The sequence below is a fragment of the Labrenzia sp. CP4 genome, from assembly GCF_001579905.1.
Classification (GTDB): Bacteria; Pseudomonadota; Alphaproteobacteria; order Rhizobiales; family Stappiaceae; genus Roseibium; species Roseibium algicola.
In genome coordinates this window covers 1,049,175-1,106,845 of the sequence record NZ_CP011927.1, presented here as the reverse complement: position 1 = coordinate 1,106,845, position 57,671 = coordinate 1,049,175, and the positions used below count along the sequence as shown (strand labels likewise).

At 59.1% G+C, this 57,671-nt stretch carries 50 protein-coding genes and 1 tRNA gene (1 of these 51 only partly in view); 18 read left to right on the top strand and 33 right to left on the bottom strand.

Annotation, left to right across the window (positions count from 1 at the left end; translation table 11 throughout):
• From ACP90_RS05200 to ACP90_RS27885, 3 genes are all read left to right on the top strand, one after another.
• Positions 1-254 carry the 3' end of an ABC transporter substrate-binding protein gene (locus ACP90_RS05200; protein ID WP_062487120.1) on the top strand. It extends 727 nt beyond the left edge of the window, so only the last 254 of its 981 coding nucleotides appear in the window; the start codon falls outside the window, past its left edge; it ends in the stop codon at positions 252-254.
• 252 nt (positions 255-506) lie between these two features.
• Complete coding sequence (locus ACP90_RS05195; RefSeq protein WP_062491378.1) at positions 507-2,207, top strand: iron ABC transporter permease; 1,701 nt, start codon at positions 507-509, stop codon at positions 2,205-2,207.
• 43 nt (positions 2,208-2,250) lie between these two features.
• On the top strand, positions 2,251-2,997 hold the full coding sequence (locus tag ACP90_RS27885) for an AbiV family abortive infection protein (protein ID WP_158514159.1): 747 nt from the start codon (positions 2,251-2,253) through the stop codon (positions 2,995-2,997).
• Here the strand turns inward: ACP90_RS27885 and ACP90_RS05185 are convergent.
• Together ACP90_RS05185 and ACP90_RS05180 are read right to left on the bottom strand one after the other, a co-directional pair.
• Positions 2,969-4,015, bottom strand: coding sequence for an ABC transporter ATP-binding protein (locus ACP90_RS05185; protein ID WP_062487116.1), 1,047 nt, complete (start codon positions 4,013-4,015; stop codon positions 2,969-2,971). The two genes, ACP90_RS27885 and ACP90_RS05185, sit on opposite strands and share 29 nt — an antisense overlap.
• Before the next feature lie 55 nt (positions 4,016-4,070).
• Positions 4,071-4,988 (bottom strand): phosphotransferase, encoded by a 918-nt coding sequence (locus tag ACP90_RS05180; RefSeq protein WP_062491377.1) that lies wholly within the window; start codon positions 4,986-4,988, stop codon positions 4,071-4,073.
• A 253-nt stretch (positions 4,989-5,241) separates the two neighbouring features.
• Between ACP90_RS05180 and ACP90_RS05175 the strand changes: the two genes are divergently transcribed.
• Positions 5,242-6,819: a trimethylamine methyltransferase family protein gene (locus ACP90_RS05175; RefSeq protein WP_062491375.1), complete on the top strand. Its 1,578-nt coding sequence runs from the start codon at positions 5,242-5,244 to the stop codon at positions 6,817-6,819.
• A gap of 66 nt (positions 6,820-6,885) precedes the next feature.
• The gene (locus ACP90_RS05170; protein ID WP_062487115.1) at positions 6,886-9,321 is read left to right on the top strand and encodes an FAD-dependent oxidoreductase; all 2,436 of its coding nucleotides are present in this window, start codon (positions 6,886-6,888) and stop codon (positions 9,319-9,321) included.
• Positions 9,322-9,961: 640 nt separating this feature from the next.
• Here the strand turns inward: ACP90_RS05170 and ACP90_RS05160 are convergent.
• Positions 9,962-10,270 carry a hypothetical protein gene (locus tag ACP90_RS05160; RefSeq protein WP_062487112.1) on the bottom strand — a complete coding sequence of 103 codons (309 nt, stop codon included), beginning with the start codon at positions 10,268-10,270 and terminating at the stop codon, positions 9,962-9,964.
• A gap of 122 nt (positions 10,271-10,392) precedes the next feature.
• On the bottom strand, positions 10,393-11,295 hold the full coding sequence (locus tag ACP90_RS05155; RefSeq protein ID WP_062487111.1) for a LysR substrate-binding domain-containing protein: 903 nt from the start codon (positions 11,293-11,295) through the stop codon (positions 10,393-10,395).
• Between the two features lie 168 nt (positions 11,296-11,463).
• On the opposite strand from ACP90_RS05155, the gene ACP90_RS28680 reads away from it, so the two are divergent.
• On the top strand, positions 11,464-11,592 hold the full coding sequence (locus ACP90_RS28680) for a hypothetical protein (protein ID WP_267480514.1): 129 nt from the start codon (positions 11,464-11,466) through the stop codon (positions 11,590-11,592).
• 78 nt (positions 11,593-11,670) lie between these two features.
• Here ACP90_RS28680 and ACP90_RS05150 read toward each other — a convergent pair whose 3' ends face one another.
• Both ACP90_RS05150 and ACP90_RS05145 read right to left on the bottom strand, forming a co-directional pair.
• On the bottom strand, positions 11,671-12,498 hold the full coding sequence (locus ACP90_RS05150) for a PhnD/SsuA/transferrin family substrate-binding protein (protein WP_208993457.1): 828 nt from the start codon (positions 12,496-12,498) through the stop codon (positions 11,671-11,673).
• A complete protein-coding gene (locus tag ACP90_RS05145; protein WP_062487107.1) occupies positions 12,495-13,430 on the bottom strand; it encodes a fatty acid desaturase in 936 nt (311 codons plus the stop codon). Before ACP90_RS05145 ends, ACP90_RS05150 begins: the two co-directional genes overlap by 4 nt.
• Positions 13,431-13,715: 285 nt before the next feature.
• Here ACP90_RS05145 and ACP90_RS05140 point away from each other — a divergent pair, with 285 nt between their 5' ends.
• Entirely contained in the window at positions 13,716-15,038 is a 1,323-nt protein-coding gene (locus ACP90_RS05140; protein ID WP_062487105.1) for an FAD-dependent oxidoreductase, read from the top strand.
• Between the two features lie 406 nt (positions 15,039-15,444).
• The gene (locus ACP90_RS05135; RefSeq protein WP_062491374.1) at positions 15,445-16,566 is read left to right on the top strand and encodes an AAA family ATPase; all 1,122 of its coding nucleotides are present in this window, start codon (positions 15,445-15,447) and stop codon (positions 16,564-16,566) included.
• Here the strand turns inward: ACP90_RS05135 and ACP90_RS05130 are convergent.
• Entirely contained in the window at positions 16,550-17,200 is a 651-nt protein-coding gene (locus tag ACP90_RS05130; protein ID WP_062487103.1) for a TetR/AcrR family transcriptional regulator, read from the bottom strand. The two genes, ACP90_RS05135 and ACP90_RS05130, sit on opposite strands and share 17 nt — an antisense overlap.
• A gap of 407 nt (positions 17,201-17,607) precedes the next feature.
• Here ACP90_RS05130 and ACP90_RS05125 point away from each other — a divergent pair, with 407 nt between their 5' ends.
• Entirely contained in the window at positions 17,608-20,058 is a 2,451-nt protein-coding gene (locus tag ACP90_RS05125; RefSeq protein WP_062487101.1) for a Tex family protein, read from the top strand.
• Positions 20,059-20,101: 43 nt separating this feature from the next.
• On the opposite strand, the gene ACP90_RS05120 is transcribed toward ACP90_RS05125, so the two are convergent.
• Positions 20,102-21,040, bottom strand: coding sequence for an MliC family protein (locus ACP90_RS05120; protein WP_062487099.1), 939 nt, complete (start codon positions 21,038-21,040; stop codon positions 20,102-20,104).
• Positions 21,041-21,291: 251 nt separating this feature from the next.
• Between ACP90_RS05120 and ACP90_RS05115 the strand changes: the two genes are divergently transcribed.
• Together ACP90_RS05115 and ACP90_RS05110 are read left to right on the top strand one after the other, a co-directional pair.
• Complete coding sequence (locus ACP90_RS05115) at positions 21,292-21,978, top strand: DUF2270 domain-containing protein (RefSeq protein WP_023003387.1); 687 nt, start codon at positions 21,292-21,294, stop codon at positions 21,976-21,978.
• Positions 21,979-22,202: 224 nt separating this feature from the next.
• The gene (locus ACP90_RS05110; protein ID WP_062487097.1) at positions 22,203-22,628 is read left to right on the top strand and encodes a GNAT family N-acetyltransferase; all 426 of its coding nucleotides are present in this window, start codon (positions 22,203-22,205) and stop codon (positions 22,626-22,628) included.
• Between the two features lie 41 nt (positions 22,629-22,669).
• On the opposite strand, the gene ACP90_RS05105 is transcribed toward ACP90_RS05110, so the two are convergent.
• Entirely contained in the window at positions 22,670-23,911 is a 1,242-nt protein-coding gene (locus ACP90_RS05105) for an FAD-dependent oxidoreductase (RefSeq protein WP_062491373.1), read from the bottom strand.
• 192 nt (positions 23,912-24,103) lie between these two features.
• Here ACP90_RS05105 and ACP90_RS05100 point away from each other — a divergent pair, with 192 nt between their 5' ends.
• Entirely contained in the window at positions 24,104-24,751 is a 648-nt protein-coding gene (locus ACP90_RS05100) for a GntR family transcriptional regulator (protein ID WP_062487095.1), read from the top strand.
• Here ACP90_RS05100 and arsB read toward each other — a convergent pair.
• The 10 genes from arsB to ACP90_RS05050 all read right to left on the bottom strand — a co-directional run bounded on the left by arsB (position 24,748) and on the right by ACP90_RS05050 (position 37,711).
• The gene (gene arsB, locus ACP90_RS05095; protein ID WP_023003391.1) at positions 24,748-25,794 is read right to left on the bottom strand and encodes an ACR3 family arsenite efflux transporter; all 1,047 of its coding nucleotides are present in this window, start codon (positions 25,792-25,794) and stop codon (positions 24,748-24,750) included. The genes ACP90_RS05100 and arsB overlap by 4 nt on opposite strands.
• Before the next feature lie 158 nt (positions 25,795-25,952).
• Entirely contained in the window at positions 25,953-26,306 is a 354-nt protein-coding gene (locus ACP90_RS05090; RefSeq protein WP_055661220.1) for a metalloregulator ArsR/SmtB family transcription factor, read from the bottom strand.
• Between the two features lie 193 nt (positions 26,307-26,499).
• Positions 26,500-27,330 (bottom strand): dipeptide ABC transporter ATP-binding protein, encoded by an 831-nt coding sequence (locus ACP90_RS05085; RefSeq protein WP_023003393.1) that lies wholly within the window; start codon positions 27,328-27,330, stop codon positions 26,500-26,502.
• A 1-nt stretch (position 27,331) separates the two neighbouring features.
• Positions 27,332-28,168: an ABC transporter ATP-binding protein gene (locus ACP90_RS05080; protein ID WP_023003394.1), complete on the bottom strand. Its 837-nt coding sequence runs from the start codon at positions 28,166-28,168 to the stop codon at positions 27,332-27,334.
• Positions 28,169-28,171: 3 nt separating this feature from the next.
• A complete protein-coding gene (locus tag ACP90_RS05075; protein WP_023003395.1) occupies positions 28,172-29,101 on the bottom strand; it encodes an ABC transporter permease subunit in 930 nt (309 codons plus the stop codon).
• A gap of 16 nt (positions 29,102-29,117) precedes the next feature.
• Positions 29,118-30,125, bottom strand: coding sequence for an ABC transporter permease subunit (locus tag ACP90_RS05070; RefSeq protein ID WP_023003396.1), 1,008 nt, complete (start codon positions 30,123-30,125; stop codon positions 29,118-29,120).
• A 118-nt stretch (positions 30,126-30,243) separates the two neighbouring features.
• Positions 30,244-31,848, bottom strand: coding sequence for an ABC transporter substrate-binding protein (locus ACP90_RS05065; RefSeq protein WP_023003397.1), 1,605 nt, complete (start codon positions 31,846-31,848; stop codon positions 30,244-30,246).
• A gap of 297 nt (positions 31,849-32,145) precedes the next feature.
• The gene (gene glpK / locus ACP90_RS05060) at positions 32,146-33,639 is read right to left on the bottom strand and encodes a glycerol kinase GlpK (protein WP_062487092.1); all 1,494 of its coding nucleotides are present in this window, start codon (positions 33,637-33,639) and stop codon (positions 32,146-32,148) included.
• Positions 33,640-33,715: 76 nt separating this feature from the next.
• Positions 33,716-35,236 (bottom strand): glycerol-3-phosphate dehydrogenase, encoded by a 1,521-nt coding sequence (gene glpD / locus ACP90_RS05055; protein WP_062491371.1) that lies wholly within the window; start codon positions 35,234-35,236, stop codon positions 33,716-33,718.
• Between the two features lie 171 nt (positions 35,237-35,407).
• Positions 35,408-37,711: a mechanosensitive ion channel domain-containing protein gene (locus ACP90_RS05050; RefSeq protein ID WP_062487090.1), complete on the bottom strand. Its 2,304-nt coding sequence runs from the start codon at positions 37,709-37,711 to the stop codon at positions 35,408-35,410.
• Positions 37,712-38,009: 298 nt separating this feature from the next.
• Here ACP90_RS05050 and ACP90_RS05045 point away from each other — a divergent pair, with 298 nt between their 5' ends.
• Positions 38,010-39,125, top strand: coding sequence for a DUF2336 domain-containing protein (locus ACP90_RS05045; RefSeq protein ID WP_023003401.1), 1,116 nt, complete (start codon positions 38,010-38,012; stop codon positions 39,123-39,125).
• 86 nt (positions 39,126-39,211) lie between these two features.
• Here ACP90_RS05045 and ACP90_RS05040 read toward each other — a convergent pair whose 3' ends face one another.
• The 3 genes from ACP90_RS05040 to fliI form a co-directional block, all read right to left on the bottom strand.
• Positions 39,212-39,646 (bottom strand): paraquat-inducible protein A, encoded by a 435-nt coding sequence (locus ACP90_RS05040; protein ID WP_055661214.1) that lies wholly within the window; start codon positions 39,644-39,646, stop codon positions 39,212-39,214.
• A gap of 208 nt (positions 39,647-39,854) precedes the next feature.
• The gene (fliJ, locus tag ACP90_RS05035) at positions 39,855-40,262 is read right to left on the bottom strand and encodes a flagellar export protein FliJ (protein ID WP_023003403.1); all 408 of its coding nucleotides are present in this window, start codon (positions 40,260-40,262) and stop codon (positions 39,855-39,857) included.
• Positions 40,263-40,290: 28 nt separating this feature from the next.
• Positions 40,291-41,616, bottom strand: coding sequence for a flagellar protein export ATPase FliI (fliI, locus tag ACP90_RS05030; protein ID WP_031270495.1), 1,326 nt, complete (start codon positions 41,614-41,616; stop codon positions 40,291-40,293).
• Between the two features lie 372 nt (positions 41,617-41,988).
• On the opposite strand from fliI, the gene ctrA reads away from it, so the two are divergent.
• Positions 41,989-42,681 carry a response regulator transcription factor CtrA gene (ctrA, locus tag ACP90_RS05025; RefSeq protein ID WP_031270498.1) on the top strand — a complete coding sequence of 231 codons (693 nt, stop codon included), beginning with the start codon at positions 41,989-41,991 and terminating at the stop codon, positions 42,679-42,681.
• A gap of 83 nt (positions 42,682-42,764) precedes the next feature.
• Here ctrA and ACP90_RS05020 read toward each other — a convergent pair whose 3' ends face one another.
• From ACP90_RS05020 to ACP90_RS04980, 9 genes are all read right to left on the bottom strand, one after another.
• Positions 42,765-44,114, bottom strand: a complete 1,350-nt coding sequence (locus ACP90_RS05020) for a lamin tail domain-containing protein (protein WP_062491368.1) — start codon at positions 44,112-44,114, stop codon at positions 42,765-42,767.
• Between the two features lie 141 nt (positions 44,115-44,255).
• Positions 44,256-45,227, bottom strand: coding sequence for an MBL fold metallo-hydrolase (locus ACP90_RS05015; protein WP_062487088.1), 972 nt, complete (start codon positions 45,225-45,227; stop codon positions 44,256-44,258).
• A 310-nt stretch (positions 45,228-45,537) separates the two neighbouring features.
• Positions 45,538-46,428, bottom strand: coding sequence for a protein-glutamate O-methyltransferase CheR (locus ACP90_RS05010; protein WP_023003408.1), 891 nt, complete (start codon positions 46,426-46,428; stop codon positions 45,538-45,540).
• On the bottom strand, positions 46,425-47,648 hold the full coding sequence (locus tag ACP90_RS05005; protein ID WP_023003409.1) for a chemotaxis response regulator protein-glutamate methylesterase: 1,224 nt from the start codon (positions 47,646-47,648) through the stop codon (positions 46,425-46,427). Before ACP90_RS05005 ends, ACP90_RS05010 begins: the two co-directional genes overlap by 4 nt.
• A 20-nt stretch (positions 47,649-47,668) precedes the next feature.
• Positions 47,669-48,034: a response regulator gene (locus tag ACP90_RS05000; protein ID WP_031270504.1), complete on the bottom strand. Its 366-nt coding sequence runs from the start codon at positions 48,032-48,034 to the stop codon at positions 47,669-47,671.
• A gap of 36 nt (positions 48,035-48,070) precedes the next feature.
• On the bottom strand, positions 48,071-48,562 hold the full coding sequence (locus ACP90_RS04995; protein ID WP_023003411.1) for a chemotaxis protein CheW: 492 nt from the start codon (positions 48,560-48,562) through the stop codon (positions 48,071-48,073).
• Entirely contained in the window at positions 48,559-51,357 is a 2,799-nt protein-coding gene (locus ACP90_RS04990) for a chemotaxis protein CheW (RefSeq protein ID WP_055661212.1), read from the bottom strand. Before ACP90_RS04990 ends, ACP90_RS04995 begins: the two co-directional genes overlap by 4 nt.
• A gap of 134 nt (positions 51,358-51,491) precedes the next feature.
• Positions 51,492-52,136 (bottom strand): histidine phosphotransferase ChpT, encoded by a 645-nt coding sequence (gene chpT / locus ACP90_RS04985; RefSeq protein WP_023003413.1) that lies wholly within the window; start codon positions 52,134-52,136, stop codon positions 51,492-51,494.
• Positions 52,137-52,319: 183 nt separating this feature from the next.
• Positions 52,320-52,757: a YHS domain-containing (seleno)protein gene (locus ACP90_RS04980; protein ID WP_023003414.1), complete on the bottom strand. Its 438-nt coding sequence runs from the start codon at positions 52,755-52,757 to the stop codon at positions 52,320-52,322.
• 171 nt (positions 52,758-52,928) lie between these two features.
• On the opposite strand from ACP90_RS04980, the gene ACP90_RS04975 reads away from it, so the two are divergent.
• The 3 genes from ACP90_RS04975 (at position 52,929) to ACP90_RS04965 (ending at position 55,915) form a co-directional block, all read left to right on the top strand.
• Complete coding sequence (locus ACP90_RS04975) at positions 52,929-53,534, top strand: DUF1134 domain-containing protein (RefSeq protein WP_023003415.1); 606 nt, start codon at positions 52,929-52,931, stop codon at positions 53,532-53,534.
• A 139-nt stretch (positions 53,535-53,673) separates the two neighbouring features.
• Positions 53,674-54,984: a hypothetical protein gene (locus tag ACP90_RS04970; RefSeq protein WP_208993456.1), complete on the top strand. Its 1,311-nt coding sequence runs from the start codon at positions 53,674-53,676 to the stop codon at positions 54,982-54,984.
• A gap of 148 nt (positions 54,985-55,132) precedes the next feature.
• A complete protein-coding gene (locus ACP90_RS04965) occupies positions 55,133-55,915 on the top strand; it encodes a DeoR/GlpR family DNA-binding transcription regulator (protein ID WP_031270508.1) in 783 nt (260 codons plus the stop codon).
• Between the two features lie 91 nt (positions 55,916-56,006).
• Here ACP90_RS04965 and ACP90_RS04960 read toward each other — a convergent pair.
• Positions 56,007-56,082: transfer RNA gene (locus tag ACP90_RS04960), tRNA-Glu, on the bottom strand.
• Positions 56,083-56,217: 135 nt separating this feature from the next.
• Positions 56,218-56,574 carry a hypothetical protein gene (locus ACP90_RS04955; RefSeq protein ID WP_023003421.1) on the bottom strand — a complete coding sequence of 119 codons (357 nt, stop codon included), beginning with the start codon at positions 56,572-56,574 and terminating at the stop codon, positions 56,218-56,220.
• Here ACP90_RS04955 and ACP90_RS04950 point away from each other — a divergent pair.
• Positions 56,573-57,598, top strand: coding sequence for an RluA family pseudouridine synthase (locus ACP90_RS04950; protein WP_062487084.1), 1,026 nt, complete (start codon positions 56,573-56,575; stop codon positions 57,596-57,598). The genes ACP90_RS04955 and ACP90_RS04950 overlap by 2 nt on opposite strands.
• The last annotated feature ends 73 nt before the right edge of the window (positions 57,599-57,671 follow it).

The window sequence follows — 57,671 nt, the reverse complement described above, 5'->3', positions numbered from 1 at the left end:
TCACCGAGCCGGTTGCGATCCTCTCCACTGCCCAGAACCCGGATGCCGCAAAGGCATTTGTCGACTTCCTGATTTCCGAAGACGGTCAGAAGCTTGCCGCATCCCAGGGCTATCTGCCGGCGCACCCGGGCGTCCCGGCTCCGGAGGGCTTCCCCGCGCGCGACCAGATCAAGCTCATGGATTTCGATCCGGCCAAGGCCCTGGAACAGGACCAGGCCGACAAGATGAAATTCTCCGAAATCTTCGGCGGGTAAGGCCAACGCCTCCTTTCGACAACGGGCAGCGTGGCGGAAGCCTCGCTGCTTTTTTCCGTTCCCCCGTCATTCCGGACAAATGCAGCTTTGCTCATGCTGATCCGGAATCCAGACATCAGCACGAGCAAAGCGAATACTGTTCCGTTTGGAATTTGGCCGCGCCTAAGGAGCGAAACATGTCTGGATTCCGGATCATCGCTCGGCTACGCCTCACTTGTCCGGAATGACTGCGAGAAGCAACGGCAAATCCCTGTGCAGCTATCGAAGCTTTCTGAAAAGACCACCCTCCTCGCGCTTGTGCTTGGTGCAACGCTGATCTGCGGGCTGCCGCTGTTGCTTTTGTTCAAGACCGGACTGACGGGTGATGGCGGTCTCGACCTCGGCCCGTTGACGGAAGCCGTGCAGAGCCGGTCGGTCCGAAGCGCACTTTGGCATTCCGTAGAGAGCAGTTTCTTGTCGGCACTGGCAGCAACCGCGCTCGGCACCCTGCTCGCACTCCTGATCGGCCTCACCGATATTCGCGCCAAGGGCCTGCTGGTCTTCCTGATCCTGCTGCCGATGATGATCCCGCCGCATGTAACGGCAATTGCCTGGATACAGGCGCTCGGCCCGGGCAGTCCGGTGTTGCGCTGGCTTGGGCTGGCTCCGGAACTCGGCTCTACCCACCCTCTCTACTCCCGTGAAGGCCTCGTCCTGCTGCTGACCCTGCAGCATAGCCCGCTGGTGTTCCTGCTTGTCCGTGCCGCGTTGAGGTCGTTTCCACGCGAACTCTCAGACGCAGCCCGCGTTTCCGGCTCCGGAAGCCTCTTGATGTTGCGCAGGATCACCTTGCCGTTGCTCGCGCCATCCCTGCTGGCCGGTTTTGCGCTCGCCTTTGTTGCCGCACTTGGCAATTTCGGCATCAATGCCCTGATCGGCATTCCGGCACGCTACACCACGTTGCCCGTTCTGGTCTGGCGGAGGCTGGCAAGCTTCGGTCCGGATGTCCTGCCAAACGTGGCGGTAATTTCCGTTATCCTGGCCGTTGTCGCCCTTGCTGCGATCCTGCTGCAAGGTGTGCTGCAGCGGCGCCTGCGCACCAGCCTCATCGGTCTGCCGCAAGATCCTCTGGCGATCTCCCTTGGCCGTAAGCGTCCCTTTGTGGAAGCCACTCTCTGGCTGTTCGTCGCCTTCGTGCTGCTGTTGCCGGCAACCTCGTTGCTGGCGACCTCGCTGGTCCGCACTTACGGCCTGCCGCTGTCTGCGGAAACCCTGACACTCGAAAACTTCACCGAGGTGCTCTGGCGCCAGTCCGTCACGCTCAGGGCCTTCGCCAACTCAACTCTCGTTGCCGGGGTTGCCGCACTTGTCATTGCTGTCATCAGCCTGTTCCTGGCCTATTTCCTCGCCCATCGGAAGCCGGCTCACAGAACCTGGGCGAGCCTTGCGCTCACACAGTCGGAAATCGCCTTTGCCGTGCCCGGCCTGGTGATGTCGATCGCCTTCATCCTGGCATTCATCCGCCCCCTGCCGGTATTGAACATCTCGCTCTACGGCACCCTCTGGATAATCCTGATTGCCTATGTCTCCGTTTTCCTGGCGGTGGGCCTGAAACCGGTTGCCGCCGCCTTCCTGCAAATGGATGGTTCATTGGAAGATGCGGCTCGGGTGGCTGGCGCCGGGTTCTACCGGCGCATGACAAGGATCTTCACCCCGCTCGCAGCTCCTGCGGCTGCCTCCGGTGCAATTCTAGTGTTCCTGACCGCTTACAACGAGGTCACGGTCTCCGCCCTGCTCTGGTCCACCGGCAACGAGACCATCGGCACGACAATCTTCAACTACGAAGACGGCGGCTACACTACGCTTGCGGCCGCCATGTCGGTTGTGGTCGTCGCCGCAACGATTTTGATCATGCTGACAATGAATGCGCTCGCGAAGCGGGTACCGGCAGGGACGATCCCCTGGAAGGATTGATGTGTTAGTATCATTCCTAAGCCATGAAACGGGATTGGTTCACGTGCAGCACATCGAACAAACACTCAACAGTATTTATTCGAACATCGTAGACCTTAACTTGGAAGCGAAGAATCTACAAAGAAGAAAGAAATTCGCCTTCAGCGTACATCTATCTATCGCCTGCCTTGAAGAGTGTTCAAAGTATATAATCGTATTTTGCAAAAATCATCTAGACGAGAGTGTCTACAAAAAGCGTTTCCAGCATCTTACAAAGCATAGAATCTCGACTTCTTTTTATTATATTCTAGGCCAAATTCAGGTGCTAAATGTTGTTGAGATTGCGAAAGAGCGCGTGGACGAAAAACACAAAAAAATCTTGGAAACTCTTTCTGGACTTCTCTCCGTAACGATAGAACGTGGCACTCCGGCAAATACTGCCAATGCGATATTAGAAATTCTTTCACAAAACAAAGACGAGGCAGTTGAAACCCAAAGAAAGAAATTCGTATCAGAGGTAGAGCACCTCAGAACATCGTCGCTTTATGTCGATGTGGCTAACGAGGCCTCAATTATATCCACGCCCAAAGAGATAGAAAAATCGACATCTAGCCGGTATCTGGAAATGTGCGGCGTAAGTATATCGATAATAAATTTCTTGAGAAATAGCGAAATGACGGGGCAGGAAACTATTTCTTCTTTGCCATATAAAATAAGAAAAACCATTGAATACGAATCGAAACAACACACAGAAGATTTGCTCAAAAGATTAAGTAGCGCGCCTACTCCGGCAACACCCAGCCGCGCATGATATCGAGCTGCAGGAGCTCGCCAGGGTCCGCCTTTCGGTGAAGCACCATGAGAAGCGGCTGCGAAAGGCCTTCGAGACGGACGAAGACTTCCCAATAGCCACCCCGGTAGATCGTCCGTTCGACCGTTGCCTCGAAGCCGGAAGTGCCCGTTGCGAGCACCAGATGTTCCGGCCTGAGCAACAACGTTGCTGGGCCAGAACCTGTTTGGTCAGGACAATCGACGACCGCGATGACATTGCCGAAGCGCACTTGCGCCTTGCCGTTTTCAACTCTCAGCACATCCACCGGAACGAGGGTGCTGCGGCCGATGAAACCGGCGACCTTCTTCGAATTCGGACGGCGGTAAAGCGTGTCGGGATCGTCCGCCTGAAGGATGCTGCCATCCCACATCACCGCCACCTTGTCGGCAAGGGCCATTGCCTCGCGCTGGTCGTGCGTAATGAAAAGCGTCGTCGCGCCGCTCGCCCTGTGGAATGCCGCCAGCTCTTCTTCCATCGTGCTGCGCAGATGCGGATCGAGATTGGCGAGAGGCTCGTCCATCAGGACGGTGCGCGCGCCCTGCGCCAGGCACCGCGCCAGAGCCACCCGTTGGCGTTGACCACCGGAAAGTTCGGCCGGCTTGCGCTGCCGGAACGGTGTCAGAGCCACCGTTTCCAGGCACTCCGCCACACGGGCCGCCACCGCACTCCGCGTTTCTCCCGCCGTCTCCAGTGGAAAGGCGACATTGGCGGCAACATTCATGTGCGGCCACAGCGCATAGGACTGAAACACCACACCCACCTGGCGCTGCTCGGGCGGCAGATGCAGGCCCTTGCCGGCAACGGCCTGCCCACTGAGTTTGATCTCTCCCGCATCGACCGGCTCCAGCCCGGCAATGGCACGCAGCAAGGTCGACTTGCCGCAACCGGACGGGCCGAGAACCACGAAAAACGTGCCGTCCTCAATCGAAAGGGACACGCTGTTCAGCGCCTTGTGGGCATCGAAGGACTTGGAAACGGAAGCAAGCTGGATGGACATGCCTCCCGTTAGCCTTCTCCCATGACAGATTGATTACAACTGCTGCAAACGCCCCTCATCGGCCCCGCAAACGCAGCAGCAAGTCGACTTCCTCTTCCAGCGCGCGGCCATAGGCCCTGGCCGCCGGGGCGTTAGAATGCATCAATGTTTCGTGGCGGAACAGGCAATAGGCTGCAAGGCACCAGTGATAGGCGCCGCGCTCCTTCAGAAAATGTTCGACCGTCTCCTGGTCAGGATAGCGCGTCAGGAACATTTCCTCCGCATGGGCGACAAGCGGATGAAGGCCATAGAGCGTTGCAAGACCGGGCGAGACGAAACAGGCGATATCCTCGACCGGGTCACCAAGCCCGGCGAATTGCCAATCGATCAGCCGGGCACCATCGCCGGTTGCCTGGATCGTGCCCAGACAGAAACTGCGATGAACGAGTGAACGCTTGATCTCGCGCCTCTTGACGGCGCCGTCCGCCGGGCGCGAGCGCTTCAGGTTCGCCGCCTTGCGGCTATGCGGAATGAGCGCCAGCATGGCATCGCCCCGCGCCAGCACCTCGTGATATCCGGCCGGAACGGTCTGGTGTCCCGGCACCGGTTCACTCAAGGCGGCAAACCGGCCGATCAGCTCGGCGGCTTCTCCGACATCAATCTCGTTGTCGACGGGGGTCGGATAGCCATAGATCAACAGCGGTGTTTTCGCCGGACTGTAGGTGAAAGCTTCAAGTTCCGGCGAGAGGCCATGACGGGCCAGAACGGCAAGGGCGTCCGCCTCCTGCCTCGGCAAGGTCGGATACAGAGGGTTGTCTTCGTTTTCGGGGAAGAACTCCTTGATGACAAAGCTTCGGCCAGGCGTATCCAGGCGCCAGAACCGGGCGGTATAGGCGACCGGCAACGGTCGCAGCCGTGCAACTGACCAGTCCTTCACCGGCAGGAGCGTTTTCAGAAAAGCCAGCAGTTCCGAATCCGACAGCAACACGCGCACCAAGGGTCCCCACAAAAAGTCTCCCTGTTCTGATCGCTTTGAAGTCCCTTGTCGTCAAGCCCTCCGATTGGCGAGACCACGGCTGGATCGAGGACACGGTGCCGGATGTCGGAGTTGAAGCACTGGCCGTCGTTCTGAGACTGCCCGCTGAAAGTGCCCTCTCAAGTAACGTCTGATGAGATGGCGCAGACCGGGCCGCGCCCAAGCCTTTCCAGGGCATCAGGTCCGGCTTTCAGGAATAGTGGCGGACGACATGACGCATGACATCGAAACGGCCTCGCTTGCCGAGACGGCTCCCGCACGGCGCGGACGGCGGCGCAGGGGCGGCGAGAAGACCGGTCCGGATCTCTTTCCGCAAAAACCCTTCAAGCAGCCGCGGCATATCTTCAAGCCGTTGGAAGCCGTTTCCGCTGACGAACTTGAAGCGATCCACGACGCATCCATGCGCGTTCTGGAAGAGATCGGCATCGACTTCCTGCACGAGGAAGCAAAGCAGATCCTGAAAGATGCCGGGGCCGACATCAGGCCGGGAGAAGACCGTGTACGCATGGACCGGGCGATGGTGGAAGAGCTTGTCGCCAAGGCCCCGGCCGAATTCACGATCCGTGCGCGCAACCGGGCGCATGATCTGCAGGTGGGCGGCAATGCTCTTGCCTTTTCCTGTGTGGCCAGCGCGCCCAATGCCGTCGACCGCGACCACGGCCGCCGCCCGGGCAACCAGGAGGACTATCGCAACTTCCTGAAACTGTCGCAGTTCTTCAACATTATTCACTGCGTCATGGGCTACCCGGTCGAACCGGTCGATATCCACGCTTCCGTGCGCCATCTCGACTGCGTTGCAGACATGCTGCGGCTCACCGACAAGGTCTATCACATCTATTCGCTCGGCAAGGAGCGCAACCTCGACGGACTGGAACTGACCCGGATCGGCTACGGCCTTACCCCGGAAGAATTCGTCGAAACGCCGTGCGTGGCAACGGTCATCAACACGTCCTCGCCGCTGAGGCTCGACACGCCAATGCTGCAAGGCCTGATCGAAATGGCCAAGGCCGGACAGGTTTCCATCGTCACGCCTTTCACTCTTGCCGGTGCCATGGCTCCGGTCACCGTCGCCGGTGCGCTGACCCTGCAGAACGCGGAAGCCCTTGCCGGGATCGCCTTCGCCCAGCTTGTCCGCCCGGGTGTGCCGGTGGTCTATGGCGGCTTCACGTCCAACGTCGACATGAAATCCGGTGCGCCAGCCTTCGGCACGCCGGAATACATGAAGGCAGCAATCGTCGGCGGCCAGCTCGCCCGGCGCTATCATCTTCCCTACCGGTCGTCAGGCGTTTGCGCGGCCAACACGGTCGACTATCAGGCAGCGCTGGAAACGACGTTGTCGGAATGGGGCGCGATCAACGGCGGAGCCCATATCATCAAGCATGCCGCCGGATGGCTGGAAGGCGGCCTGAGTGCCGGGTTCGAGAAATTCATCACCGACATCGACCTGCTCCAGAAGATCGCCGAATATCTGACGCCGCTTGATGTGTCAGAAGCAGCCCTTGCCGTCGATGCGATCCGCGAGGTCGGGCCTGCAGGCCACTTCTTCGGCACCCAGCATACCCAGGACCGTTACAAGGACGCTTTCTACGCGCCCATCGTTTCCGACTGGCGCAATTACGAAAGCTGGTCGGAAGCAGGCAGCCCGACCGCCTACGACAAGGCGAACATGCTCTACAAGAAGGCTCTGGAAGCCTATGAGCAGCCCCCGCTTGATCCGGCCATCGACGAGGAAATCACCGCCTTTGTCGAAAGGCGAAAGGCCGAGGGCGGTGCCCCGACCGACTTCTGATCATTTCACATTTAACGTTCGAACACGGCCTGCCGCGCAAGAGCAGGCGCTTCCGGAGCAGATTGCATGAATACCCACACTCAGGTTGTTGTCATTGGCGGTGGCGTTGTCGGCTGCAGCGTTCTGTATCACCTGACCAAGCTCGGCTGGAAAGACGTCACGCTGATCGAGCGCGACGAACTGACGTCCGGCTCCTCCTGGCACGCAGCAGGCGGCTTCCACACCCTGAACGGCGATCCGAACGTAGCCCAGCTGCAAAGTTACACCGTCGACCTCTACAAGGAACTGGAAGAAATCTCCGGCCAGTCCTGCAGCCTGCACCTGACCGGCGGTGTCATGCTGGCCGATACGCCCGAGCGGATGGATTTCCTGCGTCTTGCCCAGGCCAAGGGGCGCTATCTCGGCATGGACCTGGAGCTGATCTCGGTCTCCGAAGCCAAGAAGATGTTCCCGCTTCTGGACGAGAAACACTTCATCGGCGCGCTCTGGGACCCGATCGAGGGCCATCTCGACCCCTCCGGCACCACCCATGCCTATGCCAAGGCGGCCCGCGTCAACGGCGCGACAGTCCTGCGCCACACCAAGGTGGAAGAACTGGTTCAAACGCCCGACGGCACCTGGGATGTCATCACCAACAAGGGCACGATCCACGCCGAACACGTGGTCAACGCCGGTGGCCTGTGGGCGCGCGAATGCGGGCGCATGGTCGGCATCGAACTACCGGTGCTCGCCATGGAGCACATGTACCTCCTGACCGACGAGATGGAGGAAGTGACCTCACACAACGAAGCCACCGGCAAGGAACTGATCGGCGTTCTGGATTTCGGTGGTGAGATCTACACCCGCCAGGAAGGCAAGGGCGTGCTGCTCGGCACTTACGAGCAGAACTGCCGCCCCTGGAGCCCGCGCCAGACCCCCTGGGATTTCGGCCACGAACTGCTGGCACCGGATCTCGACCGGATCGCGCCGGAGCTGGAAGTCGGCTTCGAGCATTTCCCCGCCCTGCAGAATGCCGGTATCAAGCAGATCATCAATGGGCCTTTCACCTTCGCGCCGGACGGCAACCCGCTGGTCGGCCCGGTTCGCGGTCTTCGGAACTACTGGGTGGCCTGCGGCGTCATGGCCGGGTTCAGCCAGGGCGGCGGTGTCGGCCTGACGCTCGCCAACTGGATGATCGACGGCGACCCCGGCTACGACATCTGGGGCATGGATGTTGCCCGCTACGGCACCTGGGCAACGCTCTCCTATACCAATGCCAAGGTTCAGGAAAATTACCGCCGCCGGTTCCGGATCCGTTTCCCCAACGAGGAACTTCCGGCCGCCCGCCCGCAGCAGACAACCCCGCTTTACGACCGCATGCTGGCGCAAGGCGCCGTCATGGGCGACAGCTGGGGCCTGGAAACACCGCTCTGGTTCGCTCCGGAAGGCGTGGAAGCCAGGGACATCGTTTCCTACCACCGCTCCAACGATTTTGAGCACATCGGCGCCGAGTGCCGGGCTGTGCGCGAGAGCGTGGGCGTGACGGAGACGGCCAACTTCGCCAAATACGAGATCACCGGGCCAGGCGCGGAAAGCTTCCTGTCGCTTTTGATGACCAACACAATGCCGAAGGTCGGCCGCATCATCCTGACGCCGATGCTGAACGAGAACGGCAAACTGATCGGTGATTTCACCATCGCCCGGGCCAGCGACCAGAAGTTCTACATGTGGGGCTCGTCCCAGGCCGAGATCTATCACATGCGCTGGTTCGAGAAGCATTTGCCAGAGGACGGCTCGGTGACGATCCGCGCAATCAACCTCGGCTGGGTTGGCCTCTCCATCGCCGGTCCCAATTCGCGCAAGGTTCTGGAGAAGATCACCGGAGACGATGTCTCGGGCGAGGCCTTCCGGTTCATGGACTTCCGCGAAATGGACGTTGCCAACGCCCCCTGCAAGGTCAACCGCATCACCTACACGGGCGATCTTGGCTACGAGATCTGGATGGCGCCGGAGTACCAGCGTCAGGTCTATGATGCGCTGATGAAGGCCGGAGCCGAGTTCAACATCGTCAACTTCGGCATGCGCGCCCTGCTCTGCCTGCGGCTGGAAAAGAACTTCGGCACCTGGTTCCGCGAATTCCGCCCGATCTACGGCGCATTCGAAGCCGATCTTGGCCGGTTCGTGAAGCTGTCCAAGGACACCTTCATCGGCAAGGAGGCGGCCCAGAAAGAATTCGATGAAGGACCGAAGCGCCTGCGTGTCAGCTTCGTGGTCGATGCGTCGGACGCCGACGTCATGGGCGATGAGCCGGTTTGGCACGATGGCAAGGTGATCGGCTGGGTGACTTCCGGCGGCTACGCCCACTACCTGCGAAAATCCCTCGCACAAGGGTATATTCCCTCGGAACTGGCAACGAACACGCAGGAAGGCGCCTTCGAGATCGAAATCCTCGGCGAGCGCCGCAAGGCCACCATCATCAGCGAACCGCTGCTCGACCCGAAAGCCGAACGCATGCGCATGTGAATGCATCCGGTCGTCGGACCAACACCCCGACGACCGCCTCCCCCTCCTGAACTCCACCTCCCCCTATCCTCCCGGGCTCCCCTCCCCTCAACCTCATCCTGAGGAGGCGCAAAGCGCCGTCTCGAAGGATGGGCGGCATACTCGGGAACAAGCGGCCCATCCTTCGAGACGGGCCTCCGGCCCTCCTCAGGATGAGGGGTTGGTGTAGGGAACGATTGGGATTTACCGGAGGTGGGGTCGGCACGAAAAGGCAGGGAAGACGAGGACTGCTGAGCGGACAAGAGCGTCCCAGCACTGAGGATACCTGCCGAGTTCCAAAGAGCGCAGAGCGACAGATCGATTCAGAGACCTGCGCAGTCACTCCATCCGGAACACCCCGATTCTTCGCCTTTGCTGAACTCCGCCTCCCGCTCCCCTCATCCCGAACTTCTCCCCCCTCATCCTGAGGAGGTGCGAAGCGCCGTCTCGAAAGATGGGCGGCAAAAGCCAACACAAGCAGCCCATCCTTCGAGACGGGCTTTCAGCCTTCCTCAGGATGAGGAGTTTGGTGAGGACTGGCAGATTATCATGCGACCTAAACAAACCGATGGCAGAAGCCAGTCGGCTTATCAGAACACGCCTGCAGACCGGTTCTCGGCCTTTACTTCAATCGGATGATCTTCGGCCCAAGGGCGCGCACGTAATCGCTTTGATCGGCAAAGACCATCACGTTGGTCTCGGTCACTTCGGTCTGCTTCAGTTCCAGCGGCGTCTTGCCGTCCGGATTGACGATCACCTTGCGGGTCGGCGGCAGGCCGCGGAACACCAGCACACCGGCTTCCTTGGTCACGATGGCACCATAAGGTTCGTCGTGGACAATGCGCGTCGTGCCGCTTTCGGCCTGCGCTGCGGCTCCAAGGGCGATGCTCATGCCGGCTGCGGCCAGCAGGGTTTTGCAGATGGAATTCATGACACGTCTCGCTGTTAACGCTTCATTTACCATGAATCGTAACCGCTCGTTAACTTTTGCGCCAGAGGTCCTGCGGGTTTGTCCCGTGAAACGGAAATTATGGTTAACGCGACAGACTGACTTCAGACCGAGACGCCGTGGCTGAGGTCCTTGAAGCTTTCGGCAACATGCTTGGCGAACGCATGAGTGGCTTTGCCCGCATGGGCCCGCTCGGCCATGAGAATGTGATAGTCGCCGATTTCCGGCAGGCCATGCCGTTCGTCCAGGGCCATCAGGGGCGCCTCGACAACACTCGCCGGAAAGGGAGCCACGGCAAGGTCCGCCAGCAGCGCGGCTTCCTGGCCGGCACTGTGAAAGCTGGTGTAGGAAACGCGGTAAGGCTTCTGGGCATCGTCCAGCGCAACCCGCGCAGCTCTGCGCCAGGGGCACCCGGGAGTGGAAACGGCAAGCGGCAACGGATCGCGCTCATAGGCGATACCACCTTCCAGACCTACCCAGACCAGCGGTTCGGTGAAGACGATTGTGCCTCCCCGCGCCAGTGCGGTACCCGGACGGGCGGTAAAGAGCGCAAGGTCCAGCTCCCCCTTCTTCACCTTCTCGTCCAGCATCGGACTGCCATCCAGATGCACGTCCACGTTCACACCAGGATGAGAGCGTGCAAAGCGTGAAAGTATGTTGGGCAGGAACCTGGTGCCGAAATCGGACGGCGCTCCGAAGCGGACTTCGCCTTCCACTTCAGGAGACAGGAACAGCGAAACAGCTTCCTCGTTCAGCATCAGGATACGCCGCGCATATCCAAGCAAAGCTTCGCCTTCCGTAGTCATACGTACGGTGCGCCCTTCCCGGGCGAACACCGAAACCCCGAGGATCGATTCAAGTTTTTTGATCTGCATTGAAACTGCTGACGGCGTTCGCCCAACAAGCTCGGAAGCTTTTGAAAAACTTGAGGTTTCCGCGATTACCAAAAAGGTCCTGTAAAGATCCAGATCGATCAGCGGCATGCCTGTGCCGGGCAACTTTTGCATGGTCCAGATTTCCCGGAACTTCAGTTCAATTTTTTTGAACGAATAGATGAATACTATTCGATTGATTGAACTGCAAGTTCTACCCATATAGCAGGCAAGCGGCCTCGCGTTTAAGCAGTGGACCGCACTTTCTTGTAACAATCGAATACGCTCAGGATTGGCAACGCCATGACCTATCTTGCACAAGCCCTCGGCACCAACCTCATGGGTGTCGTCAGCGGACACACCACGGCAGAGCTGGCTCGTATGAACCAGGCCCTGCGCCAGCGCGAAGCTCAGAAGTCCAAGAAACGCTGATCCGACGATCTGGATAACTGCCGATTGCCGGCCTGAAGCCGGCAATCTGACAATTTTCCAGAGGGTTTGAAACCAGCGTCAGGCCAGCACGGGATACCCGCGCTCTGCCGCCTCGGTTTCCATCTTCAAGATAACCGCGTAATCGTCGGAAGACAGTTTCGAAAAGCCGTGAATGCCAAGGCGTTCACGGCTTTGTTGCGTTTCAGGCGCTGAAAGCACCTCGGCAACGGTATCGCGAATAAGAGCGTGTTCCCCATCGCTGAAACGGCGGGAAGTGATCAGCGGCAACCCGGGCGCAGATGCTGTGCGGGCAAGCGGCCGAACTTGCGCCGCCAGCTCCGGTATTTCCCGGCAGACCAGTGCCCAGCAGACTGCATCGATGGAAGCGATGTCGGCCTTGCCCTCCGCAACGGCCTTCAACGACGCCAGGTGGCTCCCGCTCACAATGACGTCTGAAAAGAAAGCGCCTTCAGTATCAAGCTGCGCCACCGCGTGACGGAAAGTATTCATGCCTGACTGGCTGTCCGATCCGTTGAAAACCGCCCGGTGACCGCGCAGGCCCTCCAGGTTTTGGTGGGAGCTGTCACGCTTGACGATCAGCTGACTGCAATATCTTGGGCCATCGCACCCTTCGGCATCGTAATGAGGCGTCCCCACGAGCCGGACCTTGCCTGCGAGCGCATGGGTCAGGGGGTATCCGCAGGTTTGCGACAAGAGGAGATCCGGGTCCGTCCAGGCCTCCACCAGATCTTGCCCATCCTGCCCTGGCCGGATATCGCCTTCACTCAGTCCCAGAACGCGGCAAAGCGCGCCCTGGAGCGCGCTTTCAAGATCCCGCGTGGCATGGCGTACTTCCGGCCAGTCGTACATCGGCAGCCGGACAGCTAGAAAAGATCCACCGGTCAAGACACCGCCTTTTCCGCGGCAGATAATCCGCTGGTCTCATTGTATTTGATCGGGTGCACAACGGGCTCCTTCACCTTGAAAAAATAGTGCCTGGCCAACTGGAAATAGCTCGCAAAGACATAGCCGCCGTTCCGTTCCTGCCATTCCGAACGGGCAGCGCGGTAGATCTTCGGAAGATGATACCAGGGCGCCCGCGGATTGGCGTGATGAACGACATGGAGATTATTGTTCAGAAACAGAAGCGAGAACACCGGGCAGAACTCGACGATGATCGACCGCGCCTCCGCTTGTTCATGCGCACGGTGCTCCGCATAGGTGCGCAGCATCAACAGGCTCATGCCCGGATAGGCGACGCCGAGAACATACAGCCAGAACGGCATGCCTCCAACCAGAGTGACAAACAGGACAATTGGCACCACACCGGCAACATGATGTGCCCAGGCGCGCATGACGACCTTGTCGCCCGCAATCATCATCCGGATTTCGGCTCCCACGAAACCGACCATCGATACCACCGGCCCGATCAGCAGCCGGCCCAATAGGGTGTTGTTGATCGTCAGGATCATTTGTATCGGACGAGGAAGGCTCTGCCAGTCTGCCCAGGCCAGATAGTAGCTTTCCGGGTCGTCATAGGGATCCGTCAGCCGGTCGTTGTTATGATGGCGCAGGTGAAGAGACTTGAAGCGGCGATACGGCACGCACAGGCCGAACGAGCAGTAGACCAAGGCTTCGTTGAGTGCGGGACTGCGCGTGGGGTGACCATGGAGTACCTCGTGTTGCAGCGAGGATTGCAGTGTCACCAGGATCGCTGCCAGGGGGCAGACCACGAAAGGTCCAAGCTCGGAATAGAACCCTATCAACAAAAACCAAGCCGACGAGCTGGCCAGAATCAGGGCCAATGTCGGCCACTCGCAGAATTTCGCGCGCGGCAAGGAAGTCTCCAAATGTTTGAAAAATCGGCGTAAACCGACATGAACTGGTTTGACTATGCGCGCAGGCCATCTTCAGGACAATTTGAGACTTGAGAACAAATTCCACGATATTTAGCAAACTCAGCATGATGGTTTTATTTGTAAACAGATGATGATTTTTAGCTGCATCTGCAGCCTTTCCGACAAACGATATGACTGGATCGGAACATCAAGTGGCGGTTTTGCCGCTAGACAAAAAAGGGGCTGTCCTCTGTTCTGGGCGAAACGCCGGAAGGAAGGACAGCCATGCCAACATCAAACGAAACGCCGAACCGTCATGACGTGATTATCATCGGTGCCGGCATCATCGGTTGCGCCATCGCACTGTCCATGACACGCAAGGGATACAAGACACTGAATGTCGACGCCCTGCCGGCAGCCGGCTATGGCTCCACCTCCAGCTCCGCGGCGGTGATCCGCACCTATTATTCCACGCGCGACGGCACGGCGATGGCCCTTGAAGGCTATCACGACTGGAAAAACTGGCAGGCCTATCTGGAAACGGAAGACGCCGGAGAGCTGGCGCATTTCATCGAGACCGGCACCCTGGTGATGAAGACCGCATCCGACAACTACCAGAAGCATGTTCTGGAACATGCCGACGCCCTCGGCATCCCTTATGAACACTGGTCGGCCGACCGCATCACACAGGAACTCCCCGGCTACAACCTGGACTGTTTCGCCCCGGCGAAAACCATGGATGACGACGACTTCGGCATGCCGACCGGTGGCGCGCTTCAGGGCGGTGTCTTCTTCCCGGCAGGTGGCTACGTCGACGATTCGCAAATCGCCGCCCGCAACCTGAAGGATGCGGCAGCCAAGCTTGGGGCGCAGTTCCGCTTCAAGACCAGGATCGTCAAAATTCCGGTAGAGAACAACCGTGTCACCGGTGTTCTCACTGAGAACGGCGAACATATCCCGGCAGCTATCGTCATCAATGTCGCCGGCCCGCATTCCGGCAAGGTGAACGCGCTCCTGGAAGGTGAGACCGGACTGAAGATCGGCCACCGCCCGCTGCGCCAGGAAGTGGTTCAGATCGCCCCGCCCCAAAGTCTGAATTATTCCCGCGAAGGTCTGGTCGTTTCCGACAACGACATCTCCGTCTACGTCAAGCCGGGTGGCGGCGGCCAGTTGATGATCGGCAGCCAGAACCCTGCCTGCGACCCGCATCTCGTGGAAGATCCCGACGATTTCGCTATGGACCTGACCGACCGCGGTCTCACCTATGCCTACCGCTACTCTCAACGGGTTCCCGAGCTGGGCGTATCCCAACACCCTGTCGGTGTGGCAGCGCTCTATGATGCGACGGACGACTGGCTTCCTATTTACGACCGCACCAATGTCGATGGCTACTACCTGGCCATCGGAACCAGCGGCAACCAGTTCAAGAACGCAACCGTTGCCGGACGTTTGATGACAGATCTGATCGGTTACTGCGAAGCTGGCAATGACCATGACGCCAAACCATTGCAATTCAAGCTGGAGCATGTCCCCCACACGCTCAACACGGCGACGTTCTCCCGCAAGCGCGAGCTGACCAAGGAAAGCTCGTTCTCGGTTCTGGGGTAATTTCACTCAAGCTCCTGTTCTTCTGAGCCGAAATCGTAGGAGCGATCCCCAACCCTCCCCCTCATCCTGAGGAGCGCACGAAAGTGCGCGTCTCGAAGGATGGGCCACTTGCTCCTGAGTGTGCTGCCCATCCTTCGAGACAGACCTTCGGCCCTCCTCAGGATGAGGGGGAGGTTGGGGCTAGGTCTGGGCTGGGGCTGAGTCTGGGTCTACGGCTGCGGCTGGGGTTGGAACTACGGCAAGGTCTGAGGCTGGCGTCTGGATTGGAAACGGCTCCTGTCTGGCTTCGCTGGACGAACGCCCGGTGCGCGCGCCTGAACATACCGGCCTCAAGCCCCCAATTCCGCCGTGGTCGAATCGCCCGTTTCGGGGTAAGCAACCGGTTCTGATCCTGAAGGAGCATTCCGTGGCCTGGTCCCCGCAACAAGATGAAGCCCTGAAAGAAGCCGCTGCCTGGCTAAAGCGCGGCGACAGGCAGGTGTTCCGCCTGTTCGGCTTTGCGGGCACGGGCAAGACAACGCTTGCCCGGCATCTGGCGGAAGGCATCGACGGCGACGTCTGTTTTGGGGCCTTCACCGGCAAGGCTGCGCATGTGCTGCGCCAGAAAGGCTGCGAGGACGCGGGCACGATCCATTCGCTGATCTACCGCCCCCGTTCGGCCAAGGAAGAAGACGACCTTGACGACGATGATGACGACAGCGGCCCGCAGTTTGCCATCAAGCGAGACAGCCAGGCTTCGACCGCGAGCCTGATCGTCATCGACGAATGCTCCATGGTGGACGAAGACCTGGGCAAGGACCTTCTGTCCTTCGGCACGCCTGTTCTGGTGCTGGGTGACCCGGCACAGCTGCCTCCGGTCAAGGGCGGCGGCTTTTTCACCGAAGCAGAACCCGACGTGATGCTGACCGAGGTTCACCGGCAGGCGCAGGACAATCCGATCGTGCGCATGTCGATGACCATTCGCGACGGTGGCCAGCTCGACTACGGCACATTCGGCGAAAGCCGGGTGATCCACCGGCGCGACATCGACAAGAACCAGATCCTTGCCGCCGATCAGGTGCTGGTCGGCACCAACAAGACGCGCAGGCTCTATAACGCCCGCATTCGCGAGTTGAAGGATTTCTCCACTCCCATGCCAGCGGTCGGCGACAAGCTGGTGTGCCTCAGGAACGACAAGACCAAGGGGCTTCTGAACGGCGGTCTTTGGACGGTCAAGCGCCTGCGGCCCCCACGTGGCAACACGTTGCGCTTCGATGTCGTGTCCGAGGACGAGCTCTCGAGAAACGCCGTCAAGGTGAAGGTGTTGCCGGCCATGTTCGAGGATGGCGCGGAAAGCATTCCCTATGCCATCCGGCGCAAGGCGGACGAATTCGACTACGGCTATGCGCTGACCGTCCACAAGGCCCAGGGCTCGCAATGGGACAACGTTGTCCTGTTCGATGAAAGCTGGGCATTCCGCGAGCACAAGAGCCGCTGGCTTTATACCGCAGTCACCCGCGCCGCTGAGCAGATCACTGTCGTAAGATAGGCGAGTTGAACGCGGCTTCGGAAATCTCCTGCAGATCATTGCTTGCAGGAAGTGCCTGGAGACCGGTCTCGATAAAGGTTCTGAGGTCGTTCTCGCTGCTGCCACTGCGCCCAAGCAGGGCAATTGCCGAAAACTGTCCATCGATGAAGGTTGCCGTCCGGTCCACGTCCGTATCTTCAGACATCTCCCCCGCGGCAACCGCCTTTAAAAGGCGATCCCTGATGGCCTTGAACCGTGCACCCCGAAGGTCCAGCACGACTTCCTGGTGCCGCTGAGCGCCGTATGTGCAGTCGACAAGCGCATTGACGAGAAAACATCCAGCCGGCGTTTCCTTGTCCAGTGTCAGGTCCGCGACGGCACCGAGAAAATCCCGGAAGTCCTGGACAACGTGTTTTTCTGCCCGTTTCAACCTGGCAAAAACCGGCCCGCCGTAGGTTTCGAAATAGTGCAGAAGCGCCTTTTCGAACAGCGCTTCCTTGTCGCCGAACGCGGCATAAAGGCCCGGTTTGGCCATGCCTGACGCTTCGGCAAGATCGCTCATGGATGTGCCGGTGTAGCCGTTCTGCCAAAAGGCGATCATCACGGAATGAAGAGCGTCTTTGGTATCGATTTTTCTTGGCCGTCCGCGCGCCATCGGTCTGCACTCCTCATAACAAACCGTGTGATCCGGTTATTAAAGCTCGGGAACCTTGAACCTCGGCAGGATGTGCGCTCTTGCCCACCATGCGCACCTCCAACCAACCACGACATCTTGTTGAAAGAATAGCTGCTCGTTTTCAACGTAGAATACGCAATTTATTGCAATTCGTACAGGAACTACCCACCATTCAACCTAAAAGTGCATACCAAAACAATTTCACTGCACTGCCTGCGGTGAAATTGGTTCGCCATTGGGCTCAGCTCGTTTCAATCCGGCGCGCCCGATCCGGCAATCTTTCGGTATTTCACAGTGGACGGAGCTCATCGGTCCCTTTTCCGCCCGATTGAGGGGGCTTATCGTCTGCGGCTCAGATTTTTCTCGACGGAAAGTACCCTTCGTAAATGGCAAGCGTATCGATGACCGACCCGACCACGTCCACTCCCAAGGCCGACCTGTCCGCCCAGACCGCCCTGCGCATCGCACAGAGGATCGCGGATGAAATCGGCTGCAAGGCCGGCCAGGTGAATTCGGCCGTCCAGATGCTGGACGAAGGTTCGACGGTGCCATTCATCGCCCGCTACCGGAAGGAAGCCACCGGTGGGCTTGACGACACCCAGCTGCGCAAGCTCGAAGAGCGGCTGATTTATCTGCGCGAAATGGAAGACCGCCGCGTCGCCATAACCAAATCCATCGAAGAGCAGGGCAAGCTCACCGACGATCTTGTCGCCAGCATCCAGGCAGCCGATACAAAGTCCCAGCTTGAGGACATCTATCTGCCGTTCAAGAAGAAGCGTCGCACCAAGGCGCAGATTGCCCGCGAAGCCGGCCTGGAACCGCTGGCCGACACTCTTCTGGACGATCCCACCCGAGACCCCGAGGCCGAAGCGGCCGCTTACGTGGATGAAGGCAAGGGCGTTGCCGACACCAAGGCGGCGCTTGACGGTGCTCGCCAGATCCTGATGGAACGCTTTGCCGAAAACGCCGAGCTGGTCGGCCGCCTGCGCCGCCATGTCGAGGAACGTGGTGTCGTTCAATCGAAACTCATCGACGGGATGGCGGAAAAAGGTGCAAAATTCGCCGACTATTTCGACTATTCCGAACAATGGTCGAAGATCCCGAGCCACCGTGCCCTTGCGCTGTTCCGTGGTCGCAACGAAGGCATCCTGTCTGTCGACCTGACGGTTGATGCTGACGACGTCTCCCCTGTCCTGCCCGCCGTAAAGATGGTTGCTGACACCTATGGCATCGCTGACCGGGGCCGCCCTGGCGACAAGTGGCTTATGGAAGCTGCACGTTTCGCCTGGAAGGTGAAGCTTGCCCTGCACCTGGAACTCGACCTGATGGGTGTCCTGCGTGACAAGGCGGAAGAAGAAGCCATCCAGGTTTTTGCCCGCAACCTCAAGGATCTGCTGCTGGCAGCCCCCGCGGGCTCCAGAACCACACTCGGCCTCGATCCCGGCATCCGGACAGGTGTGAAGGTTGCCGTTGTCGACGCAACGGGCAAGCTGGTCGAAACCGCGACTATCTATCCGTTCCAGCCGCGCAATGATGTCTCCGGCTCCCGTGCCGCTCTCCTCGCCTTGATCGCGAAACACAAGGTCGGCCTGATCGCCATCGGCAACGGCACGGCCAGCCGTGAAACAGACAAGCTGGCGGGCGACGTTCTTGCCGACATCCCCGCCGCCCAGCGCCCGGTAAAGGTCATCGTCAACGAGGCCGGTGCTTCGGTCTATTCGGCCTCGGAACTGGCGGCGAAGGAAATGCCGGATGTCGACGTTTCCCTGCGCGGCGCGGCCTCGATCGCCCGCCGCCTGCAGGACCCGCTTGCCGAACTGGTCAAGATCGAACCGAAGTCCATCGGCGTCGGCCAGTACCAGCACGACGTCAACCAGACCAAGCTGGCCCGTGCGCTGGATGCGGTTGTCGAAGACGCGGTGAATGCCGTCGGCGTTGATCTCAACACCGCCTCTCCCGCCCTGCTGTCGCGCATTTCCGGCCTGTCGGACAGTCTGGCAAAGGCGGTCGTCGAACACCGTGAAGCCATCGGCCGCTTCGACAGTCGCACCCAGCTCAAGGAAGTCCCGCGCCTCGGCGCCAAGGCTTTTGAACTCTGCGCCGGCTTTCTACGCATCAACGAAGGCAAGGAACCGCTCGACGCCTCGTCCGTCCACCCGGAAGCCTATCCCTTGGCAAAACGGATCGTGAAGGCCTGCGGCCGCGACGTGCGCCAGATCATGGGCGATGCCTCACTGCTGAAAGGCCTCGAACCGTCAGAATTCACTGACGAGAAATTCGGCCTTCCAACCGTGAAGGACATCCTGTCGGAACTGGAAAAGCCGGGCCGCGACCCGCGCCCCGAATTCAAGACCGCCACCCTTCAGGACGGCGTCGAGGAAATTTCCGACCTGAAACCGGGCATGAAGCTGGAAGGCACGGTCACCAACGTTACCAACTTCGGCGCCTTCGTAGATGTCGGCGTCCACCAGGACGGGCTGGTGCATGTCTCCCAGTTGGCGGACCGTTTCGTCGATGATCCGCACAAGGTCGTGAAGGCCGGTGATATCGTCAAGGTGACGGTCCTGGAAGTGGATGTTCCGCGCAAGCGCATCTCCATGACCATGAAGTCCCAGGCCGATTATCAGGGCCAGCGTGAGCGCGGTGGTCAGGAAAGGGGCGGCCAGAACCAGAGCGGTCCGGGGGGCCGAGGCCCCGGCGGAAAGGGGCCCGGCGGCGGCAACGGTCCGCGCGGAAATGGCCCCCGTGGTGGCGGTGCACCGAAGTCCTCCGGCGGAGACAGCGGCAACAACGCCTTGGCCGCGGCACTTGCCGCAGCGATGAACAAGAAGAAATGACGGACCGATCCAGCGGCGTTATCAGCGCCGCTGGATCAACCTGTTACTGATTTTCGTAACAGTTATCGATCCCCGAAGGCGACTGGAGCAAGAGCTGACGTCCCTTGCTGTGAACCGTGTACTGACCGTCCGTATAACGCGCGCCTGACCCTGAGACGACCTGCTCGAGCCGTCTCGGCGTGTGACCGTCAATAGTGTAGATCAGGTGGCCGTTGCCGCTTTGCACGTAGGTGGCGGTCAAAGGCAATCCTTCGGTGCACGTGTATTGCACTGTGATTGAGTCACCGGCGGCCGGCTGCGCCACATTGCCAGCTGCTGCCGGTTGATAGTTGCGCGCCGGAAAGGCATCGGTGATCTGGTAAAGGTCGGACCGCGGACCATTTCCCTGCGCATAAAGGATCATACGCCGATGCAGATCCAGCTGCAGCGTCACATTTCTTGAAGCATCGTGGAGATACACCGACCAGTCGTCTCGGCCGAATTCCTGAAAATAGAAATTCACGGTGCCGTAGACGTCCGCTTCCTGCCACTGGCCGTTTCCAACGTTTGTGAAACTGCCGCCAGAATGCCGGACGACACCAACATTCTGGCCATTCACACCAGGAGCTGCCGACAGTTGGCCACCAGGTTGCTGCGGCACCGGGTTCTGGACCTGAGGCCGGCCTCCGCAGACCTCGTATATCCCCGGGTATGGGCGCTCCGAGCAGAACAGCCCGCCCCAGTGATAGCCCGTCTGTCCGTTGCGATACCTGACCTGGAACCACTCGTATCCATTCATCATGACCCCGGTACCGGACAGGATCAAAATGGCATCCCCCTGACGGAGACTGCCGCTTTGCCCGTATTGCATACCAGGACCACTGCGAACCTTGCCGCCGTAGGATGCCCCATTCTGCGGGAAATCGACGTCCGGTGAGGCGGAAGCGAAACTGGCTGGCAAAACAAGTGTTGCCAGCACGACAAAAAGCGAAAATCTGCTCATCAAAATGCCTGTTCTATTGAAGTTACCTAAGAGGAAATGCAGCGTCTTCGGAGAAAATTACTGTATTCAACGACGAACTTTAGGTCATACGAACAGGAAATGGAACTTCGTTTTGCGGCTGCTTGCGCGGCACTTTGTCAGACAGGCAGCGCGCGCCCTTCCCCGCTTCGCCATGGTCAATTTTGCCCCTCTGGCAATAGCGGGAAACTGCATTACTCTGTTTTAAAAGGAAGTCCGTTTAGGAACGGAATATGTCTCAGAAGGATCAGGAACAGGACTGGCCCAAGCAGGACATGGAGTCCGGCACGCTCACCGCGCTTGCCCACCTTTACCGCGCGGAGGTGTTTCGCAGCACACATTGGCGCACCCGCCTCGACAACACCACCAACTGGGCCGTCGTCACCACCGGCATCGCCCTGTCCGCAACATTCTCCAACAAGGAAGCCTCACCCTTGCCCATGGTGCTGGTGGGGCTGCTGGTAACTGTTTTCCTGATCTTTGAAGCTCGCCGCTACCGCTACTACAACATGTTTCGGGCCCGGGCACGGCTGATGGAGACGGACTTTTACGCGCCCATCCTCGCTGGAGGCAAAGTGCCCATGCGCGGAAGCTGGGCAACTATGCTCTCCGACGACTATGAGATGCCGCATTATCATATTTCGCTGGTCAGGGCGGCAGGACGGCGCTTGCGCAGCAACTATTCCTGGATCCTGGCGATCCAGGCTGTCGCCTACTACGGCAAGCTGGCGATACACCCCGTCCCACTGACCAGCCTTGCCGACGTGTTCCAACGGGCGGCGATAGGGCCGATCCCCGGATGGACCGTCATGCTTGCAGGTCTTGTCTTTCATACCAGCTGGGTGGTGTTTGCCATCGTGACCTTGCGGCTGGACAAGCTCTACCGGGAAAAACGCCGCTCGCCGATGCAGTCGATCTGAGACAGCCGATGTCAGCTTCGAGAAGCATGTGTCTTTTCCTCCGGCAACAGGGTGTGGTATGGGCCTCTCAGTACACTTCGGAGATTTTATGTCCTGACCTCTCGGGCACCCATCGGTGCCCATCCGCAAATCGCCTCCGGCTGCTCCGGACTGCGTTTGCCAAACCTGAAGAGAGACACCACCCGGTCGTGACCTCATGATCGGACGAGGACAATGTTATCCAAATGATCAGACCCTATGTCAGCCAGGACGCTGAACGGATCATCCATATCTGGCGCAAGGCCAGTGAATTCGCCCACCCGTTTCTGAGCGACGACTTCCACGACATGGCCGCCATTGCCATCCGCGACATCTATCTGCCAAAGGCGGAAACCTACGTCACGGAGATCAATGGTGTTGCCGTCGGTTTCATCTCGCTGCTGGACAACTACATCGGCGGCTTGTTTCTGGACCCGCAATATCATGGACGTGGCCTCGGAAGGGCCCTTGTGGATCACGCGGTCAAACAGAAGGGGCCGCTCACCGTTGAAGTCTTCAAGGAGAATGCTCGCGGCCGGCGTTTTTACACCGCCTATGGCTTTGTGCCGACCGAAGAATACTTTCACGAGCAGGCACAGCACATCAGCATTAAAATGACGATGAAGCCCTGACAGAAAAGCGGCGGCCTGTGGCCGCCGCAACTGACATTGGCTCAGAACCGGCTTGCCGCAAAGGGCGCTGGATCGATATCAGGCTGCACACCCTCGATCATGTCCGCAATCATCTGCCCCGTGACGGCAGACTGCGTCAGACCGTGATGGGCGTGGCCAAAGGCATAAAAGATGCTGCCATGCCGTGTTGCCGGCGAGATGACCGGCAGGCTGTCCGGAATCGACGGGCGGAACCCCATCCAGCGTTTGCCGCCTTCCGACTTGAGCTCCGGGAAAAACAGCTTTGCCTTGGCCAGCATTGCGTCCACGCGGCGCCAGTTCGGCGGCAGGTCGAGACCGCCGAATTCCACTGCCCCGCCCACGCGCAAGCCGCTGGACAGACGCGACAGGACGAACCCGTGACCGGACAGCATGATCATGCGGTTCACGTTAACGCCGGGGTTCGGGATGGTGATGTTGTAACCGCGCTCCGTATCCAGCGGGATCTGATCTCCCAGCTGCGCGGCAAGGGCCTTCGACCATGCCCCGCAGGCAATGACAAGTCGCTCGGCCGCGATCGTGCTGCCATCTTTCAGGATCACGTCACAGCCCTTGTCATTGGGCTGCAAGCGGCTGACCTCACCAACCTCGAATTTGACACCCTGAGATGACAGCCACTCGGCAACCGAAAGGCAAAGGACCTTGGGCTCATCCACCTGCACCCAGTCCGGCACGAGTGCCCCGCCGACGACACGGGAAGAAAGATCCGGTTCCAGATCCCGGATCGCTGATGCATCCAGCTCCTCAACCTTGATGCCGTAGTCGCGCTGCTCGGCCCAGCCCGCGCGCGAGGCTTCAAGCGACTGTACCGTATCGAACAGTTCCAGGCAGCCGTCGCGGCGCACCTGGTTGTGGGTTCCCGTTGTCCGCCAGAGCGCTTCCCACGCCGGAAGAGCGCCTCCGTTCAGGTCCGCCAGTGCCTTCGTGCTCTGCGCCACCTTTGCAGGGTTTGAAGCCGCCATGAAACGCAGCATCCACGGCAGGATCTTGAGCGCATAGGCCGGACGGACCGACAAGGGACCCAGCGGATCCAGCATCCATTTGAAGGCCTGTTTCCAAAGACCAGGCGAAGCAAGAGGCGCAACGTCTGTCCAGGCGATGGCAGCCGCGTTGCCCTGGCTTGCGCCTGCCGCAGGGCCTTCGCGGTCCAGCACCGTCACGCCGTAACCGCGTTGCACCAGGCTGGCAGCAGTCGCCAGCCCGACGATGCCCGCACCAATCACATGGACATGTCCCTTGCTCATTCGGCGTGTCTTTTCTCGTTCGCGATCAACGATCTGGTTGGCGAAACCATGCGGATGTCGCAAGGATCCACCGACCGGACCAACAGTCTGTTTTCAGGTTCACCGTCCTGCCAGAACCGGCAAGGCTCGTCTAGCGGCTGATTGTCTGATATATCACTCGCACATCTGAAACATATAAAGGCCCAGACTTTCATGTCCGCAGATTTCAGCCGATCCACTCAGGCCTATCGCCTGCTGGAAGAAGAAATCGTGACCCTGAAACTGAAACCAGGGGCAACCGTAACGGAAGCCGCGCTTACACAGAGACTGGGTTTTGGCAGAACACCCATACGCGAAGCCATTCAGCGGCTGTCCTGGGAAGGCCTTTTGAGCATCCGGCCGCGGCTTGGCATTGTCGTTGCGGAAATGAACCCGTCCGATTTTCTGAAGGTCCTTGAGGCCCGCCACGCCCTGGAACGTCTCGTTGCAGGGCTTGCAGCGCGGCTTGCCAGCAAGGACGACCGCAGAACCCTTGAAGCGATTGCGCTAGACATGCGCGAGGCGGCTGCGAAGCCGGACGTGGCGGATTATCTGCGCCTGGACAAAGCCTTCGACGAAGTCGTCTCGGCCGCTGCCTGCAACCCCTTTGCAGCAAAGGCTCTGGCCCCCTTGCAGACGCAGAGCCGCAGGTTCTGGTACCGCCATTTTGGTGAGGAAGATCTCACCCCGGCAGCCTGGAGCCACATGGAGGTCATGCGCGCCGTTGCTGCCGGAGACGAGGCCGCCGCGATGGATCACGCGGAAAACCTGATGCTGTACCTGCGCCGTCAGGCAACGACGCTGGTCAGCGGCTCCGGTTAGGCAGCCGCCGGAAAGTGAGACCGTGTCCGGTTTGCAAAGGCGACCAGCGACAGCATCACCGGCACTTCCACAAGAACACCGACAACCGTCGCAAGGGCAGCGCCCGAGTTCAGACCGAACAGGCTGATGGCAACGGCCACGGCAAGTTCGAAGAAGTTGGACGTCCCGATCAGCGCTGCCGGCGCAGCGGTGTTGAACGGCACTCGCCACAGATACCCCCAGGCGTAGGCGACGAAGAAAATGCCATAGCTCTGGATCAGCAGAGGCACGGCAATCAACACGATCACCAGCGGTTTTTCCAGAATGGTCTGCGCCTGAAATCCGAACAGCAGGACAACGGTTGCCAGAAGACCCATGACGGAGAAGGGTTTGACCTTTCCCGTAAACTCGGCGATGCGCTCGTCGCTCCCCGATCCATCCAGCGCCTTGCGGGTAAAATAGCCGGCCACCAGCGGAATGATCACATAAAGGATCACCGACAGCAGCAGGGTCTGCCACGGCACGACGATGTCGGTCACACCAAGCAGCAGCGCCGCGATGGGTGCGAAGGCGAACACCATGATGATGTCGTTGATGGAGACCTGGACAAGCGTGTAGTTGGCATCGCCGCGCACAAGCTGGCTCCAGACGAAGACCATGGCCGTGCACGGTGCGACCCCGAGCAGGATCATGCCGGCGATGTACTCTTTCGCAGTCTGCGGATCCACCAGCCCCGCGAATACGTGTTCGAAGAACAGGATGCCGAGTGCCGCCATCGTGAAGGGCTTGACCAGCCAGTTGACGACGATCGTGATGCAGAGCCCCTTGGGCTTGCGGCCGACATCCTTCAGCGAGGCAAAATCGACGTTGACCATCATCGGGTAGATCATCACCCAGATGAGTACGGCCACAACCAGATTGACGCTGGCATATTCCAGAGAGGCGATCGCCTCGAAGACCCCGGGAAAGAGGGCGCCGAGCCCGACCCCGGCGGCAATGCACAAGGCAACCCAGAGCGACAAGAAGCGCTCGAAGAGCCCCATGGGTGACGTTTCCTGTGTCATTCCAACTCTCTCTCACATCGGCATTTCAGCAAACCAGGGAGCAGCGTGGAAAACCTGCCCGAGGTGTCTCAACATCAATTCGCTCAGAACCGGTCACGCAGCTTGTCTTGCTGCCGAAAGGAACCTTCCGGCATCCAGGCATATCTGTTTCCCGAATGTCAGCACTTCCCGCCTGGTTCACAGCCGCCACCGGCCACAAGCGATGCGATCGGTGCGCAGAGTTCCGGGTTGCCGCCACAGCAATCCTGCAACAGGTAGGTCACGAGGCCCTGCATCGCTTCCAGGCTCGCCCGATAACAAATCGAGCGCCCGTCCCGTTCGGCGTGCACAAGGCCGGAACGGGACAAGGCGCCCAGGTGGGTCGACAGGGTATTCGGACGCACATCGAGTGCATCTGAGATGGCACCGGCGGTCATGCCTTCTTTTCCGGCCTTCACCAACAGGCGAAAGACGTCGAGGCGGGTTTCCTGACCAAGAGCTGCCAATGCATTCAGGGCGTCTTCTTTTTCCATATTTCGAGAATACTCGAAATATGGAACTATGCAACCCAAAAATTGCTGCATTGCGAGAAGTTGCGAACCGAAGCTGCGACCGGGCCGGAATTGGAACGCAGGTCAATCCCGGTCCCTCCGTGACCGAAAGCAAAAGACCCCCGCTCCGGAATGAGCGAGGGTCTTGTTTTCAGCGTCTGACAGAACTGCCGGTTCAGGCAGCCTTTGCAGCCAGTCGTTTCCTGATGCTTTCCACATCCGCATTCGGCGTCGCGGCGAACAGTGTCTTGGTGTAATCGTGCTGCGGGTTCTCGAAAACCTCGTCCCGCGTGCCGTATTCCACCACTTCACCGAAATACATCACCATCACCTTGTCTGCGATGTAGCGCACCACCGACAGGTCGTGAGAGATGAACACATAGGTGAGGCCCATCTCCTCCTGCAGATCCGCAAGCAAGTTCAGAATCTGCGCCTGGACCGACAGGTCAAGCGCGGAGACCGGCTCGTCGAGCACCAGCAGCTTCGGCTTCATCATGATCGCCCGCGCAATCGCGATGCGCTGGCGCTGGCCACCGGAGAACATGTGCGGATAACGGCCGTAATGCTCCGGCTGCAACCCGACCTTCTCCAGCATCTGCAGCGCCAGGTCACGGCGCTCTGCCGACGGCATGTCGGTGTTCAGGAGAAGCGGCTCTTCCAGAACATGGCCGATCTTCTGGCGCGGGTTCAGCGAGCCATAGGGGTTCTGGAAAACGATCTGCACCTTCTGGCGCATTTCGCGGGAAATACCGGTCTTGGAGATATCGATCGGCAGGCCATCGATCTCGATAAGGCCGGAAGACTGCGCGTCGATCATGGTGAGCATGCGCGCAAGGGTCGACTTGCCACAGCCACTTTCGCCGACCACGGCAAGGGTGGTGCCGCGTTCCACATCCAGGTTCACGCCCTTGACGGCGGTCAGGGTCGACGCCTTCTTGAACATGCCGCCCTTGATGTCATAGGTCCGGTAAAGATCGCGGACCTTGAGGATCACATCGTCAGCCATCTCAGAAACCTCCCGCTTCGGCAAAGTCGCTCACCGTCGGCAAGCGGTCGCCCGTGGCATTTTCCGGCAGTGCTGAAAGCAATGCCTTCGTATACGGGTTCTTGGGGTTTTCGAAGAGGGACAGCACGTCGGCCTCCTCCATCTTGCGGCCCTTGTACTGCACGATGACACGATCGGCCGTTTCGGCCACCACGCCCATGTCATGGGTAATCATGATCAGGCCCATGCCGCTGTCCTGCTGCAGCTTGACCAGGAGATCCAGGATCTGTTTCTGGATCGTCACGTCAAGGGCAGTCGTCGGCTCATCGGCGATCAGCAGTTTCGGCGCACAGGCAATTGCCATGGCGATCATCACACGCTGGCACTGGCCGCCGGACATCTGATGCGGAAATGCGGACAGGCGTTCGGCTGGGTTCGGAATACCGACGGAAGTCAGGATCTCGACCACCCGGTCCCGGGCCTGACGTCCCTTCAATCCCATGTGGGTCTTCAATGTTTCACTGAGCTGGAAGCCAACCGTGAAACACGGGTTGAGACTGGCAATCGGCTCCTGGAAGATCATCGAGATGTCTTTCCCGATAACCCGGCGCCGTTCCTTGGCCGACAGGGTGCGCAGGTCGAGACCCTCGAATTCCATCTTGTCGGCGGTGATCGTTGCCGTGTTCGGCAGCAGGCCCATGGTCGCCAGCATGGCGACGGATTTTCCAGACCCGGATTCGCCGACGATCGCCAGGACCTCTCCCGCATCGACCGCATAGTCAACACCGTCAAGCGCCTTGAACGGGCCCTTGGCGGTGTCGAACTCGACTTTCAGGTTTCTGATTTCAAGAAGAGACATGGCTTAGCTCCTCTTCAGTTTCGGGTCGAGCGCATCGCGCAGACCGTCACCGACCAGGTTGATGGCAAGAACGGTGATCAGGATCGCCAGACCCGGGAAGGTTACCACCCACCAGGCGCGCAGGATGAATTCGCGCGCTTCGGCAAGCATGGTGCCCCATTCCGGTGTTGGCGGCTGTGCCCCCATACCCAGAAAGCCGAGGGCAGCCGCATCCAGGATCGCGTTGGAGAACGACAGCGTCGCCTGAACGATCAGTGGCGCCAGACAGTTCGGCAGGATCGTCTTGAACATCAGCCGCATGTGCCCGGCACCTGCCACCTTCGCCGCGACGACATAGTCCCGTGTGCGTTCGGACAGGACGGCCGCGCGGGTCAGACGCACGAAATGCGGCTGCAGCACGATGGCAATTGCGATCATGGCGTTGATCAGCCCGGGCCCCAGGATAGCCACCAGCACGAGGGCCAGCAGAAGCGAGGGGAATGCCAGGATGATGTCCATCACACGCATGATCAGCGTGTCGGTCATGCCGCGCATGTAACCGGCGACAAGGCCGATCACGACACCGCCGACAAGGGCGATGGTAACGACGACAACACCGATGAACAGCGAGAAGCGCGCGCCGAAGATGAGGCGCGAAAGAATATCACGGCCAACGGCATCCGTTCCCAGCAGGAACGCGGCCTTGCCGCCCTCCTCCCAGACCGGAGGCACGAGGAAACTGTCGCGATACTGGAAGTCGGGGCTATGCGGCGCGACCAGCGGTGCGAAGATGGCCATGAGGACCAGCAACGCGAACACCACGAGGCCGACAACGGCACCCTTGTTCTGTGAGAAGTAGTACCAGAACTCCACAAGCTGCGCCTTGGTAGCGTTGCGGCTTTCTGCCTGGAGTTTGGTCTGATCGGCTTTCGCAGCCGGCGAGGTATTTGTCATTTTCCTTGTCCCCGGCTCAGTTGTGGCGAATACGCGGATTGATCAGGCCGTAGAGCACGTCCACGATCAGGTTGACCATCATGATGATCCCGGCAATCAGCAGCAGCCCCCCCTGGACCACGAAGTAGTCGCGGCGCGAGATGCTGTCGACGAGCCATTTGCCGATGCCTGGCCAGGAGAAGATAGTCTCAGTCAGGATCGCGCCGGCAAGAAGCACGCCGACCTGCAGGCCGATGGTGGTCACCACCGGGATAAGGGCATTGCGCAGCGCATGCAGACCGATCACCGCGCGGGGCGGCAGGCCTTTCGCACGTGCCGTGCGCACGTAGTCCTCGCCCAAAACTTCCAGCATGGCGGATCGTGTCTGGCGTGCGATCACCGCCATCGGAATGGTCGCCAGAACGATGGACGGCAGGATCAGGTGCCGGACGGCGGAGAGGAAAGCGCCCTTCTCGCCGGACAGCAGACTGTCGATCAACATGAAGCCGGTGACCTGCGGGAAGAAGAACATCAGCGAGATGCGCCCGGAGACCGGTGTCCAGCCGAGGGTTCCCGAAAACAGGATGATCAGCAGCAGACCCCACCAGAAGATCGGCATCGAGTAGCCGACCAGCGCCGTTCCCATGATTGCCTGATCGGCAACCGATCCGCGCTTGACGGCCGCGAAGATGCCGGCGGGAATGCCAAGGCAGACGGCAATGATGATGGCGCAGAGAGCGAGTTCGGCAGTCGCCGGAAACAGTGTCAGAAATTCATCCAGCACCGGCTTCTTCGACACGAAGGACGTGCCCAGATCCCCCTGGAAGATACCTGCGATGTAGTCGAGGTACTGTTGCCAGAGCGGTTTGTCGAAGCCAAGCTGGCCAAGGACCTGAGCCCTCCGCTCATCAGATATACCGCGCTCGCCTGCGAGCAATTCGGCAGGATCGCCGGGCAGCATGCGGATAAACGAGAAGGCGACGAGGGTGACGCCGAAGAATGTCGGTATCAACAGGCCGAGACGACCTAGAAGAAAGCGAAGCATGTCAGGTTCCAGATACGAAGAGCCAGCGGAAACGACCTGATGTCAGGAAAGCATCCGCCGGCCAGAATGTCCGAAGGCGCCGGCATTGCTGCCAGCGCCCTCTTCGAGTTAGGCGGATTTACTCCGCAATGTCCACGCCGTCAAACCAGTGGCCGCCGAGCGGGTCCATGACGTAGCCAGAGACCTTGGAGGACATCGGCATGAAGACCACGGAGTGCGCGATGGTTGCCCATGGAGCCTGCTCCTTGAACACGACCTGTGCCTCTTCGTAGAGCTTGGTGCGCTCTTCCTTGCTGGTCACGGTCTTTGCCTTCTTGATCAGCGCGTCGAACTCTTCGTTGCACCACTGGGCGCGGTTGGAGCCGCCGACACCGTCACAGCCGAGCAGAACGGCCAGGAAGTTGTCCGGGTCGCCGTTGTCACCGGTCCAGCCGAGAAGCACGGCACCGTCGCGGTTCTCGTCCTTGGAACGGGACAGGTATTCACCCCATTCGTAGGAAACGATCTCGACGTTCACGCCGACGTTCGCGAAGTCGGCCTGCATGACTTCAGCCATACGACGAGCGTTCGGGTTGTACGGACGCTGTACCGGCATTGCCCAGATCTTCATGGAAAGATCGGATACACCAGCTGCTGCCAGCATTTCCTTGGCCAGTTCCGGATTGTAGTCGTCGTCTTCAACGGCGTCGTTGTAGGACCACATGGTCGGCGGGATCGGGTTCTTGGCAGCCTGGCCGGAGCCCTGGAAAACTGCGTCGAGGATCGCCTGCTTGTTGATCGCGTGATTCAGCGCCTTGCGGACTTCCGGCTTGTCGAACGGTGCCTGCTTGGTGTTGTAAGCGAGGTAACCGACGTTCAGGCCCTGCTGTTCCATCAGGGTCAGGTTGCCGTCAGCCTTGATGTCGGCGATGTCGGCCGGTGCCGGGTACGGCATGACGTGACATTCACCGGCCTTCAGCTTCTGAAGACGCACGGCTGCATCCGGAGTGATCGCGAAGATCAGGTTGTCGACCGGCTGCTTGCCACCCCAGTAGTCCGGGTTTGCCGCATAACGGATCACGGCGTCCTTTTGGTAACCCACGAAGGAGAACGGACCGGTGCCGACCGGCTGCTGGTTCAGCTGTTCCTTGGAACCGGCTGCTTCAAGCTGGGCTGCGTATTCGGCGGACACGACGGAAGCGAAGTCCATCGCCAGGTTGGCGATCATCGGTGCTTCCGGACGGTTCAGGACGAACTTGACCGTGTAGTCGTCAACCCTGACGATTTCCTTGATCAGGTCCGGCATGGACATGCCGTCGAAATATTCCCACGCGGTACCGGCGGTGTATTCGTGCCACGGATGATCCTTCTTCAGCTGACGCTCGAAGGTGAAGATCACGTCGTCTGCATTGAATTCACGGGTCGGCGTGAAGAAGCTGGTGGTGTGGAACTTCACACCCTGACGCAGCTTGAAGGTGTATTCCAGACCGTCTTCGGAAACTTCCCAGCTTTCAGCCAGGCCCGGCAGCACTTCGGTCGTGCCGCGCTTGAACTCGACAAGCCGGTTGTAGATCGGCTTGGAGGAAGCGTCGAACGTCGTGCCTGCGGTGTAAAGTGCAGCATCAAAGCCTTCAGGCGAACCTTCAGAGCAATAAACCAGGTTTTTTGCAGAAGCGCCGGTCGCTGCAATCACAGCAAGGCTTACGCCAAGAAGGGATGCCTTCAAGGTTTTTTGGAAATTCATCAAACTGTTCTCCCCTTGATGAAGAGCAAGGGCCTTGCATCGTTGAATCGCGCAAAGGAGTTAAGCCCAAGCCAGCGCAAACTAAGGCGTTTTTTTGGCAGAAAATCAACTGCCAACATATTTCTAATTTGAGGATGTTTTTGAAATTTTTTTGCTAGGTAAGAGTTGCTGCCGTAAATTTTTAATGCGGCAACGTTAACTCACGAGAAACAAATACCGCAACGGCAGCGTTTTTCAAGCTTCATCTAACCGCCTGAAAACAAAAGGCTCCCGCAACAACGGGAGCCCCTGAATTTCTCAATCCTGCGTAGAACGGGTTCGTTTGACAGCGTCCTGCCATCCGGCAAGCAATCTGGCCCGCTCACTTTCCTGTAAACGCGGCTCGAAACGCTTTTCCAGCTTCCATTCTGCCGAAAATGCCTCGGCGCCAGGCCAGACACCTGCCTTCGATCCGGCGAGCCACGCTGCCCCGAGCGCTGTCGTTTCCGGGACAGTCGGCCGGTCGACCGGCGCGCCCAGAATGTCGGCCAGAAACTGCATCGTCCAGTCGGATGCCGTCATGCCACCATCGACACGGAGCACCGGTTGTTCGGCCTCCGGCCAGTCTGACCGCATGGCTTCAACCAGGTCGCTGGTCTGGTAACCGACGCTTTGCAGCACCGCACGGGCAATTTCCTTCGGACCCGTGTTTCGCGTCAGACCGAACAGCGCGCCCCGGGCTTCCGCGTCCCAATAGGGAGCGCCAAGACCAACGAAGGCAGGAACAAGGTAGACGTCCTGGTTGGGATCAGCCTGTTCGGCAAGCGACTGCGTGTCGCCGGCACTTTCGATGAGCCCCAGACCGTCGCGCAGCCACTGGACGGCAGCACCGGCAACGAAGATCGACCCTTCGAGCGCATATGTGGTTTCGCCGTTCAGCCTGTAGGCGATAGTCGTCAGCATGCGGTTGTTGGACCGGACCGGTTTGGACCCGGTGTTCATCAGTGCAAAGCAACCCGTGCCGTAGGTGGACTTGACCATTCCCGGCTTGAAGCATGCCTGCCCGACCGTCGCGGCCTGCTGGTCGCCGGCAACACCGAGGATCGGTATTGCCCGGCCGAACAATTCCGTATCGGTGACGCCGAAATCATCCGCACTGTCCTTGACCTCGGGCAGCAGGTTCTGCGGGATGTTGAGAAGCTTGCACAGCTCTTCATCCCACTTGTTTTCGTGAATGTTGTAGATCAGTGTCCGGGAAGCGTTGGTGGCATCGGTAGCGTGTACCTTGCCGCCCGTGAGTTGCCAGATCAGCCATGTGTCGACGGTGCCGAAGGCAAGCTCACCGCGTTCCGCACGCTCGCGCACACCGTCCACATTGTCGAGGATCCAGGCGATCTTGGTTCCGGAAAAATAGGGGTCCAGCAACAGGCCCGTCTTGGCGGAAAAAACTCCTTCGCGGCCTTCCGAGCGCAATTTCGCGCAGAAATCCGCCGTACGCCGGTCCTGCCAGACAATGGCGTTGTAGACCGGTTCGCCCGTGGAGTGGTCCCAGACAAGGGTGGTTTCCCGCTGGTTGGTGATCCCGATCGCGGCGACATCCGCGCCACCGGACGGTGCCTTTTCCAGCGCCTCCCGGCACACGCGCAGCGTACTCGTCCAGATATCGGCCGGCGAATGCTCCACCCAACCCGACTTCGGGAAGTGTTGCGGAAACTCCTGCTGCCCCACACTGATTGGATGGAAATCGTCGCCGAAGACAATTGCCCGGCTCGACGTCGTGCCCTGGTCTATTGCCAAAACACATCCGGCCATGGCGCACCTCCCGTTTTCTTCTTGTCATGAAAACTGCCGGCAAGGCCGGCAGGTCATCTGGTTCCGTTTGATAAAACTATGCCGCAGCGCCGGCCTGCTCCGCAAGATAAGCCGACAGATAGGTATCCAGCTCGGCAGCTTCCTCCCCGCTGAGCCGCAAACCCAGTTTCGTCCGCCGCCACAGGATGTCCTGCGCGCTGCGGGCCCATTCGCGGCGGACCAGCCATTTCACTTCCGCTTCATGAAGATTGTAGCCAAAGCAGCGGCCGAGATCTTCGAGCATCTTCGCTTCCCCGAGTATGAAGCGCGCATCCGTGCCGTAAAGACGGGTCAGACGAGTTGCGAAGACCTTGTCGAGGAACGGATAATCGGCCTCGAGGCGTGATACTTCCGCATCGAACTCGCTCACCTTGAAATCACCGCCCGGCAGCGGCGCATAGGCCGTCCATACCCCGCGCTTGAAAGGCAGATACGGCTCAAGCTTTTCCAGGACATGCTCGGCAAGCTTGCGATAGGTCGTGATTTTGCCACCGAAGACGGACAGGATCGCCGGCTTTGTATCGCCCGCATCCAGCTCAAGCACATAGTCGCGCGTCGCCGCCTTGGCATCCTTTGCGCCGTCATCGTAGAGCGGGCGGACGCCGGAATAGGTATGGACCACATCTTCAGGCGTGATCGCATTTTCCAGATACTCGCTCGCCGCCTTGCACAGATACGCGATCTCGTCCTTCGAGATCTCGACCTTGCTCAGGTCATCCTGGAAATCGACGTCGGTCGTACCAATCAGCGTGAAGTCGTTTTCATAAGGAATGGCGAACACGATCCGGCCATCGCCGTTCTGGAAGATGAAGCAACGGTCGTGTTCGAACTGGCGCTTGACGATGATGTGGCTGCCCTTGACCAACCGGACGCTGGAACTGTTGTTCGCCCCGGTAACGCCGCTCAGCATGTCCGCAACCCAGGGCCCGGCGGCATTGACCAGCACATTGGCAGTGACGGTCTTTTCCTCGCCGCTTGCAAGGTCTTTCAGAACGACCTGCCAGACGTCGCCGTCCCGCCGCGCACTGATGCATTTGGTACGCGTCTGGATTTCGGCACCGCGATCAGCTGCATCGCGCGCATTCAAAACCACCAGTCGGGCATCGTCCACCCAGCAGTCCGAATATTCGAACCCCTTCTTGAAGAGCTTCTTGAGCCCTTGCGAGAACGGAGCCTGATCCAGACGCACGGTCTTGGTGGCAGGCAGCAGTTCCCGCCCGCCGAGATGGTCATACATGAAGAGGCCGAGCCGCAGGAGCCATGCCGGACGCAGGTCCTTGTGATGCGGCAGAATGAACCGCAGTGGCCAGGCAATATGCGGCGCTGCGCGCCACAACACTTCACGCTCTTTCAGCGCTTTGCGCACCAGACCGAACTCGTAATATTCCAGATAGCGCAGCCCGCCGTGGATGAGCTTGGTCGAGGCCGACGATGTGGCGCCGGCAAGGTCACCCATTTCGACAAGAAGAACCGAAGCCCCCCGGCCGACCGCGTCGCGAGCGATGCCCGTTCCGTTGATGCCCCCACCAATGATCAAAAGATCGTAATCCGCAGCCATAACTGTCCCCGGCCTGTGTTTTTGCGTCTCAGGATTGAAAATGAAAATAAAACGAAACTTCTCGAAATTCAATCAACAATTTCGCACACCAAGACGAAACACCCCGGCAAGAAGCTCGCGCCTCCGCCGGGGTTAAATAGACCACTCAGAAACTACAAGGTATTGATCTGTCTAGCTTTCTCCGTCCTCTGCCGGAGCATCGTCCTCCAACTGGGTCGAAGAAACGTCAACCTTCTTGCGCTGTTTCGGTTTGTTCCCGTCTTCCACGAAGGGAGGCGTAGCGGCGTGATAGGTCACTTGCGGGAACGGGATTTCGATATTCCGTTCGTCAAAGACCTGTTTGACGAATTCGTTATACGCACGCCCGACGCCCCACTGATCCCCCGGGACGGTCTTGATGCGGCCGCGGATATCAATGGAGCTGGCACCGAAGTTGGTAACGCCGTGCATTTCGAAATCACCGATGATCTTGGGTCCGAAATCCGTTTCCTTCAGTCTGCGGAAGGCTTCCAGCATGGCGTCCTTGGCGTGGGTGATATTCGTGTCGTAGGCAACACCGATCAGCGCGACATGATAGGAGAAGCCGCGCATGAAGTTGGACACCATGTCGACCGACGAGAACGGAATGATGTGGGTTGTTCCGTCGATGTCGCGCATGCGCACCGACCGGACGGTGATCCCCTCGACCGTTCCCGTTATACCGGCAACAGTGACGACGTCGCCCTCGTTGATGGCATTCTCGACCTGGATGAAGGCTCCGGTGATGATGTCCTTGACCAAGGTCTGTGCACCGAAGGAAATCGCCAGACCGACGACACCGGCACCGGCGATCAGCGGACCGATATCGACGCCGACTTCCGACAGCGACAAGAGCAGTGCCATCACCACGATGACGACCGTCGATGCATTGCGGAACAACTGGAACAGCGTGCGTTCGCGCGCTGTTACGATGTATCCGGAACGTGACTGCAGCCTGAGGTCCACCCACGACATGACGGCAAGCCAGATCATGAAAGCCACGAGCAGGACCAGGAAGGCAGAACCGTAGCTGCTCAGAAGTTGCACCCCGGCTTCGCTGACCAGCCATTCGGCAACCGTCAACAGACCCCAGATCTCCAGAAGCAGCAACACCGTTACCAGGAAGACGGCGAACCGGATGAACTTCAGAAGGCGCGGCACAAAGGCGTTCAGCCGGCTTTGAAGCGCCGGAAGGGTCCGGTTCAGGTCGTCCGGCAGGCGTATCCCGCCCTTGATGGCCTTGGTCACGACCAGCGAAATGGCCATGCCCGCCATGATGGTGAGGATCGACAGTCCCGTTGCCCGCAGAATAATGGTCGTCGCGTCAAACGGCCGGGTCACCCAGATGATGAAAACCGCCGCGATATAGCCGTAGGCAGCCAGGTGCCAGAGCTGACCGACGAGCACGAGCGCCCGCTTGGCAAGAGCGCTCTGCAGATGCTCGGCGTAATCCCGCGCCCCCTCGTTTACCCGGTGTCTGTTCTGGTGCACCAGAACCAGAAGATAGATCATCCCGAGAAGCACGACGAGGAACCGCAAGGCGTTGCCGAGCACGAAGGATACCGCAACATTGGCGATCGGCACGGCCAGGAACAGGCCAAAGACCATCCAGTACATGAACAACCGCAAACGGCCGTACCAGTACAGCGAACTTTCATCGGTGAACGGCAGCAACCGCAGTTCCGGCCGCCCCGGCGCGAATATGAAGCGCAGCGAGACGTTGGCCATGCCAAGGATGAAAAACGCGTTCAGCGCGAGACTTTCCTGAAGCGTTACGCCTGCATTTATTCCACCGAAGCTTGCCAGGGCCGCCGCGTTGCCGACGGCCCAACCGACGCCTACCGTCACTGCATCGACGACCGATGTCAGCACAAGGATGAAGCTGCGCGTCAGCCCACCGCCGTAACGCGCATAAAGCGACATGCGCGGATAGAGTGCCTTCGCGATCAGCTGGCTGGCAAAAAAGCCGAGATAAGCCGCAAGAAGCACGATGCCAACCTGGATCGCGATATCCTCGACCCTGTCCCATTTCACCGGGATATCGCCGCGCGCGACCAGAACCAGGCCGTTCAACGAGCGCATTGCCTGCTCCAGCAGATACCCCGCGTCATCCACCAGAACCCGTGTGTATTCACCGATCCGCAGGGCGAAGTTTTCCTGTTGCAGGGGTTGGGAGATACCCTGAACCGGAATTGCAGCTTCATTCCCGGGAACCTGCCTGTCACCTTCAGCAGGCTGGCTGTCCCCTGTGCTTTTCTGCAAGAGATCGATCAACGCCGCTCGGCTTTCAGGGTCATTCAGAACCTTTATCAGGGCCTGGCTCGCCTGTTCGACATCGGCCGGTGGCGCCTGCTCTTGCGCCGGGGCCTGCCCCCCGCTTTCCTGAGCCAGAACCGGAGCCAACCCGGCAAGCATCATTGTCATCAGGGCAAAGAGGCAGCAGCGCAAAATCTTCATTTCAAACTCTTGTCAATTCCAGGAAGACCGGCGGGGGTCCGGCCATGGCAGGGACAATATGGAGGAACGCTCGCGGATGAAAAGGGTTCAGACTGCTGTCTTCGGACATTTTTTAGGTACTATTATAAAACGCAAGTTCCCCGTGCAGTAACGACCGCATCAAAACCAGCAGAAACAAGGATTCACTGGAAATCGCAAAAAGATTTCACCTTTACGCAAGGTAATATGCCAGCCTCCATTTATCGGGTAACGTAATAATAACAATATGGGCGCCAATCTGGCCCGACGAGGAGGAAGGATGCCCAGGTCCTTGATCAAGCTTGCACAGGAAGGCACAGACGAGGCGCGACGACGGCTGTTCGCGCAGGTGAGCGAACTTGTGATTGCGAACCTCGATGAGCGGACCGACCGGGAACTGGCAATCTTCTCCGAAGTAATCATAAAACTGTACAGTGTCGGCTCGCCCAGGGACCGCGCCAGGCTGGCGCACAAGCTCGCTTCGCAAGTCAACACGCCGCCGGAGCTTGCCCGCAAGATCGCCGAAGACGACGTCAACGTGGCCATGCCCCTGCTTGCACAAAGCCCCGCGCTGACCCAGGAAGACCTGATCGACTTTGTCGAACGGCTGAGCAACAGCCACCTGCAGGTGATTGCCCGCCGCACCGACCTCTCGCCTGAGGTCTCAGATGCCATTGCCGAAAAAGGCGACCGCCCGGTGCACCGCATTCTGGCCGGCAACCGTGAGATCAAACTGTCCCGCGAAACCATGCTGAGTTTCGTCAAATACGCCACGGAAGACGTGGTCCTGCGCGAGGACCTGTGCCTGCGCTCCGATCTTTCCCCGGCAGTGTGCCGAGCCTTGCTGCCGCTTGTGGACGATGAAACCAAGAAGCGCCTGCGCAGTATCATCGAAGGCTCCCTGTCGCAGGATCAACTGGACCAGATCGCAAGACTGAAGGTGCTGCGCCGGGAGTTCGGCGATGCCCTCAACAATCCGGACATGACCCTCCTGTGGCGGGAAGCGGAGCGTGCGGAAATCACCGTCAACGAGCTTATGATTCTGTTGCTGCAGGATGGCCGCTTCAATCACGCGATCGAACTGCTCAGCGCGCGCGGACGAACGGCCCAGAAGGCACTCAAGGATGCGGTCTTCAACGGCAAGAAGGATCTGGTTCTCAGAACCGCGGAGAAAGCCGGCCTCGACACGCCGACCTTCGCCCTTTTCGCCAAGGTTCGCTGCGACCATTTGAAGATCCCGGCAACGCAGGGCTCCGAATGGACGGCCACCTACAAGAAGTTTCTCGACAGCACGGCACAGACCAAACAATCCCGATGCGGTGATTTCCAGGCGAACCGGCGGGAAAAGAAACCAAGACCCACGGGTGATCGTCCCGGACGTGTCGCGGCAATGTAGCGACAACGCCAGCGTTGCTTCGCGCCAACCGACTCATCGAAGAGCAACCTTGTCAGCGCTTTTTCTAGCCCGTGTTTTTCGAGAGTTCAGCTTTTGGAACAAAGCGTCGCGGCGATTGCCGTCGACAGGGTCGCGGCCGCGTAGAACCAGAGGCCCGGCAAAATGGCGGCTGCCGCCAGTCCACTTGTCTTGGCGGCAAAAAGCACCAGCGCCACCAGCATGACATCCAGCATCGACCACTTGCTGACCATCGACAGGAGCGCAAGCGAACGCGTCTTGGCACCACTAAGCACGGCCACATGGATCAGAAGGATCTTCAGCGCGGGAAACCCGATCGAAAACAGCGCCACGATCGCGGCAAGAACCGCATCACCCTCGTGATAGAGGCTGGTCACCATTTCGATCAGCGTCGGTCGGTCTTCCAGAAAATAGAGGCGCTCGAACCGCATGAGCGGCTGCGTCAGTCCGAGGGCAAAAGAGAAAGTGGAAACGGGAAGCAGCAAAGCCAGAAAAAATCGCATTGAAACTGCCGTACCCTGGCTATCGCGTAAACTTGTAGCAGCACCTGCGCCCGACAACACCGGGAGGAGCACCAATTCCTATATCACCCGGATCGAAAAGCACAAAACCTGACCGCCGCGAGCAACGATCAGGAATATAAGAACGTATATCAAGCCCTGCCAGCCCCCATTCGGAGACCGGCTGTTTCTAGGGAAGTTCAGTAAGCCGTTATCGGCCTCGAGCCCGCGCAGCAACTTCGTCGAGCTGATCCTGCTCCGCCAGTTCCTGGGCCGTGCGCTCGCGCTGCTGGTCGCGTTCTTCCAGCTGCTCGAACTTCTTCAGCTCCTCGATCGCCTCGCTGAGCTCGTCCTGGGCACGTTGCAGCTGGTCGTCCAGTTCGTGCGCGGAATTGCGCAGGTTGTCGCGACGGTCCGCTGCGGCCTTGGCAAACGTCGGATAGGCAAAATGCGTGACATCCGTAATACCGACCCGCTCCTGCTCCGACCGGATCTGGTCATCAAGTTCATCGGCCATACGGTTGAACTCGGCGATCATGCTCTCGATCTGAGCAAGCTGTCGTCGTTTCTCGTCAACCTGAAACCGCTTCAAACGGATCAAACTGTCTCGGGTTTTCATTACTCAATACTCCCCTAACACGGGCAGTCTACCCCTGAGTCATTTCCAAAAGGTTGGCAAGTTGCTCATACCCGTCAGAAAGTGATGTCGCTTCGTCTTTTCCCTGATTCAGGAATTCGTCGATCATGTCGAACCTGTAGATGGCTTCGTCCACGGTCGGGTCGGACCCCTTCCGGTATGCGCCCAGCCGGATCAATTCTTCCATGTCCGTATAGGTCGACAGAAGCTGTCGGGCCCTGCGCAGAACCGGGAGTTGCTCCGGCGGCACGCAGCGCGGCATGGTACGCGACACGGATTTCAGCACATTGATTGCCGGATAACGGCCACGCTCGGCAATGCCGCGTTCCATCACCACGTGGCCATCGAGAATACCGCGCACCGCGTCGGCCACAGGCTCGTTGTGATTGTCACCTTCCACAAGAACAGTGAAAAGGCCGGTGATCGATCCGCTGTTCTCCTTGCCGGGACCGGCCCGCTCCAGAAGTCGCGGCAATTCGGTAAAGACCGTCGGCGTATAGCCCTTTGAGGTCGGCGGCTCACCGATCGACAAGCCGATTTCACGCTGTGCCATGGCGAATCGCGTTACCGAGTCCATCATGCACAGCACGTTCTTGCCTTCATCGCGGAAATGTTCGGCAACAGTCATGGTCAGATAGGCGGCCTGCCGCCGCATCAGAACGCTTTCATCTGAGGTCGCGACCACGACCACGGAGCGCTCCAGTCCCGAATCGCCCAGATCGTCCTCGATGAACTCCTGAACCTCTCGACCGCGTTCGCCGATTAGGCCGATGACCGCGACATCACACTTTGTATTGCGCGCCAGCATGGACATCAGCACGGACTTGCCGACGCCGGAGCCGGCAAAAATGCCCATTCGCTGCCCCTCGCAACAGGTTACGAATGTATTAAGTGCCCGAACGCCGAGATCCAGGGGCGGTCCAACTCGTTTACGTTCGGAGGCCGGCGGAGGCGAACTTCGCAATTTGCGAGGCACTCCGCCATGAACAAGACTTCCTTTACCATCAATCGGTTCACCAAGTGCGTTAATCACTCGGCCAAGCCAGGCATTTGCCGGATGAACCACGCTGTCACGCGATTGAATCACGGCTTTGCAACCCATTCGCACGCCTTCGAGCCCGGAAAAAGGCATGCAAAGTGCGTGTCCTTCACGAAAACCCACAACCTCTGCGGGCACTTTCGGGTTATCCTCACCGTTGTCGATCAACAATCTCGAGCCGACACTCATTTCGTGAATAGGGCCCGCAATCTCGACGAGAAGTCCCTGAACCGCAGTCACCCGGCCATAAATTTCGGTCGGCATGAGCGAATCAATCTCGGCGAAAAGCGCCTTCACGTAAGATTCCTTCCCTCGTTAACGGTTTTGGTAACCGATCGTTTACGACTCTGGTTAATCTTAACCTTTGGAAGGCTGACAAGCGAGAGCCATTTCGAAGTCAAAACGGCTTTGTTGAAAGGAATCTGAACGGAATCGGTTAGCGCCGGTTCTTAAAGTTCAACATTAAGATTTGTGAATCCGAATTTTTTCTGGGGATTCAATAAGTTGAGTGTTGTTCACAGTTTCCTCTCTCCAGAGCTTGCCGTTGCGAATCATATTTTGTTAACCATTAACCGATAGCTTTGAGTCGGGGTTAACATCAGTCCTTCGTAGCAGGCACCGACAGAGCCGTTGCGACTTGCCCAGGAAAGGCAGAACAAGGGGATTGGCATGCGTGTATTGTTGATTGAGGATGACAGCGCCACGGCGCAGAGCATCGAGCTGATGCTGAAGTCCGAGAACTTCAACGTCTACACGACAGATCTTGGCGAGGAAGGTATCGACCTCGGCAAACTGTACGATTACGACATCATTATGTTGGATTTGAACCTGCCGGACATGTCCGGTTACGAGGTTCTCCGGACACTACGCGTTTCCAAGGTCAAGACACCGATCCTGATCCTTTCCGGTAACGCGGGTATCGAAGACAAGGTTCGCGGTCTCGGCTTCGGCGCCGACGATTACATGACCAAGCCGTTCCACAAGGACGAGCTGGTTGCGCGTATCCACGCAATCGTCCGCCGCTCGAAGGGGCACGCACAGTCGGTCATCGTCACTGGCGACCTGAAGGTCAACCTGGACACCAAAACCGTCGAAGTCGGCGGCCAGCGCGTCCATCTGACCGGCAAGGAATACCAGATGCTGGAGCTTCTCTCCCTGCGCAAGGGAACGACGCTCACCAAGGAGATGTTCCTGAACCATCTCTATGGCGGCATGGACGAGCCGGAACTGAAGATCATCGACGTGTTTATCTGTAAGCTTCGCAAGAAGCTGGCAGCTGCAACCTCCGGCAAGAACTACATCGAAACGGTGTGGGGCCGAGGTTACGTTCTGCGCGAGCCGGACGTCGAAGCAGCCGCCTGATCCAGCATCAGACGTTGACGTTTTAAAAGCCCCGGCACTGCCGGGGCTTTTTGTTGTTGATGGTTGGATGTGCCAAAGCTGATCTAGCCAACTGCACGCTCGGCAAAGGTCAGCACAGCCCCCTCTGCCGCCTGCCCGTAATTGACTGACGCCAGCATCTCGCCGGAACTGTCATGCAGGGTAATCAACCCCTTCCGGTTCGACATCTGCATGTGATGGACCGTTGCCCGCGTCACCGACACCTTCAAAACGGCACCTGCAATTAGAACGACCGCCTCTACCGGCTGCGGCCGGCCCATCTTGTCCCGCAGTTCGTAGCCCGTAAGGTCGATGTCCGCTGCACCGGCATTCCAGATCTCCACCCATTCCGTGCCCTGGTCATCCCCCGGCGGGTTCGGCAAAGCCGAAAGAATGCGAAGCGGACCGTCATTCTGCATTTCAACGGTCCTTGGACGCACGACCACATTGCCGGAATCGTCCGTGCGGGTGCTGCCGTCACCAAGGAACACAGGGTAGAATGAGCGGATGTGCTGTCCCAGCGAGCCATCAGCCGTGGTCTCGTGATACATCACCAGATCGAACTTGCCCTCACCGAGCTGAACACGCTTCTTCTGGTTGGTGAGCAAGCCGTGCAGGCCTTCGTAATAGGCAAGCGTGCCGAGCGCGAATTCGCACGCAGGACTGCTGCCGACAAAAAATCCACCCTTGCTCTTGAAGAGCTCAGCGACAAGATTGCCGGTCATGTCCTGGTGGTTCCAGACCATCTGCAGCGTCACGACATGGGGGTTCTCCGGTCCCGGACCTCCGAGATCGTATTTGTAACCAAGGTAGTCGACCCGGTTGTTGAGTTCATCGAGCGCGAATTTCACCCAGGAGTGATAACCGGAGATTTCACCCTTCTCCGAGGCGGAATTCGCCCCTTTCTTGTATTTGCCCTCGCCGACAAAAACATGCTCGAAGCCGGTGCAGAAGTGGGTCGACTTGCCCCGGAAGAAGTTAGTGTAGACCTCGAACCACATCCGGAACAGATCCTGCCGGAAGGTTTCAGCGGTCATGTCCCTGACGAGCTCGGCAGAAATATGCTCGAAAGCGATCTGCATCGGCCGGCTTGCAATCACCAGATCGAGAAACCCTTCGATCTCGTCTCGCTCGGCAGGCGAAATGGTTTCCGGGTCGCGAAAGTGGACCGCATAGTTGTCCAGAAGCCGGATGAAGGACTGGTACAGATCGCTCGCCGCCATCTTGTCGAAATCGACCCGGGCAAAGAGCGGGTTCGCGGCCAGGTCGATCTGGCGGGACCCTTTGGCCTTCACCTGCTCGTCCAGCAGAATGTCAGCTGTCATGTCCGTCCAGTCGCCATCCACGTTGCGTGTGCTGACGCTGAACCGGTCGGCATCTTCGTTCCAAATGGCCTGATAGATATGGTCTGACATGCGCACCTCAACCTGAAGTAACGAGAAGAAGGCTTTCACACGTTTATGACATTTTCACTACCAGACGAAAACTCGTAACTGTCCGACGAAAACAAAAAAGCCGGCGTTGCCGCCGGCCTTTCCGCACTTGCGATGGCAGGATCAGAGCTGCAACTGGTATGACGCTGGGACATAGCGGAAACCGCTGTCGTTGGTCTCCACGTAGCCGACCGCCGGGAACGGCATGTGATAGCCCACGAACGGGATCTTGTCGGCGGCCAGCATGCCGAACACCGTCTTGCGGGTGGCCGCGGCGCCTTCCTTGTCCATGTCGAAACGCACTTCCCATTCGGGATGCGCCAGCGACCAGACGTAGTGATTGGCGGTATCCGCCGTTATGGCAAGCTGCTTGCCGTCGCTTTCAAGCATGTAGATCATGTGACCGGGGGTATGACCTGCAGCAGCCATCGCGGTGACACCCGTCGTCACGCTGCCGCCGTCATCGAGGAAAGTCATTTTCTCCGCCAACGGTTTGACGTGGCTCGCCATCAGCTTGGTCACCCCATTGGCTTCGGCATCCATTGCCGCCCAGAAGTCATATTCCTTCTGCCCGGTCACATAGCGGGCATTGGCAAAGGTCGGCGCGCCGCCTTCCATCAGACCGCTGACGTGATCGGGATGCATGTGCGTCAGCACCACCACGTCAACCTGCTCCGGCGTGTATCCCGCATTTTCCAGCGCAGCACGCATCTTGCCGCGGCCTGGCCGGGCACCTTCGCCATTGCCGGTGTCGAACAGGATCAATTCGCTGCCCGTGTTCACCAGCGTTGGCGTGAAACTGATCTGGAAACTGTCCTTGGGCAGGAAGTTATCGGCATTGGTCGCAGAAAATGTATCCGCGTCCACATTCATGGCGAAGGTCTTCTGCGGCTCGGTCAGCGAGACTGCTCCGTCGTGCAGGGTTGTCACCTCGAACCCGCCTACGGAATAGCGGGCAACGGGTGCCGGCACAGAGGCCTGCTTTTCTGCAGCCGCGTGGACAACGGTGGTTCCGGCAAGACTTGCCCCGGCAAGCGCACCACCTGCTCCCAGAAGCGCCGCGCGACGTGTGAGTTCAACTTTTATCTCGGTCATATTCCCACTCCCTGCAATTCCGATTCATTAAAACAGTCCCGCAGTCGAACACCCCGAGTGCCCGGCAGGACGCAAAGCTTACGTTCGTGAAAATGGAATGGATGCAGATGCAGACAAGTGCTGTTCGCCGCCAGCCGGATAAACTTCACGAGAGCGAACGAACAAAATGAATTTCAAAACCTTGCTCACGCGCAACAGACCGCTTTTTTGACGGGATTCCTTCACGGTGCAGCGAATGAAAAAGGCGGCCAGAGGCCGCCTTTGAACTTGATCAGAAATATCCAAACCGTGCTGAAGGAGGGACGCAGGTCTAACGCTGCAGACCCAAGCCTGCTCCAGCTCCCACGGCCAGGCGCGGCGTTGCTGCCGTGCCGGTCGCGGCCTGTGCAGCCTGTTTCTTCTGGAAGAGGCCTCGCTTACCGGGCACCGGCTTGAAGGCATCCGTCAGACCGACCACGGTTTCTGCGGCACCGAGAACGAGATACCCGTCATCCGGCAGGGATTTCGCCAACCGGCCGAGGATTTCCGTCTTGGTTGCCTGATCGAAGTAGATCAGCACGTTGCGGCAGAAAATGATGTCGAACTCGCCCAGATGGGTGAAGCTTTCCAGCAGGTTCAGCTTCTTCCATTCGATCATGGCGCGCATGCCGGCATTGATCTGCCACATGTCACCCTTCTGCTCGAAGTATTTCAGCAGCATCTGGATCGGCAGACCGCGCTGAACCTCAAACTGGCTGTAGAGGCCGGTCTTGGCCTTTTCCAGCACTTCATTGGAGAGGTCCGTACCCAGGATCCGGGTTCGCCAGCCAGCCATCTTGGCCGCATCTTCCTTCAGGCAGATGCCCAGGGAATAAGGCTCCTGCCCGGTCGAGGCAGCCGCACACCAGATCTTGATCTGCTTGCGTGTCGCGCGGCTTTCCAGCAGCGCCGGCAGCATCGTGTCCTTGAAGTGCTCGAACGGTGTCTTGTCGCGGAAGAAGAACGACTCGTTGGTCGTCATCGCCTCGACGACGTCCGTTTCCAGAGCTCTGTTGGTGCCGCGCTGAAGCTGCTGGATCACCGCACTGAGCGTTTCCAGCTTGGAGCTGCGTGCAATCGGCAGAAGACGGCTTTCGACCAGGTATTGCTTGTCGTTGGACAGAACCAGGCCGGAGCGGGTCTTCAGGAAGTTTTTCAGAAACTCGAACTCGCTCGGGGTCATCTCGTGTTCCCCTTCAGAACGCGCGAGATCTTCGGGCCGATCTCCTTCAAGGGTAGAATTTCGCTGCAGACGCCCGTTTGTGCAGCTGCGCCCGGCATGCCCCAGACCACGCTTGTGGCTTCGTCCTGCGTGATCACGCTGCCGCCGCCTGCTGCAATCGTCTTGACGCCTTCAGCGCCGTCATGACCCATACCGGTCAGGATGACACCCAGGCTTGCCGAACCGAATACCTTCGCAACGCTGTCGAACAGGGGATCGACGGCAGGCTTGCAGAAATTCACGGGAGGACCGTCGGTCAGCCGGATCTTGGCGACACCGCCGTCCTTTTCCACGATCATGTGCTTGCCGCCAGGCGCGACATAGATATTGCCGGGCTTCAGCACTTCGCCATCTTCACCTTCCTTGGACGGACGCAGGGCAGCCTTGCCCATGTGCTCGGCCAGAATGGCAGTGAAGGTTGGCGGCATATGCTGGGTGATGACCACCGGCACATCGTTCATGGCCGTACCGACTTCGCGCATGACTTCCTGCAGTGCCTGCGGACCGCCCGTAGAGGAACCGATCGCAAGGATGCGCGGACGCGCGGAAGAGTACGGACGTGTCTGGTACTTCACTGCACCGGCAGCAGCTCCCGCCGGTTGAGCAGCTCCGCGAAAGGTCGCCCGTGTATCCGTTGCCGGACGCGCAGAAATCGGTCTGACCGGCTGCGCGGTGCGGCCTGCGCTGGTTTCTGCACGCATGGTGCGCGCAGGACCGCGCATGCGCAATGCACGTGCCCCAAGAGCCTTGACCTTCTCGATCAGCTCACGGCGAAAATCGATGGACGTCGTGACCTCGGAAGTCGATTCCGGCTTCGGCACATAGTCGGCCGCGCCCAGAGACAGGGCCTTCAAGCTGATTTCCGCGTTGCGGCGGGTCAGCGTCGAAGCCATGATCACGACGAGATCGCGCTTCTTCGCCAGCATGAGCGGCAAGGCCGTCATGCCGTCCATTTCCGGCATCTCGATGTCGAGAACGACGACGTCGGGATTGCTTTTTTCGATATCTTCTACAGCAAGCTTGCCGTTGCGATGCGAGCTGACGACTTTCAGACTTTTGTCTTCACCGAGCCAGCGTGTCAGGAGTCCGCGGATGACGACAGCGTCATCTACGACCATGACTTTGATGGGGTCGCTGCCCGGACTCGTGCCCGCAGTTATGCTTCTTTGCGCAAACGCCATTTAGACTGCCCAACTCGAAACTAGATAAGACCGACTTCCTGAAACTTGGCTTCCACGATTTCGCGGTCAAACGGTTTCATGATGTACTCGTTTGCACCGGCGCGGATGGCGCGGGCGATGTGAGCAACATCGTTTTCGGTCGTGCAGAATACGACGATCGGGTTTTCTCCGCCTTCTTCCGCACGCAGGCTGGTCAGGAACTCAAGTCCGTCCATGACGGGCATGTTCCAGTCCAGCAGGATCGCGTCCGGCATGGTCTTGCGGCATTCGTCAAGCGCCTTCTGGCCGTCTTCCGCTTCCGTAATCTCGAAATTCATATCCTCGAGAATGCGGCGAGCCACCTTCCGGATGACGCTTGAGTCATCTACTACGAGGCACTGTTTCATCAGGCGTAACTCCACTCAATGGCCATTGCGGCCCAGTTATGCTGCAGCCATGGGTTCGGTGAACATCGCACCAAGCAGACGGTCGACATCCAGAATGACCATCAGGCGGCCGTCCAGACGATGGACGCCTCCGGAGATCTCGGCCCAACGGCGATCCAGGTTCGACGGGTTGGGCTCTGCAGATGCGGACGGCAGCGTCAGCACCTCACCAACCGTGTCGATGACAAGGCCGTAGCTTTCCTGCTTGTACTCGATACCCACGGCCATCATCTGTCCTTCCTTCAGCGGAGGCAAGTGAAGGCGGCGGCGCATGTTGATTGCAGTAACGATGCGTCCACGCAGGTTCAGGACACCCTGAACCTCGGGTGCGGACATCGGCACGCGAGTTACGCTTTCCGGCACGAACACGTCGTGAACCTGGGAAATGGGCAGGCCGAACAGCTGGCCGCCGATGACCACGGTCACATACTGGATCATGTCACTTGCGGCTTTTTGCTCCGCGGTCAGTTTGTGTTCCAGCACACTCATGCTGCAGCTCCCATTTCACCGGAGAAGACGTCTTTCAGGGCGGCGATCAGGCCCGGACGGTCGAATTTGGCGACATAGTCGTCAAAGCCCGCCTGGCGGCCGCGTTCGATCGAGGCCGGCGTCACCATGGACGACAGGGCCAGGATCGGAATGTTGCGGAACCGGGGATCGCGGCGCAGCGATTCACAGAACTCGAAGCCGTTGATTTCCGGCATTTCGATGTCACTGACGATCGCATGGAACTTGTCGCCGTTTTCCAGAAGTTCGAACGCCTGATGCGGACCGGTACAGGTGGTCACATCGTAGCCGGCAGCCTTCAGAACCGGTGTCAGCATGTTGCGGAAGAAGGACGAGTCATCCACGAAGAGAACCTTCTTCGTCAGCGCCTCGATGTCCATTTCCTTGCGCATGAACCAGTCTTCAAAGGCCTGCGGCAGATAGTAGCCGAGGTCAATGATCTCGGTCGCACGTTCCTTCACCACGGCAGAGCCGAGGATGCCCGGACGTTCCGAACCGACTTCGATGTTCATGCGGTCCTCGACGATGTCGACGATCTCGTCGACCACGAGGCCCATGGAGCGTCCCGCATCGGAGAACACCAGCATCGGCTGCGTGCCTTCCGACTTGTGGCTGTCGCCTTCGTTCAGATAGACGAGCGGCATGAGCGCACCGCGGTACTGGACCAGATCGCGGCCGTTCGACCGTTCGATCTTGGAGACCTCGAACTCCTCCAGGCGCGTGACCAGCGACAGCGGCACGGCCTTGGGTTCCGGCGCACCGGCACGGAACAGCAGAAGCGAGATCGAGCTCTGGCCGGAAATCGCGCGGCTCTGCAGGTCTTCCCGTTCGTCTTCCTGGTTCTCTGTGACCGCGCTGGATGCATGGCTTGCCATGGCACCGGCGATGCCGTTCGGATCGATGATCATGATCACGGAACCGTCGCCCAGGATGGTGTTGCCGGAGAACATGCCGAGGTTGCGCAGCATCGTCGACATCGGCTTGACCACGATTTCCTCCGTATGGAAGACACCGTCGACAACCACGCCGAATGTCTGGCTACCGACCTGCATGACAACGATGAAGCCGTTGTCCGCATCAATCGCCTCGTCCGCGTTTTCGCCCTCATAGATACCGAGGAGCTGGGACAGGTGCACCAGCGGCAGCAGCTTGTTGCGCAAGCGCAGGACCGGGGTGTCCTTGATCCGCTCTATACGGTGTTCCGAATTGGTCTGTACGCGGACCAGTTCGACAACGGAAAGCTGCGGGATGGCGAACCGGTCGCCGCCGGCTTCGACGATCAGCGTCGAAACAATGGCAAGCGTCAGCGGGATCTTGATGATGAAGCTCGAGCCCTTGCCCTGGGTAGAGCGCAGGTCGACAGTACCGCCGATCAGTTCGATGTTGTTGCGGACGACATCCATGCCGACGCCGCGGCCGGACACGCTCGTAACCTTTGCGGCCGTGGAGAACCCGGCTGCGAAGATGAACTTGTGGATCTGGGCGTCCGTCATCTTGTCGACTTCGGCTTCCGACGCCAGGCCGCGTTCCACGACCTTCGCCTTCACCTTGTCGACGTCGATGCCCTTACCGTCATCGCGAACTTCGATGATGATGTGGCCGCCTTCATGATAGGCCGCCAGGGTAATGGTACCCTTTTCAGGCTTGCCTGCGGAGCGGCGCTCATCCGGACGCTCAAGACCATGGTCGGCCGAGTTGCGGACCATGTGCGTGAGCGGGTCCTTGATCATCTCGAGAACCTGGCGGTCCAGTTCGGTATCCGCACCGATCATTTCCAGTTCGATCGGCTTTTCAAGTTCCTGGCTGAGATCGCGAACGATGCGCGGCAGTTTCTGCCAGGCATTGCCGATCGGCTGCATGCGCGTCGCCATGACGCCTTCCTGCAGTTCGGCAGTTACATTCGACAGACGCTGCAGCGGCACCTTGAATTCGCTGTCTTCATGGCGGCGTACGATTTCCAGAAGCTGGTTCCGGGTCAGCACCAGTTCGGACACCATGGTCATCAGGTGCTCGAGCGTGTCGACCGCAACTCGAATGCTCTGGTTGGAAACACCGCCACCGGAGGATTTCTTCTCGCCGCCTTCGCCGCCAGCCTTTTTCGCCGGGGCTTTCGCAGCCGCCTTGGCTTCTGCCTTGACCGCAACGGGAGCAGGCTCTGGCTCATCGGCTTCGTCGACGATCTCTTCGAGTTCCGGAACTTCCGGCTCGGCGACTTCGACTTCAACTTCGGTTTCGCGGAACGCGCGCTCCAGTTCGTCCAGCGACACTTCGCCAGGACGGAGCGGACGTTCAAGAGCTTGCTCGGCGGCAGCTTCTTCGGCAGGCGCTTCAGGCTCTGCCGCAACGGCTTCAGCCACAGGCGCTTCCGTGACGGCTGCGCCACCCTTCATGGCAGCATCAGCTTTCGCGGACATCTCTTCCAGCTGGCCGATCAGCTCACTGTCGTCGCCTTGCGGCTCTTCGCCTTCGGCAGCTTCCAGTTCACCCAGAATGTCCTTGATCTGGTCGATCGAGGTCAGAATGAGGGAAACGGCCTCTTGCGTGACAGGAGCGCCATCGCGGAACTTGCCCATGAGGGTTTCAGCCGCATGCGCGATACCTTCAAGACGGGGAAGACCCAGGAAGCCACAGGTGCCCTTGATCGTGTGCACCAGGCGGAAAATATTATCTAGGATAGTCGCGTTGTTCGGTTCCTGCTCGAATTTTACGAGCTCAACGTCAACAACATCGAGACTTTCGTTTGTCTCGGTAATGAATTCCCTGAGGAGGTCGTCCATGGCCTGCTCTCACCCGACTTGTTACTGGTTCCGCATCCCAAAAGGGACGTCTGGACCGAGAAGTCCATGAGAGCTAGGTTGACGGCAAACAGTTAAGATACGCTGAAGCGGATGGAGACTTTTGAAGGCCTTGTTTATTCTGCCAAGAGGGCCGTTATTTTTACCAACTCTTCTTGTTTATCTATCGTTAATACCATGCCGCATTCACGGGCGAGCAGCAACGTGTAGATCGGCTGAACCGAGTGCGCATCGACCCGTTCAGGCTCTTCTCCGCTCAGAGTTTCCTTCATTCCGAGCGGAATGCGCGGATTGAGACCGCTGGCCTGAAGCGTGAAGGACGGAGATTGTGGGTCGCCTTCCATTTCAACCTTGATTTCTCCACCGCGCGGAACGCACTGGTTCGCGATGAGGATCAAGTTGAGAAGTAGTTTTACGTAGTTCTTCGGCATCAGGTGCCGGGTCAATTGCCAATTTAGATCGGATTTTTCGTTTTCCATGAACCCGGTGGCAACGACCTGAGCGTCCCCCAGGTCGATCTCCGCGCCTGCCGAGCCTGCAGCACCGAAGGCAAGACGGGCGAACTGCAGTTTTGCAGATGCCTGGCGCGCGCTCTTGCGGATGAGGTCCATGGCGAATTCACGCATGTCCTCCGACCCCTCCTCGTCAAGCACTTCCAACCCGTTGGTTATCGCCCCGACGGGAGAAATGATGTCGTGGCAGACGCGGCTGGCCACCAGGGCGGCAAGATCAAGAGAGGAAAGCTCTTTTAGTGCAGACATGGCGTTTTGAGGCTCTTCTTGAGGAGGCGGCGGAAACTGATTCGATATAGTGGCTGCAAGAGTTACACATCCGCACAGCGGCTGCCAAGGCAGCGGCGGGCAGCAAACCATGTCATCCAGATGAAAGTTTGCCCCGAAATCCGCCTTTTCCGGCGTCCGGGAGCAGTTTAACCGGGTAACCACCTACCGCATCGGCACGCAGCCGACCCGTTCGGCATTGTCTTGGGCCGCCGTCATCAGCTGGCTGCCGTTGACGACGAACAGGAACCGGTTGACCACCGAATGGAAAAAGACCAGTCGTCCGTCGACAATGGCATAGATGAACGGATTGCCAGCCGTGCCAAAGCCCTCGGACAGCGCATACCCGCCGCAGGCGGCAAAAAGCGGTGCATAGGCTTCAGGATCCCGCTTGAAGGCGGCAAGATTGCCTTCATTGACGAAGATCCATTCCGTACCACCCCATTTGTGCACATGGTTCCGCTTTCCCTTGCGCGGGTAACCATCGACGAAATAGCTCACCGGGTCATGTCCGCCGAGCGCGTATCCCGTGATCGGATCGGGAACGAAAACCTGGGGACGCGCGAAGACTTTCCCCGCAAAAAGACAGGAGAGCAGGATCAATACAGCACAAAGACATAACCTTGTCTTTTTTTGAGGCCAGCTTTCCATTGATTCGGCTTATGTAAGGTGCACCATCTCATGCGAATCAGCATGATATTGCATCAGTTTAACATTGCGGTCTGACCGAGCGGCAACAATCGGCGCGGCCAACAGATTTTGGGAGAATATCGAATGGCACAAAGTTCCCGGCGAGTTGTATCCCTGATATCGGCTGCGTTCCTGGCCTTGTGTGCATTTGCGTTTTCCAACCCGGCGTACTCCCAGAATTCCGGCAACGAGCCCATTCCGTCTGGACAAACCTACGACCAGGACGAAATCCTGCAGGCAGGCCACCAGTTCTTCGGCTCTGTTTCGGGTGGGCTTGCATCAGTCGTCGAGAAAGCCTTCTCCAGCTACGGCGAACCGAACGGTTACGTGCTCGGGGAAGAAGGCTCCGGAGCGCTTATCGCCGGCGCGCGCTATGGCGAAGGCAACCTCTACACACGCAACGCCGGCACTCACAAGCTGTTCTGGCAAGGCCCGTCCGTGGGCTGGGACTTTGGCGCGGATGGTGCCCGGGTGATGATGCTGGTCTATAACCTGCCCACCGTGAACTCCCTCTACACCCGCTTTGCCGGTGTCAACGGATCGGCCTACCTGGTCGGCGGGGTCGGCATGACCGTGCTCTTGAACAACGAAATCGTGCTGGTGCCTGTGCGCGCCGGTGTCGGCGCCCGTCTTGGGCTGAACATGGGATACCTGAAGTTCACCGACAAGCCGACATGGAACCCGTTCTGATCGGACCAGGAAGGCGGCTGTCGCAACCTGGCGACGAAGACGGGTTGCATTCGTTCCACGCAGGACACTTGGCGGCAGGCCTACTGTCGTCTAATGATGGAGTTGTGGGCGTTTTTTAGAGCGTAACCGGGAGCCGGACTTGATTGAAGCAGCGATGTATGTGGCGCTGGGGTTTTGCACCGCCGGCCTGATCGGACTGGCAATCCTGCCCGCATTTTATCGCCGGGCCGCCCGACTGACCGAAGAAGCCCTGCGCGCCGTCAATCCGACCAGTTACGCAGAGGTCCGCGCTGCACAGGACCAGGAACGTGCGCGCCATGCGGTAGAATTGCGCCGTGTCGAGAAGCGTCTCGACAACGAGCGTGAGAAGGCTGCGAAGTTTCAGCTCGAAACCACGCGGATGCGGGCGGAAGTTGAAGCGCTGACGAAATCTCACAAGGAAACGATTTCCGACCTGGAAGCCAAGGTCGCCGCCCAGGCGAGTGATCAGCACGCTGTCGACATGCTGTCGTCCGAAGTGACCTCCCTGAAAAAGAAGCTGTCGGAAGCCGAACGGGCTCTTGCGGAAAGCTGGACCAAGGCCCCCGAAGACACGCCTTCCGAGGCGAAGCCGGAAGAACCCGCAGAAGACGACAGCGGCTGGCTGCCGGCGTCCGGCACCATGGCACTTGCGACAATCACCGGACTTGAAGCGGAAGTTGCCACTTTGAAGGCCAAGCTGGCCCGGTATGAGCCGACAGTTGCAGGCCAGATGGACGCTGCGCGCAGCGAAACCGCCAAGACAAGGCTCGCCGAACTGGAAGCGCAATTGGTCGACACGGAATCCAACTATGTGTCCGCACAGGCTGAAGTCACCCGTCTGTCGCTGATGCTGGACGCAGCCAGGCTTCCTGAAAACGAGCGCCAGAAACATCTTGATGCCGAGCTGGAAAAGCTTTCCGGCGAAGCCGCCCGCTACCAGGCCGACGCTGCTGAAAAAGACCGTGCGCTTCAGCGGATCACCGCCCAGATGGCAAAGCTGCAGAAGGACCTATCCTCGGTTCCTGCTCTCGTGGATCTGCGCCGCGATTTCCGCGCCCTTGCCGAAAAGCTGACCGGTCAGGCGTCTCCAGCCGTCAATGCTTCTGCCGCAGGCGCTCCCGCAAAGCCGGCACCGCCTTTCGTCCCGGTTTCTCTTCAGACCAAGGACAGCCCGCCGGAAGATCGCAACCGGCCTGAGGCATCCTCCAAGGAAAATCTGCAGGCAGACGCGGACCAGGGCACGACACAAGCTCAATCAAGATCCGGCGATATCGCCAACGCGGCTGAAGCGCTGGTGAGCAGGATCGTTGCCTCCAGCCGGAACAAGCCAAAGTCGGAGGCGGAAACAACGCCGGCAAGCACCGGCGCCGCGCAAGACAGCGACCGGAAAACGAAAGCCACGAAACAAAAAAAGAAAGATGTGGCTTGATCTGAGCAGGTCGCTCCGGTCATCTAGTCCGATGGACATTCGTCCGAATATTGAACGAACCTGACGCGCTGTTGCTCCTCGCCCGCATTTCCGTTTGCAGATGCAGGAACGCAGCCAGCCCGTCATGCACAGGTTGAGTCTGCCGTACATGTTGATCGAACGCCACAACGCCATTCTCGAACTCGCACGGCAGATGGGCCGCGTCAGCGTCGACGATCTCGCCCGGCGGTTTGATGTCAGCCCGCAGACGATCCGCAAGGACCTCAACGAGCTTTGCGACCGGCGCCTGCTGGCGCGCACTCATGGCGGGGCCCTGCTGTCGTCCGGCATCGAAAATGTCGGCTACGAGGCCCGCAGGATCATTTCCAGCAGGGAAAAGGCAGACATCGGCGAGAAGGTTGCCTCGCTCATTCCCGACAACGCGTCCATCTTCATCAACATCGGCACCACCACGGAAGCGGTCGCACAGGCGCTGCTCCAGCATCGCGGCCTGATGGTGATCACCAACAACATCAACGTCGCCAGCCTGATGCGCGGCTATTCCCAGATCGAGGTGGTGATTGCCGGTGGCGTGTTGCGCCATTCCGACGGCGGCATTGTCGGCGAGGCCGCGGTGGACTTCATGCGCCAGTTCAAGGTCGATTTCGCCGTCATCGGCGCTTCCGCGATCGATCCCGACGGCTCCCTGCTCGATTACGACTACCGGGAAGTGAAAGTCACCAAGACCATCATGGACAACGCCAGGCACGTCATTCTGGCCGCCGACAGCACCAAGTTCGAGCGCACTGCACCGGTCCGTGTCGGACACCTGCGACAGGTCACTACTTTCGTGACGGATTATTGCCCCTCGCCAGACTTCGCGCAGATCGCGCAAGACGCGGAAGTCGAGCTGATCGAGACCGGCCAGCAGGAAGACAGCACTGCCAGCTGATCGAACACAGCACTCCGTGTAACCGGTGCACAAACGGGTGGAGAACCCTGTGCGCAGGATGTGGATATGCTGTTTGTGCCTTGGGGAAAAATGGCACGCCCAACGGGACTCGAACCCGTGTTTCCGCCGTGAAAGGGCGGCGTCCTAGACCGCTAGACGATGGGCGCGCGGGGCTTGAGAAGCTCAGTGCCTCAAGCCGAGGACCGTGCGTATACGGCTGCATGACAAAAGACGCAAGCCCTAATTTTCATTTTTCTGTCACATGCCTGTTCATAACCGCGCGCCGTATGCGCGACGCTACGTCAGCGCGCGACAAAATCCGTGCGACCCAGTTGCTTGCCCGTGACAGGATCGAAGCGCAGTAGCGCCGTCTTGCTGCCTTCGCGCACCAGAACCAGCAAGAGACCGTTCGAAAGGTCGGCCTGCAAAATTTCCGCGTCAGCGCCAACTGCCACTGTTGCAGCATATTGATCGGCTGAAACATCGGACTTATTGGAGTTGATCTTGTAGAGAATTGCTGCAAAGACAGCGATAAAGCCGGCGATCATGACGAGGGACGAGCCGAGCAACAGACGCTTCAGCTTGGCCTGGATGCGTTCGGCCGCAGGATCAAGCGGCTTTTCACCCGGCCCCTCATCCCGATAATCAGGTTGTGACATGACAGACAATTCCCTCGAGTATCCGGCCGGTCTGGACCAGGATTTCAGTTTAACAGTTGATGCAGCCGATGCCGGGAAACGGCTGGATGCGGTGCTGGCGGCTCATCTGGAAGCCCTTAGCCGCAACAGGATCCAGTCCCTGATCAAGTCCGGGGACGTCACCGTCGGCGGCGCGAAAATAGTGGAGCCGAAATACCGGGTCAATGAAGGCGATGCCCTGACCCTCACTTTGCCGCAGGCAGAAGACCCGGAGCCCAAGGGCGAGGACATCCCCGTCTCGGTCGTCTTTGAGGACGAACACCTTATCGTGGTAGACAAACCGGCGGGGCTTGTCGTCCATCCTGGTGCCGGCAACTGGACCGGCACCCTCGTCAATGCACTCATCCATCATTGCGGTGACAGCCTTTCCGGCATCGGCGGCGTGAAGCGCCCCGGCATCGTTCACAGGATCGACAAGGACACCTCCGGACTGCTTGTCGTCGCCAAGACCGACCAGGCTCACAAGGGCCTTGCAGCCCAGTTTGCCGACCACGGCCGCACCGGACCGCTGGAACGCGCCTATTCGGCTCTGGTCTGGGGGGCACCCTCCGGCCTGAAAGGCACGATCAATGCCAATCTGGCCCGTTCACAGGCAAACCGTCAGAAGATTGCCGTCGTCAAGACGTCCGGCCGCCACGCCATCACACACTGGCAGGTGAAGGAGCGCTTCGGCAACGCCGAACAGCCTGCGCTCGCCTCGCTGCTGGAATGCCGCCTTGAAACCGGACGCACCCACCAGATCCGCGTGCACATGGCCCACATTGGCCATCCGCTGATCGGAGACGATGATTACGGGTCGGGTTTCAAGACCAAGGCAAACAGGCTCGATGAGCCGCTCAAAAGCCTCGTGAACGGTTTTCACAGGCAAGCCCTGCATGCCGGCCTGCTGGCTTTCGAACACCCGGAAAATGGTAAAACCTTGCGCTTTGAGAGCCCTTACCCGGATGATTTCGCAAATCTTTTGTCCGGATTACAAAAATTTTAGGATGCGTTTTCGTTTTCTGACCATGCAATCGGCCAATTTGGACCTATATTAGAAGCTCTTGTGTGCCTGTACG

Bases quoted from the DNA above. Each gene is read 5' to 3' on its own strand.
- ACP90_RS05010 (WP_023003408.1), bottom strand. From the start codon at position 46,428: ATGACCCCGAGCGAGTTCGAGTTTCTGAAAAACTTCCTGAAGACCCGC.
- ACP90_RS05105 (WP_062491373.1), bottom strand. From the start codon at position 23,911: ATGAGCAAGGGACATGTCCATGTGATTGGTGCGGGCATCGTCGGGCTG.
- ACP90_RS05125 (WP_062487101.1), top strand. From the start codon at position 17,608: ATGGCAAGCGTATCGATGACCGACCCGACCACGTCCACTCCCAAGGCC.
- ACP90_RS04965 (WP_031270508.1), top strand. From the start codon at position 55,133: ATGTTGATCGAACGCCACAACGCCATTCTCGAACTCGCACGGCAGATG.
- ACP90_RS05020 (WP_062491368.1), bottom strand. From the start codon at position 44,114: ATGTCAGACCATATCTATCAGGCCATTTGGAACGAAGATGCCGACCGG.
- ACP90_RS05130 (WP_062487103.1), bottom strand. From the start codon at position 17,200: ATGGCGCGCGGACGGCCAAGAAAAATCGATACCAAAGACGCTCTTCAT.
- ACP90_RS04975 (WP_023003415.1), top strand. From the start codon at position 52,929: ATGGCACAAAGTTCCCGGCGAGTTGTATCCCTGATATCGGCTGCGTTC.
- ACP90_RS04950 (WP_062487084.1), top strand. From the start codon at position 56,573: ATGACAGACAATTCCCTCGAGTATCCGGCCGGTCTGGACCAGGATTTC.
- ACP90_RS05045 (WP_023003401.1), top strand. From the start codon at position 38,010: ATGCCCAGGTCCTTGATCAAGCTTGCACAGGAAGGCACAGACGAGGCG.
- ACP90_RS05110 (WP_062487097.1), top strand. From the start codon at position 22,203: ATGATCAGACCCTATGTCAGCCAGGACGCTGAACGGATCATCCATATC.
- ACP90_RS05050 (WP_062487090.1), bottom strand. From the start codon at position 37,711: ATGAAGATTTTGCGCTGCTGCCTCTTTGCCCTGATGACAATGATGCTT.
- ACP90_RS05175 (WP_062491375.1), top strand. From the start codon at position 5,242: ATGACGCATGACATCGAAACGGCCTCGCTTGCCGAGACGGCTCCCGCA.
- ACP90_RS05080 (WP_023003394.1), bottom strand. From the start codon at position 28,168: ATGTCTCTTCTTGAAATCAGAAACCTGAAAGTCGAGTTCGACACCGCC.
- glpD (WP_062491371.1), bottom strand. From the start codon at position 35,236: ATGGCTGCGGATTACGATCTTTTGATCATTGGTGGGGGCATCAACGGA.
- ACP90_RS05185 (WP_062487116.1), bottom strand. From the start codon at position 4,015: ATGTCCATCCAGCTTGCTTCCGTTTCCAAGTCCTTCGATGCCCACAAG.
- ACP90_RS05065 (WP_023003397.1), bottom strand. From the start codon at position 31,848: ATGAATTTCCAAAAAACCTTGAAGGCATCCCTTCTTGGCGTAAGCCTT.
- ACP90_RS05015 (WP_062487088.1), bottom strand. From the start codon at position 45,227: ATGACCGAGATAAAAGTTGAACTCACACGTCGCGCGGCGCTTCTGGGA.
- ACP90_RS05170 (WP_062487115.1), top strand. From the start codon at position 6,886: ATGAATACCCACACTCAGGTTGTTGTCATTGGCGGTGGCGTTGTCGGC.
- ACP90_RS05155 (WP_062487111.1), bottom strand. From the start codon at position 11,295: ATGCAAAAGTTGCCCGGCACAGGCATGCCGCTGATCGATCTGGATCTT.
- ACP90_RS28680 (WP_267480514.1), top strand. From the start codon at position 11,464: ATGACCTATCTTGCACAAGCCCTCGGCACCAACCTCATGGGTGTCGTC.
- ACP90_RS04990 (WP_055661212.1), bottom strand. From the start codon at position 51,357: ATGGACGACCTCCTCAGGGAATTCATTACCGAGACAAACGAAAGTCTC.
- arsB (WP_023003391.1), bottom strand. From the start codon at position 25,794: ATGACACAGGAAACGTCACCCATGGGGCTCTTCGAGCGCTTCTTGTCG.
- ACP90_RS05085 (WP_023003393.1), bottom strand. From the start codon at position 27,330: ATGGCTGACGATGTGATCCTCAAGGTCCGCGATCTTTACCGGACCTAT.
- ACP90_RS05090 (WP_055661220.1), bottom strand. From the start codon at position 26,306: ATGGAAAAAGAAGACGCCCTGAATGCATTGGCAGCTCTTGGTCAGGAA.
- ACP90_RS05100 (WP_062487095.1), top strand. From the start codon at position 24,104: ATGTCCGCAGATTTCAGCCGATCCACTCAGGCCTATCGCCTGCTGGAA.
- ACP90_RS05120 (WP_062487099.1), bottom strand. From the start codon at position 21,040: ATGAGCAGATTTTCGCTTTTTGTCGTGCTGGCAACACTTGTTTTGCCA.
- ACP90_RS05000 (WP_031270504.1), bottom strand. From the start codon at position 48,034: ATGAAACAGTGCCTCGTAGTAGATGACTCAAGCGTCATCCGGAAGGTG.
- fliJ (WP_023003403.1), bottom strand. From the start codon at position 40,262: ATGAAAACCCGAGACAGTTTGATCCGTTTGAAGCGGTTTCAGGTTGAC.
- ACP90_RS05160 (WP_062487112.1), bottom strand. From the start codon at position 10,270: ATGAATTCCATCTGCAAAACCCTGCTGGCCGCAGCCGGCATGAGCATC.
- ACP90_RS05070 (WP_023003396.1), bottom strand. From the start codon at position 30,125: ATGCTTCGCTTTCTTCTAGGTCGTCTCGGCCTGTTGATACCGACATTC.
- ctrA (WP_031270498.1), top strand. From the start codon at position 41,989: ATGCGTGTATTGTTGATTGAGGATGACAGCGCCACGGCGCAGAGCATC.
- ACP90_RS05040 (WP_055661214.1), bottom strand. From the start codon at position 39,646: ATGCGATTTTTTCTGGCTTTGCTGCTTCCCGTTTCCACTTTCTCTTTT.
- ACP90_RS04955 (WP_023003421.1), bottom strand. From the start codon at position 56,574: ATGTCACAACCTGATTATCGGGATGAGGGGCCGGGTGAAAAGCCGCTT.
- ACP90_RS05005 (WP_023003409.1), bottom strand. From the start codon at position 47,648: ATGGCGTTTGCGCAAAGAAGCATAACTGCGGGCACGAGTCCGGGCAGC.
- ACP90_RS05075 (WP_023003395.1), bottom strand. From the start codon at position 29,101: ATGACAAATACCTCGCCGGCTGCGAAAGCCGATCAGACCAAACTCCAG.
- chpT (WP_023003413.1), bottom strand. From the start codon at position 52,136: ATGTCTGCACTAAAAGAGCTTTCCTCTCTTGATCTTGCCGCCCTGGTG.
- glpK (WP_062487092.1), bottom strand. From the start codon at position 33,639: ATGGCCGGATGTGTTTTGGCAATAGACCAGGGCACGACGTCGAGCCGG.
- ACP90_RS05115 (WP_023003387.1), top strand. From the start codon at position 21,292: ATGTCTCAGAAGGATCAGGAACAGGACTGGCCCAAGCAGGACATGGAG.
- ACP90_RS05140 (WP_062487105.1), top strand. From the start codon at position 13,716: ATGCCAACATCAAACGAAACGCCGAACCGTCATGACGTGATTATCATC.
- ACP90_RS04995 (WP_023003411.1), bottom strand. From the start codon at position 48,562: ATGAGTGTGCTGGAACACAAACTGACCGCGGAGCAAAAAGCCGCAAGT.